The following is a 57,671-nucleotide window of genomic DNA, read 5'->3' on the forward strand; positions in this document are numbered from 1 at the left end:
CGCTCACGCGGGTCAGCCCGCGCCCGCCGACCCCGAGCGTATTCCTTTCGTTGCAGGTCCGGCCGTACGGGTGTGGCAGGGTGGGGGGGTGCCTCAGCCGGGAGAGAGTCGGAGACGGGCCGCGAGGCGCAGTGCGCTGCGGGCCGTCGGACGGGTGCTCGCGGTGTGGATGGTGGCGACGGCCACCCTGGCGCTGCTGGCGTGGCTGCTGCCGGACTTCCGTATCGAGTCGCCCGACGGCGACAGCCCGACGCAGATAGCGGTGACCGCGGCTATCGGCGCGGGCGCCTTCGGTGTGCTGAGCGCGCTGGTGTGGCCGCTGCTGGTCAGGGCGCTGCTGCTGGTGCCCGCTCTGGTGCTGGGCGCGCTGGTGTTCTTCCTGAACGGTTCGCTGCTGCTGGTCGCGCTGAGCTTCACCCCGAACGGCAGGGGAGAGGTCGCGCCGGCGACGGCCGTGGTGATCGCCGCGGTGATGTCGGCCGCGTCGTCGGCGACCAGCACCGCGCTGGCCGTACGCGACGACGCCGCCTACGGGCGGCGGCTGGCCCGGCTCGCCGGTCGGCGCCGCAGGCACGCGGGCGACCCGCCGCTGCCCACGGCGCCTGGCACGGTCTTCCTGCAGCTCGACGGTGTCGGCCACGACGTGCTGCGGTCCGCGCTGACCGGCAGACCGCCCGCGATGCCCACCCTCGCGGGCTGGCTCGGCAGCACCCACCGGCTCACCGCGTGGCGCACCGACTGGAGCAGCCAGACCGGCGCGAGCCAGCTGGCGATCCTGCACGGCAGCAACCACGACGTGCCCGCCTTCCGCTGGTTCGAGAAGGAGACCGGGCAGGTGATGGTCTGCAACCGGCCGTCGAGTGCGGCGGAGCTGGAGCGCAGGGCGGTCGCCCGCACCGGTTCGCGCGGCCTGCTCGCCGCGGACGGCGCCAGCCGCGGCAACCTGTTCACCGGGGGCGCGGACCAGTCGGCGCTGGTGATGTCGGTGGCGGCGCAGCGCGGCAAGTTCAGCCGGTCCAGGTCCGGTTACTTCGCCTACTTCTCCGACCCGGCCAACGCGGTGCGCACCGCCTGGTCCTTCGTCGCCGAGGTCGGCCGGGAGGTCGCGGAGTCCAGCGCGTCGCGGTTGCGCAGGGACCGCCCGCGGATCAAGCGCGGCGGCCTCTACCCGGTGCTGCGCGCCTTCGCCACCGTCGTGGAGCGGGACGTGGCGGTGGCCGCGGTCGTCGGCGACATGCTCGCCGGGCGCACCGCGGTCTACGCCGACCTGGTCGCCTACGACGAGGTGGCCCACCACTCGGGACCCGGCAGCCGGGACGCCCGCAAGGTCCTCAGCCGGCTCGACCGCTCGGTCCGGCTGATCGCCGACGCGGCGCGCTACGCCCCGCGCCCGTACCGCATCGTGCTGCTCTCCGACCACGGGCAGAGCGGCGGCGAGACGTTCGAGGACGCGTACGGCACGGGCCTGCGCGAGCTGGTGCGCACCGGGTGCGGGCTGCCGCCTGCCGGGCGGGAACCGGGGCGGCGGGCCAGGCGGCGCACCGGGGTGGAGGCGCGGGCCGCGGCACGCAGTGCGCTGCGCCGGCCGGAGAAGGGCCGGCGGGCCGCGGAGGAGGCGGCCTGCGAGGGGCCGCCGTCCGACCCGATCGTGCTGGCGTCGGGCAACCTCGGCCTGGTCTCCTTCCCCGACATCGCGGGGCGGGCCACGCTGGAGGAGATCGCCAGGCGCTGCCCCGGCCTGCTGCCCGCGCTCACCGGGCACCCGGGGATCGGCTTCGTGCTCGTACGCAGCGAGCAGCGCGGCCCGCTGGTGCTCGGCCCCGGCGGCGGCGAACGGGAGCTGGCCACAGGGCGGGTGACCGGCGGCCCCGACCCGCTGGCCCGCTTCGGCGCGGGCGCGGCGGCCGCGGTGCTGCGGGCGGACGCCTTCCCGCACACCGCCGACCTGATGGTGAACTCGGCGGTCGACCCGGCCACGGGGGCCGTGCACGCCTTCGAGGAGCAGGCGGGCTCGCACGGCGGCCTCGGCGGCCCGCAGTCCCGGCCCTTCCTGCTGGCACCCGCGGAACTGCCGCTGCCGGGGCAGGAGATCGTCGGGGCCGAGTCGCTGTACAGGGTCTTCTGCTCCTGGCTCGCCCCCGCCCGCGATCCCGGCCCGGCCCGGCCCCAGGAGGCGGCCCCACGCCCGCGCCGCGGCCTGTCGCGTACGTCCCCGCGCCCCTGACCCTGCCGCGGCAGGGTCGGTCAGGCGGGTCGGTCAGGCGGTGGCGCCGCCGTCGAGCACCAGATCGGTGCCGACCGTCGCCGCGGCCTCGGGCGCGGCCAGGTGCAGGACGGCGGCGGCGACCTCGGCGGTGCTGGCGGCGCGGCCGAGCGGGATCTGCTCGCGCAGCCTGGCGGCCTTGGCGGCCGGGGTCTCGCCGGGGCGGGTGGACATGGGGGTGTCGACGGGTCCCGGGCTGACCGCGTTGATGCGGACGCCGTCGGCGATGTGGTCGAGTGCCGCGTTCCTGGTGAGGGCGCTGACCGCCGCCTTGGTCGCCGCGTAGGCGCCCAGGCCGGCGGCCCGCCGGTGGGCGCCGATGGTGGAGGCGATGTTGACGATCGCGCCGCCGCCGTGTCCGCGCATGTGGGCGATCTCGTACTTCATCGACAGCCACAGCCCGGTGAGGTTGGTGTCGACGGTGTGCCGCCAGGCGTCCTCGGCCATGTCGCCGACCGGTCCCGGCGCGAGGAGGACGCCGACGCCGTTGACGGCGACGTCGAGTCCGCCGAGCCGGGCCACGGCCTCGGCAACCATGCGCTCGGCGTCGGGGCCGCGGGTGATGTCGGCGGTGAGCGCCACCGCCGTACCGCCGCCCGCCGCGACGAGGCCGACGGTCGCGTCGAGCGCGGCGGGTGTGCGGCCGGCGACCGCGACCCGTGCGCCCTCGCGGGCGAAGGCGAGCGCGACGGCCCGCCCGATGCCGCTGCCGCCGCCGGTGACGAGTACGGCCTTGCCGGTGAACCTGTCGGGCATGGGAGTCTCCTGGTGAGAACGAACGTTCTTTAATGAGGGTGCAGAAGGGTTCGCGGACGCCCCGGAGGACCCCGCGGGCCGGGTTCAGCCGATGAGTGCGAGCACCTGGCGCGCCGCGTCCCGCGCCCGCTCCTGGTCTCCGCCCGCCTTGCCGACCACCCGCATGCCCTGCAGCAGCACCAGCAGCATCCGGGCCAGTGCCCGCGGGTCGCGTTCGGCGGGGAGTTCGCCCTGCGCGCGGGCGCGCAGCAGGGCCGAGGTCAGCGCGGTCTCCAGCACGTCCCAGCTGGCCTCGACGCGCCGGGCGGCGTCGCGGTCGTGCGGGGCGCGTTCGACCGCCGTGTTGGTCATGAAGCAGCCGCGCCGCAGTTCGTCGCCCGCCGACTCCTCGGCGAAGCGGGTCACCAGTGCCCTGACCGCGGGCAGCGCCGGTCCGGGCTGGGACAGCTCGGTCAGCAGCAGCGGGTCGCACAGCTCGCCGTAGCGGCGCAGGGCGCGCAGGTACAGCTCGTGCTTGCTGCCGAAGGTGGCGTAGATGCCCGCCCTGGCCACGCCGAGCCGCTCGACCAGGGCGGCCATCGAGGTCGCCTCGTAGCCCCGCTCCCAGAACAGCTCAAGTGCCGCCTGGAGCGCCGCGTCCGGGTCGAATTCCTTGGTCCTGGCCATGGTGGCGACCCTAGGTCAGAGCAGAACGACCGGTCAAGAAAAAACGATCGTCAAGGATAGATTGACGACGACCTGCCGTCAACTTACGGTTGACGCATGACTCAGCACCCGGTCCGCCTCAGCGACCTCATCGACTACGTCAAGCAGCAGCACCCCGACAGCGACCCCCTCGCCGACCTCGAACACGCGGTGACCATCGCCGCCTACCTCGACGACGTCGCCGACCACCTCATCGGCCACTTCGTCGACCAGGCCCGCAGGGCCGGCGCGTCCTGGACCGACATCGGACAGCACATGGGGGTCAGCAAGCAGGCCGCGCAGCAGCGGTTCGTGCCCAAGATCCCCGAGGACCTCGGGCTCAACGTCGAGGCCAACTTCAGCCGCTTCACCCCGCGCGCCCGCAAGGCCGTCGCCGACGCGCAGGAAGAGGCCCGCAGCTCACGGCACGGCGCCATCGAGCCCGAGCACCTGGTCCTCGGACTGCTCGGCCAGCAGGACACCTTCGCCACCCGCGCGCTGGAAGCCCTTGGCACCGCACCCGACGCGGTACGTGCCGCGGTCGCCACCCCGGGCGCGGAGAAGCGGCCGCTCAAGGGCCACCTGCCGATCAGCCCGGCCGCCAAGAAGACCCTGCAGATGGTCTTCCGCGAGGCACTGCGGCTCGGCCACAACTACATCGGCACCGAGCACATCCTGCTCGGTGTGCTCAGCGACGACCAGGACGCCTCCGCGCAGGCCCTGACCGCGCTCGGCGTCACCCACCAGGGCGTCGAGGAGTGGCTCGTCGCCGCGCTGGCGGAACTCAAGCCCTGACCCGCGGCTCCGCGGACCCCGGCCGGTTCCTCACCCCGTCTTGCCGAGTGCCAGCAGCCGGTACACCGGGTCGCCGCGCGGCACGTCGGGGTCGGGCAGCCCGGACAGCCGGCCGGCGAGCGCCGCGGTCTGCGCCTCGTCCAGAGCCAGCGCGGAGGCGAAGTAGCCGCGGCTGACATCCCCTGCCGTGCGGTTCGGCGAGCGGCCCTGCCCGTGGCCGGTGAAGCGCGCCTCGCCGACCCGGCGCAGCCCGTGCTCGCTGGCCGCCGCGGTGACCCGCAGTGCGCCGTCGTACGGCCGTCGCACCCGGTAGGGGGCCATCAGCTGGTCGACGTCGCTGTTCACGTCGTGGCCGGCGTCCTTGTCGACGGTGGTCACGAAGACCCCGCCGGGCCGCAGCACCCGCGCGCACTCGGCGACCACGGTGAGCGCGTCGGGCAGCAGGTGCAGCAGCCACACCGCGCTCACCGCGTCGAGCGACTCGTCGGCGAAGGGCAGCCGGTGGCAGTTCCCCTTCACCACCCGGCCGCCGACCCGGTCGGCCGCGGTGCGCACCATCCCGGTCGCCGCGTCCACCCCGAAGACCTGCAGGCCCGGCCGGACCAGCCGCTCGGTGACGAGACCGGTGCCGCACCCCACGTCGAGCAGGGTGCGGCACCTGTCGGGTATGAGCGCCAGCACGGCACGCGCGGCCGCCACCGCCCGCGGCACGCCCCCGCGCGTCGCGTCGTAGCGCGCCGCCTCCACGTCGTAGTCCAGCATGTGGGCGATGGTAGACGGGCCCGGTGAACAGCAGCCTGTCAGGTAGCTTGCGCCGCTGTTACGGGAGTGGATCAGCCGAAGTGGTCCGGGTCCGGGCCGAGCCGGGTGCCGTCGTCGAGCGCCGCGAGGTCCGCGAGGTCGTCGGTGGTCAGCTCGAAGCCGAAGACGTCGATGTTCTCCCGGATCCTGGACGGCGTCACCGACTTGGGGATGACGACATTGCCCAGCTGCAGGTGCCAGCGCAGCACGACCTGCGCCGGGGTGCGCCCGTGGCGTGCCGCGACCTTCGCGATCACCGGGTTGTCCAGCAGGCCCTTGCCCTGGCCCAGCGGCGACCACGCCTCGGTCGCGATGCCCAGCTCGGCGTGCAGGGCGCGCAGTTCGGCCTGGGCCAGCTGCGGGTGCACCTCGATCTGGTTCACCGCGGGCACCAGCTCGGAGCCGTCCACCAGCCGGCGCAGATGCCCGGGCTGGAAGTTGGACACGCCGACCGCCCGCGCCCGCCCGTCGGCGGCGATCCGCTCCAGCGCGCGCCAGGTCTCCGTATACGCGTCGCGCCGCGGCTGCGGCCAGTGGATCAGGTAGAGGTCCACGTAGTCGAGGCCCAGCTTGTCCAGCGAGCGGTCGAAGGCCCGCAGCGCCGGGTCGTAGCCCTGGTCGGAGTTCCACAGCTTGGTGGTGACGAACAGTTCCCCGCGCGGCAGCCCCGAGGCGGCCAGCGCCCGGCCCGTACCCTCCTCGTTGGCGTACAGCGCGGCGGTGTCGATGCTGCGGTAGCCCGCCTCCAGAGCGGTGGCGACGGCGGCGGTGGCCTCGTCGTCGGGCACCTGCCAGACGCCGAAGCCCAGCCGGGGCATTTCCACGCCGTTGTTGAGGGTGATGGTGGGGACCTTGCTCACGGGCGGTCGATCCTTACGTGGGGAGTTGTCCGGCGCACCCGGGTGTGCCGGGTCGTCGCGCGGCCGGTCACCCGCCGCGGAGGGCGAGGTGGCGGCTGTGGCGTACAACCCGGCGGACCGATCGGCGCATTCCCGCGCCCCGCGGGAAGCCGAGCCGATAACCTCACGCGCGGGGATCACGCGCGGGAACCAGGCTCTCAGGCCCGGGCAGCGGAGGGGAGCGGGACCGATGGCGGGCCACGAAGGACCGGCGGGTACGGCGCAGGCGGCGACCGCCGCGCGGCAGGGCAGCACATGGCGGCGCGGGGACCTGGAGGCGCCGCCCTTCCCCGAGGTGCCGCAGGCCGCGGCGGCCGACCCCGCGGTGCAGCGCGAGACGCTGGCCCGGCTGCGCGCCTGGGCCGAGCAGGACGCCGAGGCCGCCATCGACTGGTACCTGCGTGACAAGCGGCTCAAGCGCGTCGGCTCCCGGCTGCTGCAGGGCTTCGCGATCGCCTTCGCGGTGGCCGGCACCGCGGTGCCGCTCGGCACCGCCGCGTACGGCGGTTCCGGGCAGGGCTGGGGATACGTGCTGCTCGCGGTCGCCGCGGGCTGCAAGGCCTTCGACCACTTCTTCGGGGTGTCGGCCGCCTGGATGCGGGACATCACCGTCGCGCACGCCCTGCGCACCGAGCTGAACGCCGTACGCCTGGAGTGGGCCGCCGACGTGCTGCGGGCGGGACCCCGAACGGACCCGCCCGGGCTGCTGCTGGAGCCCGCCGACGTCGAACGGCAGCTGGCGCTCGTGCACCGGCTGGCCGCCGCGGTACGCAGCCACGTCGACGGCGAGACGGCCGAGTGGCAGGCCGAGTTCAGCTCCAGCACCCGGCAGCTGCAGGGCCAGGGCGGGCTGCCCGCGGCAGAGCGCTGAGCCGCGGCAGCCGGGGCCGGAGCAGGGGACGGGGACGGGGATCGGGGGCGTGATGCCGATGCGCAGACTGCTGACCGTGGTCATGCCGGACGGGGCGGAGCACGACGTCGAGCTGGCCGCGCCGGAGTCCGAGCTGATGGTGGGGCTCGCCGCGCACTTCGCGGACAGGTGGGGCGTACCCCAACAGGACGCGGAAGCGGACACCGGCGAGGACACCGGCTTCCGCCGTTTCGGCGTCCTGCTCCACTACCCCGGCTCCACGGCCCCGATGCTCTTCGCGGGCGAGGACGCCCTGCCCGCCCTGATGACGCTGGGGGAGTCGCCGTTACGCGACGGCGTACGCGTCGGCCTCGGAGGGGGGCTGGACGAGCCGGCCGCCGGCGGGAACGCCGTGGTGGAGATCGTCGCGGGGGAGGGCGCGGGGCGCCGGCAGCCCGCGAACCTGCCCCCCAGCCCCCGGGTGGCCTTCGACGACGTGGCCCTCGCCGAGCTGCTGGACACGCGGACCGGCTACCCCCACTGGAGCTTCCGGCTCGACGGCTTCCCCGCCCGGCGCGACGACGGGTGGCCGGCGGGCGCGCTGCTTGAGGCGGGCGGCAGATGCCTGCGGTGGCGGCCCAGGAGCCAGGCCGTGCCGGCCCAGCTGCCGGAAGGGGAGGGCGGCACGCTGCTCTTCGCCCGGCCGCCCCGCCACACACCGGCACCCCTGTCGGCCGGGTTCGGCTACGCGGCGCCGGTGCGCTGGTGGTACGGGACCGCCGCGATGAACGAACGCGCCCGCAAGGCCCGCGTCACCCGCCGCGGCAGGATCGCGACCGAGATCGCCGCCACCGTGCCGTCCGCCTGGTGGGGGCGGCAGGTGGCCGACGCCGAGCTGGCGGGCAAGACGGTCCACAACGTCGCCCAGGAGCTGGCCCGCGCCTATCCCGCGGCCCCCGAGGTGCGCGACATCGCCCTCCTGCGCGACGACCGGCTGTGGGAACGCCGCCGCACCGACCAGGACTTCCTCGCGCTGCGCTGCGGGCTGCGCACCTCGGCCGACGACCGGGGCGACTCCGTCGAACTGGGCGCGGACTCCTGCCCCGCCGTCGTCAGCCTGCCGACGCGCGGCGTCGTCGGCGTCGTCGGCGCCGGCCACCGCCCGCGGCGGCTCGCGGGATGGCTCGCGCTGCAGGCCGCCGTCCACCACAGCCCGCAGGACGTCGTGCTGCGGGTGCTGACCGACGCGGCCGGCGCGGCGGACTGGCGGTGGCTGCGCTGGCTGCCGCGCTCCTCCTCCGCACTGGACGACGGCGGAGCACCCCGGGTCTACGCCGACCCGACGTCGGTGGCCCGGCAGATCGGCGCCCTGCTCCAACTGCTGGCCGACCGGCGCAGCGCCGTGGAGGCCAAGGCGGCGGCGAGCCCGCTGGCCGGGGTGCTGACGGACATGCGCCTCGTGGACGCCCTGCTCGTCGAGGTCGCGGACAGGACCCCGCACGTGCCCGCCGTCGTGCTGGTCCTGGACGGCGTCCGGCGGCTGCGCACCCTGCCCGGCGTCGGACGGCTGCTCCAGGAGGGTCCCGCCGTCGGGGTGTACGTCGTCTGCCTGGGCGAGGAGGTCCGACACCTGCCGGCGGGCTGCGACTGGCTGCTCGACACCGGCGCCGAGGGCGGCCCCCGGGTCGTGGAGGACGGCGTCCCCTACCCGCTCGTCCCCGACCTGCCGGACAAGGACTTCTTCGAGGAGCCGGCCAGGGCGCTGGCCCCGCTGCGGGACGCCGACACCGTACAGCGCGCCCTGGACCTCGCCGACCGGCCGCTGGCCGAACTGCTCGGGCTGGAGCGGCCCGACGACGCGCTGCCGATCGCCGCCCGCTGGGCCGCGGTGCCCCGGTCGACCACCGCCGTCGTGGGGCAGGCCGACGCCCTCCCCTTCGAGCTGGACCTGCGCACGCACGGCCCGCACGCCCTGGTCGCGGGCGCCGCGGGGTCGGGGCGCAGGGAGTTCCTGTGCAGCTGGATCGCCTCGCTCGCCGTCGCCAACCGGCCGGACGAGATGCTCTTCGTCCTGGTCGACTACAAAGGCGGCGCCCTATTCGACCCGGTCGCCGACCTGCCGCACGTCACCAGCCTGGTCGTGGACCTCGACACCCGCCAGGCCGAGCGCATCCTCGGCAGGCTGCAGGCCGCCCTGCGCTCCCGGGAGGCCCAGATCGGCACGTACAAGGCCCGGGACATCGACGAATACCAGGACATGCGGGACCGCGGCCGCGACCTGCCGCCGCTGCCGCGGCTGGTCTTCGTGATCGCCGAGTACGCCGCCCTGGCCCTCGAGATACCCGCCCTGGTCGCCGGGCTGATCAACCTCGCACAGCGGGGCCGCTCGCTCGGCGTGCACCTGGTGCTGGCCACCCAGCGGCCCGTGGGTCCGCTGACCGCCGACATCCGCTCGGCCACCAACCTGCGGGTCGCCCTGCGGGTCGGCAGCGCCGAGGAGAGCGCTGCCGTCATCGACGCGCCCGACGCTGCGGCGATCCCCGGGTCGAACCCCGGGCGGGCCTTCCTGCGCACCGGCGCCGAGGAACTGCGGGAGTTCCAGGCCGCGATGCCGGTCGGCACCGGCCGGCACCGCCCCGCGGACCGCACGGTCACGACCACCGACCTGGACGACCAGACCTTCCTCCCGGCGGCCCCCGCAGCCGGGCCGCTGGTCGCCATCTCCGGGCAGAGCGACCTCGGCCTGCTGGTGTCCGCGGTCCGCAGCGCCGCACAGATCGCCCAGGTGCCCACCGTGCCGGGGCCGCTGCCCGAGCAGCTGCCGATGGTGGTCACGCTGTCAGAACTGCCCCCGCCGGCAGGGGAGGTACGGGACCTGGCCCCGGTGGCGTACGGCGTCGCGGAACTGGCCGACGAGCCCGGCAGGCTGCCCGTGCTCTTCGACCCGCTCGCCGGTGGGCCGCTGGCCGCGGTCGGCGCCCCCCGCAGCGGCAGGTCGCAGTTCCTGCGCACCCTGGCGGCGGCCCTCGCCGTACGCCACAGCTCCGCCGACGTCCACCTCTTCTGCATCGACTGCGGCACCGGCGCCCTGCAGGCGCTCAGCCGGCTGCCGCACTGCGGCGCCGTGGTCACCCGGGGCCGCCCCGACCACATGGCGCGGCTGGTCAGCCGGCTCACCGCGGCCCTCTACAGCCGCCAGCAGCTGTTCGCCGAGGGCGGCTTCGGTGACATCGCCGCCCAGCGGCAGGCCGTGCCGCAGGAGCGCAGGCTGCCGTACCTGGTGCTGCTGCTCGACCAGTGGGAGGCATTCGGGGACTTCGCCGAGCGGGACGGCGGACGTATGCGCGACGACCTGGGCCTGCTGATGGCCGAGGGCGCCAGGGCCGGTATCCGGGTCGTCATGACCGGTGACGAGCCTGGGTCCTTCCGGCCGACGGGCACCGTCGACCCCGACCTGCTCGTCCTGGACCAGCGGAGCGCGGCGGCCTACCGCGACCTGGGTGTCGAGGCACCGCACGGCAGGCTCGAACCCGGCCGCGCCCTGCGCGCGTTCAGCTCCGTCGAGCTGCAGATCGCGCTGCTCGACGGCGAGCCCACCAGCCGCGGCCAGAGCGACGCCCTGGACCGGCTGGCGCAGGAGCTGCGCACGCGCGACGCGCACATACCGCACCCGCAGCGGCCCTTCACCATCGACGACGCCCCACGGGCCGCCGAGAGCTTCCACGTCGGACCCGGCAAGGGCCGCCCGGTCGGCCGCGAGGACGTCCTCGCCTGGCTGCGCGACCGGCACGCCACCGGTGCGTCCGCGGCACTGCTCGGGCCGCGCAGGGCGGGCAAGACCTGGGTGCTCGAAGAGCTGTCGCGGCGGCTCGCCGCGGAAGGCGGCCACCGTGAGGTGCACCGCCTGGTCGTACCGCCCGCGCAGTCCCCGGTGGACGACCCGGACGTGCTGGCCGGGATACTCGACCGCGGGGTGCGCGAGGCCGCCGGCCCCGCCGAGGCGCTGCTCGACAAGGCCGCCTCGTCCGCCGCGGGCGCAGGACCCGCCTACCTGCTCGACGAGGTCGGCCGGCTCGCCGACTACGGCCCGGCCGCCGTCTCCTGGCTGCGCGACCTCGGGCAGGCCGGCGCCTGGCTGCTCTACACCGGCACCGAGAAGGACTGGCGGACCGTGGTGCGCTGGGCGCTGACCGCGCCGGGCTCCAGCTTCGGCAACGACGTCAACGCCCGGCTGCTCGGCCCGCTCGACCGGGACGCCGCACTGGACTTCCTGTCCGGCACCGCCGCCAACCTCGGGGTCGCACTCGGCCGCGACACCACCGCGTCCGACATCGTCGCGACCGTCGGCAGCTGGCCGTTCTACCTCCAGGTCGCCGGCGACGCCGTCGTCCGCGCCGTCCAGGGCAACGACCTGAGCCCGCTGTCGGGACCCGGCGCGGTGCGGGCGCTGACCGAACGGCGGCTGCTGGACGAGTGGACGCTGCACTTCCAGTCCCGCTGGGCCGAGATCGGCCCCGCCGGGCGGGCCGCACTGCTCACCGCGCCCGGCACCATGCCGCTCGACGCGAGCCCCGCGCAGCGCGAGGACCTGCGCGAGGTGGGGCTGCTGCGGCCCGGCGAGGAGTGGCTGTCGGACCCGCCGCTGCTGGACTGGATCGCCAGGAACGAAATCTCTTTGCGTGACGGGGAGTCAGGGGAGTTATCCGCATGAGTGTCTTCCGGCCGAGCCAGGCCTACCGCGCCGACCTCGACATCAGGCTCGGCGCAGGACGGCTGCCCAGCTGGATCCGGCCGCCCGCGGAAGGCGCGGCGCCCAACAGCGCGGCCTGGCTGGTCGTCATGCCGCGCAGGGCGGGCAAGACGTGGCTGGCGCAGGGTGTCGCCGACCTGCGCGCCGCCGGCGGCATCGTTCCGGCCGGCGGCACCGTACGGGTCGACCTGCGGTCGTCGGCGTCGGTCCGCAGGACCGGGCTCGGCTGCCTGACCGGCGCCGACGCGCAGCCGCCGGTGAGGGAGGGCCGGCTGGTCATCGTCGACGAACCCGCGCTCGCCCGGCCCGGCGGCCCCGGGGTGCCGCCCGAGGTGCTCGCCGAGGGCCTGCAGCGGGTCGGCGAGACCGGGGCGACGGCCATGGTGCTGGCCACCCCCGCGGAGAGCGCACTGCTGGCCCCGCACCTCGGCCCCGACGCGCGCAAGGACATCCTGCGCCCGCCGGTGCTCGACGCCGGTGAGAGCGAGCGGATGGCGGCCAGGGCGCCGCAGTGGGCGCCCGCGCTGGTGGAGTGGCTGCGCCAGGCGGAGCCCGGCTGGCTGCACACCCCCTTCCTGCTCGAACTGGTCCTGCACACCGCCGAGGAGCGTCCCGCGCTGCGCGACGAGCCCGAGGCGCTGCTGCGGGCCGCCGTCGAGGTGGCCGAGGACCGCCACGAGTACATACAGCAGTGGTTCCACAACGGCCTCGGCGAGCAGCACCGCGCCGCCCTGCGCGCCGGCCGCTGGCGGGCGGCGGGCCTGCCGGTCGCCCTGCCCGCGGCGGATCAGCCCGCGCCCGGCGCCCGGCGGTACGGCCCCGCGCCCGGTGCCGAGGACCGCCAGGACGAGGTGCGCGGGGGTGCGCCGCTGGCCGACGACCCGGTGCTGGCCCGGCACCTGCCCGAGGTGCTGCGCGTGCACCACATCTCCGACCTGCACCACGGCGGACGGCTGTCCTCGCTGGTCGACTCCAAGGATCCGACGCAGGCCGGCCACCGTATCGCCACCGTGGCAGGGGCGGGCACCGCGCTCGACAGCTACCTGGACCATGTGCGCCAGCTCGCCGCGCAGGGCCGCGCCCCGCACCTGGTCGTCGTCACCGGCGACGTCGTGGACCGGCCCTCCGACACCCACGGTGCGATCGCCCGCGGATGGCTCGACACGCTCGCGGGGCTGCTGGCCCCGCACCGCGACCTGCGTCCTGACGACCCGCGCGTGCTGCTGGTCGGCGGCAACCACGACGTGTCGTGGGACCTGGCGCTCGACCCGTCGCCGCAGGCCAGGCACCGCTGGTTCGCGTCGAACTTCGCCGGGCTCCCGCACCCCGACCTGCAGCTCGCCGACCCGCGGGCGCGCCGCCTCTACGTCGGCTACCGGGGCGTCGGCCTGCGCTTCGCGCTGCTGGGCAGCGCCGAGTCCGGCGGCGAGGCGGCCCGCGACGAGGACCGCGAGCTGCTGCGGGGCTTCCGCGAGCGCTATCTCGCGGCGGCGGGCGGCACGCGGGAGGCCGGGCCGGGCGCGGACACGGGTACGGACACGGGTACCGGCGGCGGTACGGCCGCGGATACCGGTACGGCGGCGGGCTCGGACTCGGGCCCGGGCGGTGCGGGCGGCGCCGATGTGGCCGCCGTCGTCCGGGACTTCGAACGCCACGACCCCGGCGTCATCGCCCGCGGCGTCCTCGACCGGCTGGCACCCGAGCGCGGCTACGTCACCGTCGCGGCGCTGCACCACCCGCTGTCCCCGGTCCCCGCCGTCGAGGTCGCGCCCTACTCGGGCGTCGTGAACGCCGGGCAGGCCAAGCGGGCGCTCGCCGCCGCCAGGACGTCGCTGGTCCTGCACGGCCACACCCACCTGGGCTTCGCGGCCGCCGAACGGCTGCTCGGCTCGGGGCCGGCGTGGACGGTGCGGATCGCCGGGGCGCCGGCGCTGGCCAGCCGGGAGACCGAGGAGCGCAACGGCTACAACGAGCTGTTCGTGTCCCGGGAGGGCGGCGCCCACACCCTCGCGGTGCGCACCGTCCGGCTCGACGGGGGGCAGTGGACGCCGGGCGAGGTGTTCGCCTTCCGCCCGGGCGCGGCCGACGAGCGCGACCTCGCCGAGCTGTGCGCGGACGGCCGCCCGTGAGAGGGTCTCACCCGGGCGGGAGCCCCTCACGCCCGGTAGAGGGCCTCGATCTCCGCCGCGTAGGCCGCCTCGATGGCCCGCCGCTTCAACTTCAGCGACGGCGTCAGGGTGCCGCGCTCCTCGCTGAACTGCCCGCCCAGTATCCGGAAGGTCCTGATCGACTCGGCCTGCGAGACCAGCGTGTTGGCGGCGACCACCGCCCGCCGGATCTCCGTCTCCAGGTCCGGGTCGTGCAGCAGCTCCGCCTGCAGCAGCCGCGGCTTGCCGCGCATCGTCAGCCAGTGCGTGACGGCCTCCGGGTCGAGGGTCACCAGGGCCGCGACGAACGGCCGGTCGTTGCCGACGACCACGCACTGCGCCACCAGCGGGTGCGCCCGCACCCGGTCCTCCAGCGCGATCGGCGACACGCTCTTGCCGCCGCTGGTCACCAGGATCTCCTTCTTGCGCCCGGTGATGGTCAGATAGCCGTCCTCGTCGAGCGCCCCGATGTCCCCGGTGGCCAGCCAGCCGTCCCGCAGCACCTCGTCGGTGGCCTTGACGTTGTTGAGGTAGCCGGTGAAGACCTGCCCGCCGCGCAGCCAGATCTCGCCGTCCTCCGCGATCAGCACCGTCGTCCCCGGCACCGGCAGCCCCACGGTGCCGAAACGGGTCTGCTCCGGCGGGTTCGCGGTCGCCGCCGCGGTGGTCTCGGTCAGGCCGTAGCCCTCGTAGATCGTGACGCCCGCGCCGGAGAAGAACAGCCCGATCCGCCGCTCCATCGCCGAGCCGCCGGAGATCGCGTGCCGCACCCGGCCGCCGAGGGCGCCGCGTACCTTGCTGTAGACCAGCTTCTCGTAGAGCTGGTGCTGCATGCGCAGGCCCGCGCTGGGACCGGGGCCGGTACCGAAGGCCCTGGCCTCCATCGCCTCCGCGTGCCGGACGGCCACCTCCACCGCCTTGTCGAACGGCCCGAGCCGCCCGCCCACCTCGGCCTTGCGCCGCGCGGCCTGGAAGACCTTCTCGAAGACGTACGGCACCGCGAGCACGAACGTCGGCCGGAAACCCGCAAGCGACGGGATCAGGTCGGACGCGGTCATGCTGGGCTGGTGGCCGAGCCTGATCCGGTGCCGGACGCAGGCCACCTCCACCATCCGGCCGAAGACGTGCGCGAGCGGCAGGAAGAGCAGTGTCGACGGCTCCTCGCCCGGCTTGTTGGAGAAGACCGGTTCCCAGCGCGCCACCACGTTGTCGGTCTCGGCCATGAAGTTGGCGTGCGTGAGGATGCAGCCCTTGGGGCGGCCCGTGGTGCCCGAGGTGTAGATGACGGTGGCGACCGCCTCCGGCGTCACCGCCAGCCGGTGCCGCTCCACCACGTCGTCGCCGATGTCCCGGCCGGCCTGCGACAGCTCCTCGACGCAGCCCGCGTCCAGCTGCCACAGCCGGTTCAGCCGCGGCAGCTCGTCGACCGCGGCGCCCACCGTCATCGCGTGGTCCTCGTGCTCCACCACCGCCGCGACCGCGCCCGAGTCGTGCAGCATCCAGCGGACCTGCTCCGAGGACGAGGTCGGGTAGACCGGCACCGACTGGGCTCCGATCGCCCACAGCGCGAAGTCGAACAGCGTCCACTCGTAGCGGGTGCGGCTCATGATCGCGACGCGGTCGCCGAAGCGTACGCCCTCCGCGAGCATGCCCTTGGCGACCGCGACCACCTGGTCGCGGAACTCGGCGGCGGTGACATCGTGCCATGTGCCCCGGTCGTCGGCGCGGGACAGCACCACCTGGTCCGGGGCCTGCCGTGCGTTGCCGAACACGGCATCCGCCAGACCGCCGGCCTGGGGTGCGGTGGCCAGCGCGGGGACGGTGAACTGACGCAACGGGTGCTCTCCTAGGACCGCTCAGTGCGGGGCCGTAAGTTACCCGATCCGCAAGGCCTGCGGGAGGGGCCGGAAATTCTCGGTGATTCGGACGTTTGTGCTGGTCGGACGGCACTCCCCGGGTGTGACAAGGTCCGCGGTGGAATCCCGGGTTCAGCCGCGGCGCCGCCCCGGGCCCGGATCTCCACGAAATCTGCCCGCGCCGGTCACGGTCGCTCCACCCTCTCGGCTCCCGTCCGTCCCCCGCGCCCCAGCCGGAACAGCACCGCCGACCGGCAGGTCAGCGGACCGACGAGCAGGTCACGGCAGCGGCCGGTGGAGCAGGCCGCCACCTGCCAGAATGGCATCGGCGAGCGCGTCCGCCGCCTCCTGTGCACCAGAATCCCGCCGCCCGTGCAGCAGCACGAAGTCCACCCCGCCGAGATCGGGCAGCCCGCAGGCGCGGGCCGGCACCCGTACCAGACCGGCCGGAATCAGCCCTTGCGCATGCGCCATCACCCCGAGCCCGGCCTTCGCCGCCGCGACCAGCCCGCTCAGCGACCCGCTGGTGCCCGCCACCCGCCACGCTCTGCCGTGCCGCTCCAGCACGTCGAGCACCCTGGCCCTGGTGATCCCCGGCGGGGGGAAGGCGATCAGCGGCACCGGGCGCCGCGGGTCCAGCCGCAGCCGCTCCCCGCCGATCCACACCAGCTTGTCCCGCCACATCAGCCGGCCGGGACCCTCCGGGCTGTGCCGCTTGGCCAGGCACAGGTCGAGCCCGCCCGCCTCCAGCCGCTCGTGCAGGGTCCCCGACAGCTCGAAGGTCAGCTCCAGGTCCACCTCGGGGTGCGCCTGCCGGAAGGCCGCCAGGATCTCCGGCAGCCTGGTCGGCGCGAAGTCCTCCGACACCCCGAAACGCAGCCGCCCGCGCAGCCGGGTCCCGGCGAAGAAGGACGCGGCCCGCTCGTTGGCCTCCAGGATCGGCCGGGCGAAGCCGAGCATCGCCTCGCCGTCCTCGGTCAGCTCCACCCCGTGGGTGTCCCGCAGGAAGAGCCGGCAGCCCGCGGCCTCCTCCAGTCGCCGCACATGCTGGCTGACGGTGGACTGCCGCAGCCCGAGCCGGTGCGCGGCCTGTGTGAAGCTCAGCGTCTGCGCGACGGCGAGGAACGTACGCAACTGGGCCGGCTCGAACATGGCGGCACGTTATCGCCGGGCGTGATGGCAGTCAGGGCGGTAACCGGCCAACCTGATCGCACCCCTTGCGCGGCCGGCCGTCACAGCCGCAGCGCGGCCCGCCGTCGCAGGACGGGCCTCAGTGCGCCCCATGGGGCGCCAGCGCGACACGCTCCTCGCCCGCGTAGACGTTCATCGAGTCGCCGCGCAGGAAGCCCACCAGCGTCAGCCCGCTCTCCCTTGCCAGGTCCACCGCCAGCGACGACGGCGCCGACACGGCCGCGAGTACCGGGATGCCGGCCATCACCGCCTTCTGCGCCAGCTCGAAGGACGCGCGGCCCGACACCATCAGTATCCGGTCGGCCAGCGGCAGCCGCCCCTCCCGCAGCGCCCGCCCCACCAGCTTGTCCACCGCATTGTGCCGCCCGACGTCCTCGCGCAGGTCGAGCAACTCGCCATCCGCAGAGAACAGCCCGGCCGCGTGCAGCCCGCCCGTGCGGTCGAAGACCGCCTGCCCTTCCCGCAGCCGCTCCGGCAGTCCGGCCAGCAGACCCGGGGTCAGCCGCGGCAGCGCGTCCCCGGCTATCGGCAGCCGCGAGGTGGTGCGCACCGCGTCGAGGCTGGCCTTGCCGCACACCCCGCACGAGGAGGACGTGTAGACGTTGCGCTCCAGGCTGATGTCCGGCACCTGCGCCCCGCGGGCCAGCGTCACGTCGACCACGTTGTACGTGTTCGCGCCGTCCGCCGTCGCACCCGCGCAGTACACGACGTTCGCGACCTCGTCCGCGGCGGCCAGCACGCCCTCACTGACCAGGAAACCCGTGGCCAGGGCGAAGTCGTCACCCGGTGTGCGCATGGTGACCGCGAGCGGGCGGCCGTTCAGCCGGATCTCCAGCGGCTCCTCGGCGACCAGGGTGTCGGCCCTGTGGTCGGCGGCCCCACCGCGGATCCGCAGCACCCGGCGCCTCTCGGTGACCCGTCCCATCCGCCCTCACTCCCTCCGTCGCCGTCCCGACCCCGGCCCTGCACCCGGCGAGGGTGTCATAGGGTGATCCGGACCGTGCAGCCATGCACCACGGACCTACCAGGATGGCAGACCGAGATGAGCGACCAGCCGACCGCCGAGCACACCCTGGTGGGTGACGAGCAGGCCCTGCAGCGCCTCAGGGAGCTGCGCGGCAGCATCGACAACCTGGACGCCGCCCTGGTCCACCTGCTGGCGGAGCGCTTCAAGTGCACCCAGCAGGTCGGCGAACTCAAGGCCGCCCACGACCTCCCTCCGGCCGACCCGGCCCGCGAGGCCGACCAGATCGCCCGCCTCCGCCGCCTGGCCGAGGACGCCAGGCTCGACCCGGCCTTCGCCGAGAAGTTCCTGAACTTCATCATCGAGGAGGTCGTCCGCCACCACCGCGCGATCGCCGCCCGCCCCCAGCAGGGCGGCGGGAATCGCAGGTGAGAAGCACTGCCGATCCTTGGTATCGTGGACCTTGTCACCACGACCCGACCGGTCGCGGCGGCACACCCGGTCCGGGTGGCGGAATGGCAGACGCGCTAGCTTGAGGTGCTAGTGCCCTTTATCGGGCGTGGGGGTTCAAGTCCCCCCTCGGACACATCACGAAGGACCCCCGGCAGGTGCCGGGGGTCCTTTTTGCCGCTTGCCACCGCGGGGTCAGCGCAGGTCGGTGATCTCGGGGGCGAAGACCGTGCCCAGGGGCTCGGGACCCACGTACTGCTGGCAGTTGCACTGCTGGGGCTCGTACTGGACGGGTTTGCGGTCGGCGTCCCAGAGGGAGGGTGCCTCCACCACCGCGTGGCACTTGCCGTCGTCCTTGCCGTGCATCGCCAGGTGGTGGGTGCAGCCGCAGACCGGCTCGGGCGGGCGGTTCGCCGTCGCCAGGGCGTGCTGCCGGCGCTCCTCGGCCTTGATCAGTTCGAGCTTGCGCTTGTGCCGGAGCTTCGTCGCGGCACTGATCTTGTCGCCGACGAAGCCGCTGCCGAACAGCAGGACCGGAATAATCCACCACAAATTGTCCACGTGCGACCACCCCGTCCCGTTGTGCGCATCAGCATATCGCCGCCGGTGGAAGGCCGTTCGGCAGCGGCCCAGGTCAGGCGGCCGGCGGCCGACCGCCGACCAGGGCCACGGCCTCCGCGGCCGTCCGGCAGCCGGCGGCCAGCGCCGCCGGCAGGTCCGCGCCGGACAGCCGGGCCGCCAGCAGGCCGCCGGTGAAGGCGTCGCCCGCGCCCGTGCTGTCCACCGCGGTGGCCGGGGCGGCCGGCGCGCGGGCCACGATCCGGCCCTCCCGGGCGGCCAGCGCGCCCGCCGCACCCAGCGTCACCACCACCGTGCCGCCGCCGCGGCTCAGCGCGGCCGCGGCGGCGGCCGGGTCGTCCGCACCCGACAGCAGCGCCGCCTCGGCCGCGTTGGGCAGCAGCAGGTCGGTGTCCGACACCAGGTCGAGGAAGCGCTGCGCCCCCAGCCCGCGCAGGAATCCCGCCGACGCCGGATCCACGCTCACCGGCAGCCCCCTCGCCCGGGCCGCCTTGCCGGCCACGGCCGCCAGTTCCCGCCCCGGCTCGCAGAAGAAGAGGTAGCCCGACAGATGGACATGGCCGACGCCGTCCAGCAGCGCCTCGTCCCAGTCGGCGGGGCCGAGCCGGAAGGCCGCGCCGCTGTCGGTCACCAGGGTGCGTTCTGCTGCCGCGTCCACCAGCGCGATCACCACGGCGGTCGGCTGCTCCGCGTCGACCCGCAGCACCGGCTCCACGCCCGCCGCCACCAGAGCGGCCCGGTGCCACTGCGCCGAGTCCGTACCCGCCCTGGCCAGCAGCCGCACATTCCTGGCGCCCGCGCGCGCCGCCCAGCACGCAGCATTGGCCCCCGCGCCCCCGGGAAGCACCGCGATACGGGCCGCCGTGTCGGTGTCCGCCGCCAGCGGCTCCGTGTGCCGCGCCACCACGTCGGTGACCACGTCCCCCACGACCAGCAGCCCGCCGCCGCGGCCCGCCCCGCTCACCGCTGCTGCGACCACGCGACGGCGATGTCCCCGGCCAGCGCCACGTTGCCGCGCACCGCGGCGAGATTCGCCTCCAGCGAGGCGCCCTGCGTGTGCTCGGTCAGATACGCCAGCAGATACGGCGTGATCGCCTGCCCGGTCACGCCCTCGCGTTCCACCGCCGCCAGGGCCTCGGCCAGCACCCGGTCGTGCAGGGCGCGGTCCAGCTCGTGCTCGGGCGGCACCGGATTGGCGACGATCAGGGCCGAGTCGTGGCCGCCGAGCGTGTCCTGGCCGCGCATCACCGCGGCCACCTCCCGCGCGTCCCGCACCGTCCAGTCAACCGGCTCGCCCGAGTCCGTCAGATAGAACCCGGGGAATCGGTCGGTCCCGAAGCCCAGGACGCCGACGCCCAGCGTCTCCAGCCGCTGCAACGTCGCCGGCACGTCCAGGATCGACTTCACGCCCGCGCACACCACGGTGATCCGGGTGCGGGCCAGCAGCGCGAGGTCGGCGGACTCGTCCTGCACGTCCGTCCAGCCGCGGTGCACCCCGCCCAGGCCCCCGGTGCCGAACACCCGGATCCCCGCCCGGGCCGCAAGGAAGGCGGTACCCGACACGGTCGTCGCCCCGCTCACCCCCGCGGCCATCGCCGGAGCCAGGTCCCGGAAGCCGAGCTTGCGCATGTCCGGGTCGGTGGCGACCCGCTCGACCTCCCCTTCGGTCAGCCCCACCCGGGGCACCCCGTCGATCACCGCGACGGTCGCCGGTACGGCCCCGGCTTTCCTGACGACGGCCTCCAGCTCGCGGGCCACCAGCAGGTTGCGCGGCCGCGGCAGCCCGTGCGCGATGATCGTCGACTCCAGCGCGACCACCGGCTCCCGCCGCCTGAGCGCATCCCCGACCTCGGCCGAGGTCACCACCTCACCATGTCTGTCCACCCCCTCTACCTGGCACTGCGCACCACCGCCCAAACCTCCTGCGGGCGTGCCATGGAGCGCCCTTGCAGGTCCGCTTGTCCGTGGAGCCTGGCATGATGGGCACCATGACGCAGACCCGAAAGGCCGATGGCGCGTAGGCCCCCCGGCGCCATCCGCTCTCAGCGGTGGCCGGACCGCAGCGCCACTCGTCCAGTCCGCCGGATCCCCGGCGTTTCCCCCCGAGTCCAGTCGGCCGTCCACCGGATCGAAGCCCGGCATCTCGGGCGTGGTGCGGTCGCCGATGCCCTGCACCGATACGAGCGCTTCCTCCGCCAACCCGGGAGATACCTCCGTCTGCCTTGGACCGAATGCCCTTGCTGCGACACGACGGACGCCCGGGACATCCTCGAAGACGCACTCCGCCGGTTGCCCCCCGCAGCACGGGCGGAGCTCGGCAGAGTCGTTGCCCGACTGGACGAGGAGTTCCTCCGCCGAACCCTGCCCGATCCTCGGGCCGCATCCGTCAGTTCGTGGCATGCGGCAGCGTGGTGGCGGAAGAGAATCCGCGAGCAATGACCGGGGGAGCTGCTGCGACGCCGAGAGCCTGAGGGCCGAGCTGTTCCGTGCCCGCGCGCTGGAGGACGGTGTCCGGCACCGCAAGCTTCTGGCCTTCGCACTCGACCACATGGGCATGGAGCCGCGGCGCTCCCGGCGCACGGAGTCCGGTCGCCGGGAGCGTCGGGGCGGGAATGGATTTGGCGTGAGCGCGCCTAACGCGTAGTGTGATGTTCACCGACGCGGGGTGGAGCAGCTCGGTAGCTCGCTGGGCTCATAACCCAGAGGTCGCAGGTTCAAATCCTGTCCCCGCTACTGAACGCGAAGGCCCGGTGCTCAGGCACCGGGCCTTCGCGCTGTTCGCGGGCGCATGGGGCGCATGGCTTCAGCGGTGCCTTCTGCGGGGCTCGTCCGCCGGGCGGTAAGGCGGGATGGAGCGGCCGGGCTGGTAGTGCGGGCCTTGGCGCATGTGGCGCACCACGATCACGCAGTCGGCCGCCGCGAGCGCGGCGATCGCCGCGCAGAATCCGGCCCAGCCGGGCTGGTCGAAGATCGCGAAGCCGACGGCCGCGGCGATTCCCCAGACCAGGCCGCACACGGCGAGGCCGAGCCGCAGCCGCAGCGGGCTGCGGGCCTGGGTCGGTTCGTATCCGGTTCTGCGCATGGAGCGGCTCCCCTCCCCTCCAGCATCCACCCTCGACGGGGTCAGTCGGAAAGGACCTGGTCCAGCACCGCCGCCCACTGGCGGACGATACGGCCGCGGCGGGCGGAGTCGTCGCTGAGCAGGTTGGCGAGGCCCAGGCCGCGGGCCATGTCGAGGGTGGCCTGTACGGTCTCGCGCACCCCGGGGCGCGACTCGTCGGCGCCGAGGAAGTCGACGGCCAGCCGGTGCGCCTCGCGGCCGATGCGGGCTTCGAGGGCGGTCACCCCGGGCCGCAGCTGCTCCTCCGCGGTGGCGGCGGTCCACAGGTGCAGGGCGGCGCGGAAGAGCGGGCCTGTGTGGACGGCGACGAGCATGTCCACGACCGCGTACGTGCGGTCGGGTCCCTCGTGGGGCAGCGCGAGGGCGCGTTCGCGTACCGCGGTGAGCCACTGCTCCGCCATGTGGGCGATGGCCGCGGTGAAGAGTTCCTCGCGGGTGGGGAAGTGGTGCTGGGCGGCGCCCCGCGAGACGCCGGCGCGGGCGCAGACGACCGCGACCGTACTGCCGGACCAGCCGTGTTCCGCCAGGCAGGAGACCGCCGCCTCCAGGATGCGCAGCCGGGTGGCGCGGCTGCGGTCCTGCTTGGGGAAGCGGTCGGCGGCGGCCGCGGGGCCGGTGCTCAGATCGCCCACGGCGGGTCCCGGCGTTCCAGTGCGGCCTTGATGCCCTCGGCGGCGTCCGCGGACTCGAAGAGGGCGATGCTCTGCTGCTCAAGGCCGGCCGAGGTGGCGGCGATGCGCTCCCTGAGCTGCGCGGTGGTGATCTCCTTGGTCGCAGCGAGCCCCTGCGGGGAGGAGGCGCGCAGGCCGGCCAGGATGCCGTCCAGGGCCTCGGCGTGGGCGGTGACCAGGCCGATCCTGACGGCCTCCGCGGTGTCGAAGGCCTCCCCGGTGAGCAGGTAGCGGGCCGCGGCCCGCGGGTCGGCCCGCACCAGCACCGGCAGGGACGCCACGGCGGCGGCGAGCCCGAGGCGTACTTCGGTGAAGGCGAAGGTGGCGGCGCTGCCGGCCAGCGGGATGTCGCAGGCCGCGAGCAGCCCGAGGCCGCCGGCCCGCACGTGCCCGTCGGCCCGTGCCACGACCGGCTTGGTCAGGGTGGCGATCCTGGTGATCAGCTCGACCAGCAGCCGCGGCCCGCTGCGTATCCCGCCGGCCTTGAGGTCGGCTCCCGCGCAGAAGGTGCTGCCGGTGTGGGTGAGCAGCACCGCCCGCACCTGCGGGTCGGCGTCGGCGGCGTCGAGCGCCTCGGTCAGCTGGGCGATCAGCGCGGCCGACAGCGCGTTGCGGTTGTGCGGGGAGTCCAGGGTGAGGACGGCGACGGCAAGGTCGGTGTGCCGGCGCACCAGCGGCGCATCTGTCACTGCGGTCTTCCTTCGCGTCCGGTCGGGGGCGAAAAGCACTCGGGCAGCGGGGGTCAGTACGACTTGGGCAGTCCCAGGCTGTGGTGCGAGACGAAGTTGAGGATCATCTCGCGGCTGACGGGGGCTATCCGGCCCACCCGGGAGGCCGTCAGCAGCGAGGCGAGGCCGTACTCGGCGGTCAGCCCGTTGCCGCCGAGGGTGTGCACCGCCTGGTCGACGGCCTTCGCGCAGGCCTCGGCGGCAGCGTACTTGGCCATGTTCGCGGCCTCGCCGGCGCCCATGTCGTCGCCGGCGTCGTAGAGATACGCGGCCTTCTGCGTCATCAGCCGGGCGAGTTCGAGTTCGATGTGGGCCTGCGCCAGCGGGTGGGCGATGGCCTGGTGGCCGCCGATCGGGGCGGACCACACCTGCCGGGTGCGGGCGTAGTCCACGGCGCGGCCGACGGCGTAGCGGCCCATGCCGACGGAGAAGGCGGCGGTCATCACCCGCTCGGGGTTGAGCCCGGCGAAGAGCTGCAGCAGCCCGGCGTCCTCGTCGCCGACCAACGCGTCGGCGGGCAGCGCCACATCGTCGAGGAAGAGCTGGAACTGCTTCTCGGGCGCGGACAGTTCCATGTCGATCTGCCGGAAGTCGAAGCCGGGGGTGTCCCTTTCGACCAGGAAGAGGCACGGCTTGAGCTTGCCCGTGCGGGCGTCCTCCGTGCGGCCCACGATCAGGGTCGCGTCGGCGATGTCGACGCCGGAGACGAAGACCTTGCGGCCGGTCAGCAGCCAGCCGCCGGTGGCGGGGTCGCGGCGGGCGGTGGTGGTGATGCGGTGCGAGTTGGAGCCGGCGTCGGGCTCGGTGATGCCGAACGCGATACGCAGCGAGCCGTCCGCGAGCCCTGGCAGCCAGCGCTGCCGCTGCGCGTCGGTACCGAACCTGGCGAGGACCGTGCCGCAGATCGCGGGGGAGACCACGAGCAGCAGCAGCGGGCAGCCGGCGGCGCCCAACTCCTCCAGCACGATGGACAGTTCCGCCAGGCCCCCGCCCCCGCCGCCGTACTCCTCGGGCAGGTTCACACCGAGGTAGCCCAGGCTCGCGGCCTCCTGCCACAGCTCGTCGGTCTGCCGTCCTTCCCTGACGGCCGCGGTGAAGTAGTCGCGGCCGTAGCGGCGGCCGAGCGCGCCGACGGCCTTGCGCAGGGCGCGCCGCTCCTCGGTCTCCAGCAGGGCGCTGTCGAAGGTGCTGCCGGTGGTGGTCATGGTGCTGTCCCCTCCCTTTCCTCCTTGACGACGGCCAGTACGGCGCCGAGTTCGACCTGGCGGCCCACCTCGGCGGTGAGTTCGAGCAGGGTGCCCGCGGCGGGGGCGGCGATGACGTGCTCCATCTTCATCGCCTCCAGCCACAGCAGCGGCTGCCCCGCCTCGACCCGGTCGCCGGCGGCGAAACCGGCGGTCCGCACGACCGTGCCGGGCATCGGCGCCCGCAGCGAACCGGGCGCCGCGGACTGCTCGGGGTCGGGGAAGCGCGGCAGCACCGTGAAGGCCGCCGAGCCCGACGGCCAGTCCACGAAGGTGCGTTCGGGGTAGGCGGCCACCCGGTAGGTCCGCCGCACCCCGGCGGCCTCCAGCACGACCCGGTCGGCGGCGGCGCTCACCAGGCGTACGCCGTCGTGGCCCTCGGCGGTCAGGCCGCCGTCCCGGTCCAGCCGGTAGCCGACGGCGTACGTGCGGCCGTCCGGCTCGGCCCGGAAGGTCTTGAGCTGCGGCTGCGAGGGGACGTTGCGCCACCCGCCGAGCTGCACGGGAACGGGTGCGCCGGGCGCCCCCGTACGCGCCGCCGCGTCCGCGAGGGCCGCGGCGAGCGCGGCAAGGCGCTCGTCGTCCGCGTCCCCGCCGCCCGCGGACGCCACGAGGCCCAGGTCGGCCGCATGCCGCGCGAAAAAGCCGGTGTCCAGCCGGGCCGCGCCGAAGTCCGGGTGGCGCAGGGCGCGCACCAGCAGGTCCCGGTTGGTGACCGGGCCGTGCAGCCGCGCCCGTTCCAGGGCGTGCGCCAGCCGGCGTACGGCCTCGGCCCGGGTCGGCGCCCAGGCGACCAGCTTGGCCAGCATCGGGTCGTAGTGCACCCCGATCCGCTCGCCGCCGGTCACCCCCGAGTCCAGTCGCAGCCCCGCCTCGCGCCCCGGCGGCACCGCGAACTCGGCGTCCACACCCGGGATGTCGAGCAGGCGCAGGTCGCCTGGCTGCGGCTGCCAGGCGCGCGCCGGGTCCTCCGCGCACAGCCGGGCCTCCACCGCGTGCCCGCGCGGGACCGGCGGCCCGGGCGGCAGCGCCGCGCCCTCGGCGATCCTGATCTGCCAGGCCACCAGGTCGAGCCCGGTGACGCACTCGGTGACCGGGTGCTCCACCTGCAGCCGGGTGTTCATCTCCAGGAAGTACGGCCGGCCGTCCGCCGAGACCAGGAACTCCGCGGTGCCCGCGCCCCGGTAGCCGATCGTGCGGGCCGCGCGCACCGCCGCCTCGTGCAACTCCGTGCGCAGCGCTGCCGCCAGGCCTGGTGCCGGGGTCTCCTCGATCACCTTCTGGTGCCGCCGCTGCAAGGAGCAGTCCCGCTCGCCGAGGACCCACACCGTGCCGTGCGCGTCGGCCAGCAGCTGCACCTCGACGTGCCGGGCGCCCTCGACGTACGGCTCGACGAAGACCTCGCCGTTGCCGAAGGCCGCCGCGGCCTCGGCCCGAGCCGCGGCCAACTCCCCCTCCAGCGCGGCCTGTTCGTGCACCACCCGCATACCGCGTCCGCCGCCGCCCGCGGCGGCCTTGACCAGCACCGGCAGGTCCGCCGGTGTGACCGCCGCCGGGTCGAGCGCCGCGAAGACCGGCACACCGGCCGCCGCCATCAGCTCCTTGGCCCGGGTCTTGGACCCCATCGCCTCGACCGCGGCGGCCGGCGGGCCGATCCACACCAGGCCCGCGTCGGCGACCGCGCGCGCGAAGTCCGCGCTCTCCGACAGGAATCCGTAGCCGGGGTGGACGGCGTCCGCGCCCGCCGACCGGGCCGCGGCCACCAGCAGGTCGGCCCGCAGATACGTCTCGGCGGGCGCGCTGCCGGGCAGCCGTACGGCCGCGTCGGCCTCCGCCACGTGGGCCGCGGCCGCGTCGGCGTCGGAATGCACCGCGACCGTGGCGATGCCCAGCTCGCGGCAGGTACGGAAGACCCGCCGGGCGATCTCGCCCCGGTTGGCCACCAGCACAGAACCGATCGGCGTGCCCATCGGCCCGCCCCCTCCCTCTCGCCGCCATGCCCCTCGCGGAAGACCCCGTCACATACGGAAGACCTCGTCACATACGGAAGACCCCGAAACCGCCGCGCGCGCCCTCCACGGGCGCCCCGTGCACCGCCGACAGGCACAGGCCCAGCACCGTACGGGTGTCGCGCGGGTCGATCACCCCGTCGTCGTAGAGCCGCCCCGACAGGAACATCGGCAGCGACTCCGCCTCGATCTGCTGCTCCACGGCCGCCCGCAGACCGGCGTCCGCCTCCTCGTCGTACGGCAGCCCGCGGGCCGCAGCCGACTGCCGCGCGACGATCGACAGCACACCGGCCAGCTGACTCGGCCCCATCACCGCGGACTTGGCGCTCGGCCAGGAGAAGAGGAAGCGCGGCTCGAAGGCCCTCCCGCACATCCCGTAGTGCCCGGCACCGTAACTGGCGCCCATCAGCACCGAGATGTGCGGAACCCGCGAGTTCGACACCGCGTTGATCATCATGGCGCCGTGCTTGATGATGCCGCCCTGCTCGTACTGCCTGCCCACCATGTAGCCGGTGGTGTTGTGCAGGAACAGCAGCGGGATGTCCCGCTGGTTCGCCAACTGGATGAACTGCGCGGCCTTCTGCGACTCGGCGCTGAAGAGCACGCCCTGCGCGTTGGCCAGGATGCCCACCGGATAGCCGTGCACCTCCGCCCAGCCGGTCGCAAGACTCGGCCCGTACAGCGGCTTGAACTCGTCGAACTCCGAGCCGTCCGCGATCCGCACGATCACCTCGCGCGGGTCGAACGGGGTGCGCAGGTCGCCCGGCACGATGCCCAGCAGGTCCGCCGGGTCGAACAGCGGCGGCGCCGGGTCGGGGCGCGGACCAGGCCCCGCCTTGCGGACGTTGAGCCTGGCCACCACCCGGCGGGCGATACGCAGCGCGTCCGGTTCGTCCAGCGCGAAGTGGTCGGCGAGCCCGGAGACCCTGGCGTGCATGTCGGCGCCGCCCAGCGACTCGTCGTCGCTGTCCTCGCCGGTGGCCATCTTCACCAGCGGCGGGCCGCCGAGGAAGACCTTCGCACGCTCCTTGACCATGATGACGTGGTCCGACATCCCGGGGATGTACGCGCCGCCCGCCGTCGAGTTGCCGAACACCACCGCGACCGTCGGGATGCCCGCGGCCGACAGCCGCGTCAGGTCCCGGAAGAGCGCACCGCCGGGAATGAAGATGTCCTTCTGGCTGGGCAGGTCCGCGCCGCCCGACTCCACCAGGCTCACCACCGGCAGCCGGTTGGCGAAGGCGACCTCGTTGGCCCGCAGCGCCTTCTTCAACGTCCACGGGTTGCTCGAACCGCCCCGCACCGTCGGGTCGTTCGCGGTCACCACGCACTCGGTGCCCTCGACCACGCCGATCCCCGTCACCAGGGACGCGCCCGTGGTGTAGTCGCTGCCCCAGCCTGCCAGCGGCGACAGCTCCAGGAAGGGCGTGTCGGGGTCGAGCAGAAGTTCGATACGCTCCCGGGCCGGCAGCTTCCCGCGGGCGCGGTGCCGGTTCACGTACTTCGGGCCACCGCCCGCCAGGGCCTCGGCGTGGGCCGCGGCCAGCTCGGCCAGCCGCGCGGTCATCGCCGCCGCCCGCTCCGCGAACTCCGCCCCGCCCACGTCCAGGGCGCTCACCCGGCCGCTCCCGCCGCCGCTTCCCCGGACGGCGGCCGGCTCTCACCCGGCGGCCCCGCGAAGGCCTGCACCACCGACAGCCACGCGTCGGCGTCCGTGCCCTCCGCGTGTACGTCCACGTCGTCGCGGTGCCTGCGCCGCACCGCCAGCAGACAGAAGTCCAGCGCCGTCCCGGTCACCCGCTGGGCGGCGTCCGCCGGGCCGAACGCCCACAACGAGCCGTCGGGGGCGGTCAGTTCGACCCGGAATTCCTCCGCGGGCGCGGGCTTGCCGTGCACCGAGAAGGCGAAGTCCCGTGCGCGCACGCCGATCCGTGCCACATGCCACAGCCTCGCGGTGGGCTCGCGTCGCACCCCGAGGGCGTCCGCGACGTCCTCGCCGTGCGCCCACGTCTCCATCAGCCGGCCCGTCGCCATCGACGCGGTGCTCATCGGCGGGCCGTACCACCGGAAACGCACACCGTCAGGCTGCGCCGCCAGCGCCTCATGCAGGCGGGCGCGGCCGTCGCGCCACCTCGCCAGCAGCTCGCCCGGCGGCAACTCGGCGCCTCTGCGGGCGCCGTGGTCGACATAGGTGTCGAAGCTTGCCGCCGCCACCTCGGCTTCGCTTGCGAAGCCGTCGGGGTCGAGCACCGCCAGGGCCGCGCGGCGGTCGGTCCAGGCCAGGTGGGCGATCTGGTGGGCGATCGTCCAACCCCTGGCGGGGGTCGGCCGGCGCCAGGCTGCCGGTTCCAGGCCGGCCACCAACGTGTCGAGCTGCGCGCTCTCCTCGACCAGGTCTTCCAGAACGGGCTTCCCCATCACGGCACCCCTACGCTCGGCGTGCCACCGAGCGTCCCAGCCCCCCGTAAATCATTCAAGCCCGCACGCTTGATTTCGTTCCGCCAGTAGGTGGGTGCCCCTTGCGGTGGGCGGTCAGCTTCCGCTGTGCGGTGGGCTGGTCGCGCAGTTCCCCGCGCCCCTGGGTGATTGCCACCTGCGGTGGGCGTTCGCCTTCCCCGCCGTCGTGGCTGGTCGCGCAGTTCCCCGCGCCCCTGAAAAACGCTCACCCTGCGGGAGGGCGGCACCCCCCAGGGGCGCGGGGAACTGCGCGCCCCATCACGACGCACCGAAGGGTGCAAGCTCACCGCAGGTGGCAATCACCCGGGGGCGCGGGGAACTGCGCGTTCAGCCACGGTGGCGCCGCAGGTACATGCTCACCGCAGGTGGCAGGGACCGGGGGTCAGGACTTGGCGCGGCGCGCAAGGAAAGCGTCGCGCTTGGCGTCGAAGCGTGCCGCCTGCTCGTTGAGCCCGCCCATGTAGAGGCCGAGTTCTTCCTGGGCGCGCAGGCCGTCGGGGCCGAGACCGGTGGTGTCGAGGACCTTGAGGTGACGCAGGACGGGCTGCAGTACGTCGTCGTGGTGGATGCGCAGGTTGTAGATCCCGCCGAGGGCCATGCGCGCGGCGGCGCGTTCGAAGCCGGGCATGCCGTGGCCGGGCATGCGGAAGGCGGTGACGACGTCGCGTATGGCCTGCATCGCGAGGTCCGGTGCGAGCTGGAGGGAGGCGGCCAGCAGGTTGCGGTAGAAGACCATGTGCAGGTTCTCGTCGGTCGCGATCCTGGCGAGCATCCGGTCGCACACGGGGTCGCCGGACTCGCGGCCGGTGTTGCGGTGGGAGACGCGGGTGGCCAGCTCCTGGAAGGCGACGTAGGCCACCGAGTGGAGCATGCTGTGCCGGTGGTCGTGCTCGAAGCCCTCGGACATGTGCATCATCCGGAAGCGTTCCAGCTCGACCGGGTCGACGGCCCTGCTGGTGAGCAGGTAGTCGCGCATGACGATGGCGTGCCTGCCCTCTTCCGCGGTCCACCGGTGGACCCATGTGCCCCAGGCGCCGTCGCGGCCGAAGAGGGTGGCGATCTCGTGGTGGTAGCTGGGCAGGTTGTCCTCGGTGAGCAGGTTGACCACGAGGGCGGTGCGGCCGATCGAGGAGACCTTGGACTGGTCGGGCGCCCAGGCCTCGCCTTCCATGATCCCGTCGAAGTTGCGGCCGTCGCTCCAGGGCACGTACTCGTGCGGCATCCATTCCTTGGCGACCCCCAGGTGCCGGTTCAGCTCCCGCTCGACCACCTCTTCCAGGGCGTAGAGCAGCGCGGTGTCGCTCCATGCGTCCGGTCGGGCGAGGTGCGGCGAGGTAAGGGTCACGGGGGCTCCTGGGGACGGGAGGGGGAACGACAGGGGGACGGGTGAGGTCGGGGGGAGGACCTACGCTGTCGTAAGTTACGCAACCGTAGGTTAAGCCTGCGTAAGAAGGCAACCCATGCGCCGACCTGCGATGACCGGGCACTCGCTAATGGCGTCGCCGCGGGTGCCCGCAGCGGCTAGGATCCTGGGCCTGATGAGTGCCACCCTCGTAGCCAGGAATCTCGCCGCAGGACACGGCGACCGCGCGCTGTTCTCGGGGCTCGACCTGGTGGTCGCGCCCGGTGACGTCGTCGGTCTCGTCGGGGTCAACGGCGCGGGCAAGTCGACGCTGCTGCGGCTGCTGGCAGGTCTCGACACCCCGGAGGACGGCTCGCTGCGGCTCAGCCCCGCCACCGCGACCGTCGGGCATCTGCCGCAGGAGCCGGACCGCAGGGACGACGGCGAGACCGTCAGGGACTTCCTGGCCCGCAGGACCGGCGTCACCGCGGCCCAGCAGGCGCTGGACGCGGCCACCGAGGCCCTGGTGGAGGGGGCGCCGGGCGCCGACGACGCCTACGCCGTCGGCCTGGAGCGCTGGCTCGCGCTTGGCGGCGCCGACCTGGAGGAGCGGGCGGAGGAGGCCACCGCCTCGCTGGGCCTCGGCATCAGCCTGGACCAGGAGATGTACTCGCTGTCCGGCGGCCAGGCCGCACGCGCCGGGCTCGCCTCGCTGCTGCTCAGCCGCTACGACGTCTTCCTGCTGGACGAGCCGACCAACGACCTGGACCTCGACGGCCTGGAGCGGCTGGAGAAGTTCGTCACGGGCCTGCGGGCCGGCACCGTACTGGTCAGCCACGACCGGGAGTTCCTGACCCGGACGGTGAACCGGGTGGTGGAGCTGGACCTGGCGCAGCAGCAGGTCTCGGTCTACGGCGGCGGCTACGACGCCTACCTGGAAGAGCGGGCCACCGCCCGCCGGCACGCCAGGGAGGAGTACGAGGAGTACGCCGACACCAAGGCGGGCCTTGAGGCCAGGGCGCGCATGCAGCGCGGCTGGATGGACAAGGGCACCCGCAATGCGCTGCGCAAGGCGCCCGACAACGACAAGATCGCCCGCAGGGCGCGCGTCGAGGGCAGCGAGAAGCAGGCGGCGAAGGCCCGGCAGACCGAGCGGATGATCGAGCGGCTGGACAAGGTCGAGGAGCCCCGCAAGGAGTGGGAGCTGCGGATGGAGATCGCCGCGGCGCCCCGGGCCGGCGCGGTGGTGGCGACCCTCAGCGGCGCCGAGGTGCGCCGCGGCGACTTCCGCTTCGGCCCGGTGGACCTGCAGGTCGACTGGGCCGACCGGGTCGCCATCACCGGTGCCAACGGCTCGGGCAAGTCCACGCTGCTGGCCGCTCTGCTCGGCCGGCTGCCGCTGGACCGGGGGCGCGGGGCGCTCGGCCCCGGCGTGCTGGTCGGCGAGGTCGACCAGGCGCGCGGCCTCTTCCGCGGCCAGGAGCCGCTGCTCGACGCCTTCCGCGGCCCGGCGCCCGACCTGGACCCGGCGGAGATCCGCACCCTGCTGGCGAAGTTCGGCCTCAAGGCCGACCACGTGCTGCGCCCGGCGGCGACCCTGTCGCCGGGGGAGCGCACCCGGGCGGCGCTGGCGCTGCTGCAGGCCCGCGGGGTCAACCTGCTGGTGCTGGACGAGCCGACCAACCACCTGGACCTGCCGGCGATCGAGCAGCTGGAGTCGGCCCTGGCGGCGTATCAGGGCACCCTGCTGCTGGTCACCCACGACCGGCGGATGCTGGACGCGGTGCACACCACCCGGCGGATCGCGGTCGCGGACGGCCGGATCACCGAGGTCTGACCCGCTCCCGGGGCCTCCCCGGCGCCACCGGCCGGGAACCCGATCGGCCCGGCCTGCGTCCCACCCTTGACCGGGGCACCGTTGGGAAGCGGTCGCGGGGAGGAGGACGGTGATGCGCCATCGGATACGTGCCGCCGCCGTCGCGGGCGTCGTCGCCGTGCTGGTGGCGGGCTGCGACTCCGGGGGCGGGGTGCGGGTGGTGCCGCCCGACCCGGCAGGAGGTACGGACATCTCCGCGGACTGCGGTGACGTCGTCCTGGACCTGACGAACAGTGACACCCCCGGGGCGATCTGCCTGCGGGTGGGCAGCACCCTGCGGCTGCGGGTGGGGGAGCGCACGGCGGAGGCGGACGAGTCGGGGGCCGCGCTCACGGAGGTCTCTGCGGGCGTCTACCGCGGTGCGCAGGCCGGGGAGGCCACGTTGGGCGGCACCCGGCGGGCCTGCCCCGACGAGCCGGGCAAGGTCTCGTGCCTGGCGGTCGTGCCGTGGCGGATCACCGTCGACGTCCGATGAGGCGCCCGGGCGGCGGGGCGCGCCCGGGAATGCGGAGGACCCGGGCCGGCAGTGGGGGCCGGTCCGGGTCCGCCGCTCATGCTCCGACGGGCACCGGTGTCAGCTGACGTTGACGGCGGTGTCGTCGATCAGGAAGGAGGTCGCCAGGGAGGAGTCCTCGGTTCCGGTGAACTTCAGGGTGACGGTCTGGCCGATGTAGGGGGTGAGGCTGACGGTCCGCTGGACGTAGCCGGTGCCGCTGTTGAGGTTGGAGTAGGAGGCGAGGGTGCTGCTGCCGGCTGCGACGGTGAGCTTGTCGTAGGCGGTGCTGGTCGTCGTCTCACTGGTCGAGACGTACAGGTAGAAGGTGAGGTTGGCGCTGGTGCAGCTGGCGGGGATGGTCACCGACTGGGAGACGCTGTCGGTGTGGGTGGTGCCGTAGCCGTCCAGCCAGGCCTTGTAGGAGCCGGAGTGGGCGGGGGCGTCGGTGCTGCTGTCGATGACGCCGGTGGAGGCGGTCCAGCCGGTGCTGCCGCTCTCGAAGCCGGGGTTGGTCAGCAGCTGGCTCGCGGTGCAGCCGCCGCTGGTGCTGGTGACGGCCCAGGTGAAGGAGGCCGAGCCACTCGCGTTGGTGGTGTCCTTCGCGGTGACGGTGACGCTGGAGTTCCCGACGGTGGTCGGGGTGCCGGAGATGACGCCGGTGGAGCTGTTGATGGACAGGCCCGCGGGCAGGCCGGACGCCGAGTAGGTCAGGGTCTGGCCGGACGCGGAGTCGGTGGCGTGGACCTGCAGGCTGACCGCGGTGCCGACCTTGGTGGACTGGTTGCCCGGGCTGGTCACGCTGACGGTGTTGCCGCCGGTGGACCCGCCGTTGGTGAAGGCGGCGGTGCCGTTCGGGGTGCCGAGGCCGGTCGGGCCGTCGTAACCCGCCTGCGCGGTGCACAGGTAGCTGCCGCTGCAGGAGCCGTTGCTGCCGCTGGTGACGTCGTTGAGGGCGCTGGTGTGCGAGTACGGGTAGGAGGCCGGGGTGCTGCCGGAGGCCGGGGTGCCGGCCAGCGCGTAGACCGAGGCGATGATCGGCGACGAGGCGCTGGTGCCGCCGTAGACCTGCCAGCCGCTGGCCTGGTAGCTGTCGTAGACGGCCAGGCCGGTGGCCGGGTCGGCGACGGCGGAGACGTCGGCGATGGTGCGCTTGGAGCAGCCGCTGTCGGTCTGCCAGCTGGGCTTGGCGTCGTAGGCCGAGCAGCCGGAGCCGGTGCCCTCGGTGCTCGACGTGTTCCAGACGGTCTCGCTCCAGCCGCGGCTGGTGCCGGTGGCGCGCTTGAGCGCGGTGCCGCCGACGGCGGTGACGTACTTCGACGCGGCCGGGTACTCCGCGCCGTAGCCCTCGTCGCCGGAGCTGACGGTGATGGCGACGCCCGGGTGGTTGAAGTACGACGAGTCGTAGCTGGTGTCGGAGGAGGACTCGCCGCCGCCGTAGCTGTTCGAGACGTACTTGGCGCCGAGGCTGACCGCCTCGTTCACCGCGGTGCCCAGGTTGGTCATGCTCGCCGAGGTGGCCTCGACCAGCAGGATGTGGCACTGCGGGCAGACGGCGCTGACCATGTCCAGGTCGAGCGAGATCTCGCCCGCCCATCCGGAGTCGGGCGACGGGTAGCTGGTGCCGCCGCTCTGGTTGACCTTCTTGAAGCAGCCGTTGGCCGTGGTGCAGGCCGGTAGGCCGTACTGGCTGCGGTAGGTGGCCAGGTCGGCCTCGGCGTTGGGGTCGTCCTGGGCGTCGACGATCGCGACGGTGGCGCCGGAACCGGCCGACGAGGGCAGGGCGTACGCGCTCTGCAGGTCGGTCGGGCCGTAGCCGGACGGGGTGGCGTTCGGGGTGATGCCGAGGCTGTGCACGACATCGGTACGGGCCAGCGCCAGGCAGGACATCCCGCCGGGCGTGGTCGGGGCGGCGCACAGGTGCGCGGTGTGGCCGCTGCTGGAGACGGTGCCGGTGGCGCCGGTGGCCGCGGTGCCGGTGGCCGCCGCGGGGCCGGCCGTGGGGGTGCCGGCGGCGGACGGCGACGCGGCGGCGACCATGCCGCCGGTGACCAGCGCGCCGGCGGCGACGACCGAGACCGCGGCGCGGCGGACGGCACGTCTGATCCGGCCGTGACTTGTCAGCTGCAATGAACTGCCCTCCATGGGGGGATCTGCTCCCGAGGGCGTCCGCGGATGATCGGTGTTGTCAAGGTCATGACAATCGATCATGGAGCGGCATCGCCTGGGACTTCGTGTGGCGCACGTTCACTGGTGATCACGTTGACAACTGGTGTCAACTTCCGCTCACTGCCACCACGTTCAGTGGTGGCCGAGGTTGAAGGTAGTGAAACCAACGCCAAGGGACTACCGGCTAATGGCAAAGCCTTCCCCTCGAATCCCCGGTGGCGGGCACCATGCTCGCTTCCCCGCGGCGTTCCGCGCCGTATACGTTGTGGCGCCATGGACACCGAGGAAGAACCCGTCAACGACCTTGTCGCGCTCGGCCTGGCGCGCTACGAGGCGCGGGTCTACCTCGCCCTGGTCCGCCGCGAGTCGTACACCGCCGCGGAGGTCGCCAGGGCCGCCGACGTCCCCAGGCAACGGGTCTACGACGTGCTCGACACACTCGTACGCCGCCGGCTCGCCGTCGCCCACCCCGGCAGGGTCGCGACCTTCTCCGCGATCGCCCCCGAACTGGCCGTCGCCCGGCTGATGACCCTCCAGCGCGAGCAGCTCGAACGCCTCGACCGGGTCTCGACCGCGCTGACCGCCGCGCTCGTGCCCGTATGGGCCGACGGCCGCAACCACACCGTGCCGCTCGACTACGTCGAGATCCTCCGCGACCCCAAGGCCATCGCCGAGGCCTTCACCGACATCCAGGCGCACGCCGACCACGAACTGCTCAGCTTCTGCAAACCGCCCTTCGTCGCCCCCGCCGCCAACACCCCCGGCATCAAGGTCGCCCGCCGGCTGCACCGCTCGGGCGGCACCGCACGCGCCATCTACACCCACGAGGCCCTCGACGACGCCGACGTGCTGGAGAACGTACGCCGCTTCGCCGCCGCGGGCGAGGAGTGCCGGTTCACCGCGGAACTGCCGCTCAAGCTCGTCGTCGCCGACGCGCGCCTCGTGCTGTGCGACATGCCGGACCCGGTCGCCGGCACCGGCGCCACCACCGCGCTCTACATCGAGCACCCCGCCCTTGCCGCATGCCTGCGGCTGGCCTTCCTCACCGTGTGGGAGAACGCCCAGACCGTGCCCGGCGCGCATCCCTGAGGGGTGCGCCCGGTGGCCGCGAGATGGCCGGAAGGCGGTGCCGCAACCCTGCGCGGCCGCTTGACAGCGGCAGCCCGGGGCTAAAGTGGCCAGGTGGCCGTGTTCCTGCTCGGAGTCGGTGCCGCCTGCTGCCTCGGCTTCGGGTTCGTGCTGCAGCAGCGCGCGGCGGCCCGCGCCCCGCTCGCGGACTTCCTGTCCTTCCGGCTGCTCCTCGACCTGATCCGCATGCCCGACTGGCTGCTCGGCGTCGGGCTGATGGTCAGCGGCCAGGTGCTCGGCGCGGTCGCCCTCGCCTACGGCGAGGTGTCGCTGGTCGAACCGCTCACCGCCACGAACCTGCTCTTCGCGATGGCCCTGTCCCGGCGGCTGACCGGCCAGCCGCTCGGCTGGAACGGCTGGCTCGGCGTCGCCCTGCTCGCCCTCGGCGTCACCGGCTTCATCGTGGCCGGCCGGCCACGCGGCGGCGGTCCGGAAGCGGGGGCGCTGCGGCACTGGCTGGTCTTCGGAACCGTCGCAGGGCTCGCCCTGCTGCTCACCCTCAAGGCCCGCAGACTGCCCCGCTCCGGCGAGGCCGCACTCCTCGCCCTCGCGGCCGGCCTGCTCTACGGCCTGCAGGACTCGCTCACCCGGGTCTGCGGCCAGATCGTCCAGGACGACGGGCTCGCCGCGCTCGTCGTGTCCTGGCAGCCGTACGCCGTCGGCGGGATCGGGCTCACCGGCATGCTGCTCGTGCAGAGCGCGTTCGAGATGGCGCCGCTGCGGATGTCCTTGCCGTCGCTGACGGCGGCGCAGCCGATCGCCGGGATCGTCTGCGGTGTCGGTTTTCTCGGGGACCGGTTGCGCTTCACCGCGGGTGCGCTCGCCTGGGAGGCGGCGGGCCTTGCTGCGATCGTCCTCGGCGTCGTTCTCCTGGGGCGGCACCCGGCCATGCCGACTGGTGTCGCCGGCGAAGAGCCGGTCGGCGCGACCCGCCTCCCTTGACCTCGCCCTCCCCCGGCGGTGGGTTGCGCGCAGTTCCCCGCGCCCCTGAGGTCCTGCCCCTTGCGGTGGGCTCGCATCTTCCGGCCGGTGGGGGCTGGTCGCGCAGTTCCCCGCGCCCCTGATGGTTGCCCTCTCGGAAGAGGGTGAGCGTTTTTCAGAGGCGCGGGGAACTGCGCGCCCCGCCTGGACGGGCGGAAAGAAGGCAACGTCACAGCAAGGGGCAGGACCTCAGGGGCGTGCGGAACGGCGCGACAAGCCCCCGCCGGCCGCAAGGGGCGGGTCAGCCCGGGAGGGGCGGGGTCCAGGTGAAGGAGGGGGGGCGGCGGGTGAGGAAGGCGGTGGCGCCCTCCAGCGCATCGGTGCTGGTGGCGGCCTGCGCGGCCCAGTAGGCAGAACGGGAGTCGCCGGGTATGTCCCCGGCGAACTCCTTGGCCGCGTACTGCGTCAGCAGAGACCGGCTCGCGAGCAGGGAGGCGTACCCCCGTACGCGTCCGTCAAGCCCGTCCGCAGGACAGACCTCGTCCACCAGCCCGACCCGCAGCGCCCGCTCGTGGTCGATGAGTTCCGCGGAGAAGAGCAGGTGCTTGGCGGTGGACGGCCCGGCCAGCCGTACCAGCCGCCGGGTGGAGGCCGCCGGGTAGACGATGCCCAGCCGTGCCGGGGTCACCCCGAAGGTGGCGCCGTGCGCGGCGAAGCGCAGGTCGCAGGCGACGGCGAGCTGGCAGCCGCCGCCGACGCAGTGGCCGCGTACGGCGGCGAGCGTCGGCTTGGGGAAGGCGGCGAGCGCCTCCTCGGCGGCGACCGCCGCGGTACGCGCGGCGCGCAGCCCGTCCGCGTCGGTGAATCCGCTGATGTCCGCGCCGGCGCAGAAGGTGTCGCCCGCCCCGGTGAGTACGAGCACCCGCACGGCGGGGTCGGCGGCCAGGGGCGCGAGCAGGGCGGGCAGCGACTCCCACATGGCGGGCGTCATGGCGTTGCGGCGGGCCGGGTTGTCGATGGTGACGGTGGCGGTGCCGTCCGCGGTGGCCACCGTCAGGCGTGGCGGTGTGGTCATGGCAGCTCCTCGGACAGGACGGGCGCCTTGACGGCACGAAGACGACAGCAGGCGGTCGGTAACGGTCGCCGCACCGACATTACCGGTCGCAACAGGTCGCAAATCGCTGAAAGGTGCGGACTTAGCGCTTCCTGCCCTGCCGCGGCCCCACGCTTGCGGACACTCGATGCCATGAGGCGGAATCCGCCGGGACACCGGCGGTGCCTGCGGGGACACGTACGCGAAGGCGATGGTGGGTGCGGTCATGGAGGTCCGCGGGAGCGTCCCGCACGATCAGGCTCCGGCCCCGGGACCGTACGAGGGGGTGTGGCGTTTCACGGCCCCCGCTGTGGACTCCTCCGTCCCCCAGGTGCGCCGGGGGGTGCGCACGCTCGTGGCCGACCTGGCGGTGCCGGTCGACGACGACATCCTCTACGGACTGCTGGTGATCGTCTCCGAGCTGGTCACCAACGCCGTCAAGCACGCGGCGGTGCTCTCTCCCGAGCTGGGGGTGGAGGTCGCGGTCGGGCCCGACTGGATCCGGGTCGCCGTCGAGGACCAGCATCCGTACCGCCCCAAGGCGCTGGAGGCCGACCACGGCAGGACCGGGGGGCGCGGGCTGCTGCTGGTCAAGACGATCACCACGGAGGCGGGGGGCAGCTGCGACGTCGCGCAGACCGCGACCGGCGGCAAGGTGATCTGGGCCGCCCTGCCGCTGCAGCCGCCCGCCCGCTGACCGGCGGCTACCAGCCCGCCCGGCCCCCGGTGACCTCGCGCACGGTGGGCAGTGCCGCGTCCAGCACGGAGCCGAACCACGCGGAGAAGGTGCCCTCGGCCCGCAGCTTGGCCAGTTCCGCGGGCGAGGCGAAGGCGGTGTCGTCGATCTCCGCGGGGTCGGGCTGCAACCGGCCGCCGACCAGGCCGACGAAGAGGTGGTTGTACTCCTGCTCGACCAGGCCCGACGCCGGGTCCGGGTGGTTGTAGCGCACGGTCCCCGCCTCGCGCATCAGCACGGGCGCGGCCCCCAGCTCCTCCGCGGTGCGCCGGGCGGCGGCCACGAAGGGCGGCTCACCGGGGTAGGGGTGGCCGCAGCAGGTGTTGGACCACACGCCGGGGGAGTGGTACTTGGTCAGTGCTCTGCGCTGCAGCAGCAGCCGGCCCTCGTCGTCGAAGAGGAAGACCGAGAACGCCCGGTGCAGCCGGCCCGGCGCCTGGTGCGCCGACAGCTTCTCCGCTGTGCCGGTTGTCACACCGTTCTCGTCGACCAGTTCGAGCATGATCGGCTCGTCGGCCCCGCCGGCGGGCGCAGCGGCGGCGGCGGGGGAGCCGGGTCGGTCGGTCGCAGGACTGCTGGGCATAACCATCCTTCGCATTCGACGGCAAGTCCTCAGTCTGCCTCACCGGAGGTGCTGCGAATCGCGGACACCGTATTCAATCGCGGGCGCCGCCTTCAGTGGCACAGGCGTGCCTCGTGCTCGGCGTGCCCTACCGGCTCCAGCTGGAAGGTGCAGTGCTCGACGTCGAAGTGCGCCCCGAGGCAGCCCTGCAGGTCGTGCAGCATCTTCTCGTGCCCCACCTCGTCGAGGACCTCCTGGCTGACCACCACGTGGGCCGACAGCACGGGCATCCCCGAGGTGATGGTCCAGGCGTGCAGGTCGTGCAGGCCCTCGACGCCCTTCAGTTCCTCGATGTGGTGGCGTACGGCGGCCATGTCCACGTCCTTGGGCGCCGCCTCCAGCAGCACGTCCACCGCGTCCCGCAGCAGCCGCCAGGTGCGCGGCACGATCAGCACCCCGATCAGCAGCGACGCGACCGCGTCCGCCTGCCGCCAGCCGGTGGCCAGGAAGACCGCGGCCGCCACCACGACCGCGAGCGAGCCGAGCGCGTCGGCCATCACTTCCAGGAAGGCGCCGCGCACGTTGAGGCTCTCGCGCTGGCCGCGCATCAGGACCAGCAGCGAGACGGTGTTGGCGGCCATGCCGATCAGGCCGAAGACGATGGTGGCGCCGCCGTCGAAGTGCTCGGGTGTGATGAGCCGGCTGATGCCCTCGGCGAAGATGAAGGCGCCGACGCCGAAGAGCAGCACCGCGTTGATCACCGCCGCCAGGATCTCGGCCCGCGCGTAGCCGAAGGTGCGGCGCTCGCTCGGCGGGCGGCCCGCGATGTGCACCGCGAGCAGCGCCATGGCGATGCCGGCGGCGTCGGTGGCCATGTGCCCGGCGTCCGCGAGCAGGGCGAGCGAGCCGGTCAGCGCGCTGCCGACGACCTCGGTGGCCAGCACCAGCAGCGTGATGCACAGCGCCACCAGCAGCCGGCCGCGGTGTGCCGCTGTCGCGGTGCCGCCGCCGTGGCTGTGGCCGTGCCCGTGGCTGTGGCCTGCCCCCATCGGCGCGTCCCCTTCCCTTTTGCTGTGTGATGTGCCGTTCTGTAAGCGGGCCGCCCGCCGGACGCCCGCTCCCGGGTTTACGGCTGCGGCGGTCAGTCAACACCGGTGACCCACGGTGGGCAAGCCGGTACTGGAGACCGTTGTCATGTGCGATGACCTGCGGTGATGAGCCACGCGGCGGGTGTGCGGGATGGAGCCGTGGTGTCACCCGTACGGCGTAGGGGGGATGCCGGTTGTCCGGGCGGCGCCGATCGCGCATGATGATCACACCGTGCGCGCCAAGTCTGGGCGAATAGTCGGTGAACGACCGCCGTCGTTCATCCGATAGCCTCTGCCGTCGTGCCGGGCGGCCCGGCTGCACCGCCGCCGACCGCCCGCGGGCACGGTCTCCGCACGCTTCCAGGGAGTGGGTTCCTCTGCCGACCGCAATTCTCACCGGCCCGCCCGCCGCAGGGTCTGCTTCGCCGCTGGCGGACGACCTGCGGGCGCTGGGGTTCCAGGTCGTCGAGGCGGACACGCCGGACTCCGCCGCGGCCCGGCTCGCCGCGGTCCCGGCCGGCGACCGGGTGGCCGTGGTGGACCGCCGCTTCCGCGGCCACCGGCACGCGCTGCGGCTCGCGCTGACCGACCCGCGCTTCGACGCCGCCGCCGTCCCCGGCGCGCTGACCGCACGCCCCGCCGCCCGCCCCGCGCTGGCCCGCGCCCTGGCCGCGCTCGCCGCAGGCCCGCACACCGCCGGCCGGCCCGCGGCCGCGTCCCAGGCAGCCGCGGCACCAGCCGTTGGGTCCGCGTCCCGTACCGCCGCCGGCACCGCGACAACGATGGCGACGGGCACCGTCCCCGCCCAGGCGCAGGCCCAGGGCGCAGCCGCGGCCGTACCGCTGCCCGCCCCCCGCAGGGGCGCCGCGGACGACGTGCTGCCCGACGCGCTGGCCGCGGACCTGGCCGCCGCCGGGGTGGAACCGCACCGGCCCGAGCTGGGCGTCCTGGTCGCCGAGGTGCCCACCGACCGGGCGGCCGCCGAGGCCGCGGCCGCCGCGATCGCGGCCGTCGACGAGGAGTCGGTACGGCTGCGTAGCGCGGTCAAGGCCCGCGACGGCTTCTTCACCACCCACTTCATCAGCCCGTACTCGCGCTACCTGGCCCGCTGGTGCGCCCGCCGCGGACTGACCCCCAACCAGGTCACCACCGCCTCGCTGCTGGTCGCGCTGATCGCCGCGGGCTGCGCGGCCACCGGCACCCGCGCCGGCTTCGTCGCCGCCGGTGTGCTGCTGCTCGGCTCCTTCGTCCTGGACTGCACCGACGGCCAGCTGGCCCGCTACTCGCTGCAGTACTCGACGCTCGGCGCCTGGCTGGACGCGACCTTCGACCGCGCCAAGGAGTACGCCTACTACGCCGGCCTCGCGCTGGGCGCCGCCCGCGGCGGCGACGACGTGTGGGCGCTGGCGCTGGGCGCCATGGTGCTGCAGACCTGCCGGCATGTCGTGGACTTCGCCTTCAACGAGGCCAACCACGACGCCACCGCCAACACCAGCCCCACCGCGGCCCTGTCCGACAAGCTGGACAGCGTCGGCTGGACGGTGTGGGTGCGCCGGATGATAGTGCTGCCGATCGGCGAGCGCTGGGCGCTGATAGCGGTGCTCACCGCGGTCAGCACCCCCCGGATCACCCTGGTCGTGCTGCTGGTCGGCTGCGCGCTCGCCGCCTGCTACACCACCGCGGGCCGGGTGCTGCGCTCCCTCACGCGCAAGGCCAGCCGTACCGACCGGGCCGCCCGCGCACTGGACGACCTGGCCGACAGCGGCCCGCTCGCCGAGGCGCTGGCCCCCGTGCTGCGCCCGCTCGCCCGCCGCGCCCCGGCCTTCGCCGCGCCCGCCGCGGCCGTGCTGGGCGCCGCCGCCGTGGTCGCGACCGCGGCACTGGCGCCGCGCGGCAGCTGGTACCCCGTCGCCACCGCCGTGCTGTACGTCCTGACGTCGGCCTTCGCCGTGTCGCTGCCGCTCAAGGGCGCGCTCGACTGGCTCGTACCGCCGATGTTCCGGGCGGGGGAGTACGCCACGGTGCTGGCGCTCGCCGCGGTCAGCGAGGTGAACGGGGCGTTGCCCGCCGCTTTCGGACTGGTTGCCGCCGTCGCCTACCATCACTACGACACGGTGTACCGCATACGCGGTGGCGCCGGAGCGCCGCCGCGGGCCGTGGTGCGCAGCGCGGGCGGGCACGAGGGCCGCACGCTGATCGCGGCCCTGGCGGCCGCGGTCGCCGCGCACCGCACGGGCTTCACCGCCACGCTGACGGTGCTCGCCATCGCCATCGCGCTGCTGGTCGTGACCGAGAGCATCCGCTTCTGGGTGTCCTCGGGGGCCGCCGCAGCCGTACACGACGAATCAGGAGAACCCGCATGATCGGCCTTGTGCTGGCAGCCGGCGCAGGCAGGCGCCTGCGTCCCCACACCGACACGCTGCCCAAGGCGCTGGTCCCGGTCGGCCCGGAGGGTGCGCGGGACAGCCTGACGGTGCTCGACCTCACGCTGGCGAACTTCGCCGCGGTCGGCCTCACCGAGGCCGCGATCGTCGTCGGCTACCGCAAGGAGGCCGTCTACGCGCGCAAAGCGGCCCTGGAGGAGCGCTACGGGCTGGCGCTGACGCTGATCGACAACGACAAGGCCGAGGAGTGGAACAACGCCTACTCCCTGTGGTGCGCGCGCGACGTGCTCGCCCAGGGAGTGATCCTGGCCAACGGCGACACCGTGCACCCGGTCTCGGTCGAGCAGACCCTGCTGGCCGCCCGCGGTGAGGGCCGGCGGATCATCCTGGCGCTTGACACCGTCAAGCACCTCGCCGACGAGGAGATGAAGGTCGTCGCGGAGCCCGGCAAGGGCGTGCGGCGGATCACCAAGCTGATGGACCCGGCCACGGCCACCGGCGAGTACATCGGAGTGACCCTCATCGAGCCCGACGCGGCGGCCGACCTCGCCGACGCGCTCAAGGCGACCTTCGAGCGCGACCCCGACCTGTACTACGAGGACGGCTACCAGGAGCTGGTCGACCGCGGCCTGACCCTGGACGTCGCCCCGATCGGCGACGTCGCCTGGGTCGAGATCGACAACCACGACGACCTCGCCAAGGGCCGGGAGATCGCGTGCCAGTACTGACCCGGCTGATCCCCTCGCCGGTCGTCGTCGACATCAGGGCCGGCGCACTGGCCGATCTGTCGCGGCTGCTGGCCGACGAGCGGATCTCCACCTCGGGCAAGCTCGCGCTGGCCGTCAGCGCCGGCTCCGGCGCGCGGCTGCGCGACTCGCTGGCGCCCGAGCTGCCGGGCGCCGACTGGTTCGAGGTCTGCGGCGGCACCATCGACGCGGCCGTCACGCTCGCCGACGCCATGCGGGGCAAGCGCTACGACGCGGTCGTGGGCCTGGGCGGCGGCAAGATCATCGACGTGGCCAAATACGCGGCAGCCCGGGTCGGCCTGCCGATGGTCGCGGTCGCCACCAACCTCTCGCACGACGGCATCTGCTCGCCGGTGTCCACCCTGGACAACGACAACGGGCGCGGCTCCTACGGGGTGCCCACCCCGATCGCGGTGGTCGTGGACCTGGACGTCATAAGGGACGCCCCGGCCCGCTTCGTGCGGGCCGGCATCGGCGACGCCGTCTCCAACCTGTCGGCCATCGCGGACTGGGAGCTGTCACACCGCGAGACCGGTGAGCGTATCGACGGGCTGGCCGCTGCCATGGCCCGCAGCGCCGGTGAGGCCGTGCTGCGGCACCCCGGCGGCATCGGCTCCGACGCCTTCCTCGGCACCCTGGCCGAGGGCCTGGTGCTCTCCGGCATCGCCATGTCGATCAGCGGCGACACCCGGCCGTCCTCGGGCGCCTGCCACGAGATCAGCCACGCCTTCGACCTGCTCCACCCCGACCGGGCCGCCTCGCACGGCGAGCAGGTCGGCCTCGGCGCCGCCTTCGCGATGCACCTGCGCGGCGCGCACGAGGAGTCGGGGCTGATCGCCGAGACGCTGCGCCGGCACGGGCTGCCCGTGCTGCCGGCGGAGATGGGCTTCACCGAGGCGGAGTTCACCAGCGCGGTGCAGTACGCCCCGCAGACCCGCCCCGGCCGCTTCACGATCCTGGAACACCTCGACCTGTCCGCCACCGAGATCAGGGACGCATACGCCGACTATGCCAAAACCATCAGTAGCTGAACTGCGCCCGGTCGTGCACCCGCCGGGTGTCAAGGACCGGCGCAGCGGCGAGCACTGGGCCGGAAGGCTCTACATGCGCGAGCTGTCGCTGCGCATAGACCGGCACCTGGTCCTGACCCGGGTCACGCCCAACCAGCTCACGTACCTGATGACCGTCTTCGGCGTGCTCGCGGCCCCCGCGCTGCTCGTGCCGGGGATCACCGGTGCGGTGCTCGGCGTGCTGATGGTGCAGCTGTACCTGCTGCTCGACTGCGTCGACGGCGAGGTCGCCCGCTGGAAGAAGCAGTTCTCGCTGAGCGGTGTCTACCTCGACCGGGTCGGCGCCTACCTCACCGACGCCGCGGTCCTGGTCGGCGTCGGCATGCGCGCCGCCGACCTGTGGGGCGACGGCCGCATCGACTGGCTGTGGGCCTTCCTGGGCACCCTGGCCGCGCTCGGCGCGATCCTGATCAAGGCCGAGACCGACCTGGTCGGGGTGGCCCGCCACCAGGGCGGGCTGCCGCCGGTGAAGGAGGCCGCCTCCGAGCCGCGCTCGTCCGGCCTGGCACTGGCCCGCAGGGCGGCGGCCGCGCTGCAGTTCCACCGCCTCGTGCTGGGCGTCGAGGCCTCGCTGCTCATCCTGGTGCTCGCCGTCGCCGACCAGATCCGCGGCGACCTGTTCTTCACCCGGCTCGGCGTCGCCGTGCTGGCCGGGATCGCCCTGGTGCAGACCCTGCTGCACCTCGTGTCGGTCCTGGCGTCCAGCAGGCTGAAATGAGGCGGATATGGCAGCCATGAGCGCACCGCTCAAGCTCGGCGCGGTCGTCATCACCATGGGCAACCGGCCCGCCGAGCTGCAGGACCTGCTGGACTCGGTCGCCAAGCAGCAGGGACCCGAGGTCGAGGTCGCGGTGGTCGGCAACGGGTCGCCGCTGCCGCCGCTGCCCGACGGCGTCCGCACCGCGGAGCTGCCGGAGAACCTGGGCATCCCCGGCGGCCGCAACGCCGGCATCGAGCTGTTCGGCCCTGCCGCGTCCGACATCGACGTGGTGCTCTTCCTCGACGACGACGGGCTGCTGCCCGGCGAGGACACCGCGGAACTGGTCAGGGCGGCCTTCGCGGCCGACCCGAAGCTCGGCATCATCAGCTTCCGGATCGCCGACCCCGACACCGGGGTCACCCAGCGCCGCCACGTCCCCCGGCTGCGCGCCGCCGATCCGATGCGCAACTCCCGGGTCACCACCTTCCTCGGCGGCGCCTGCGCGGTCCGCAGCGAGGTGATCAGGCAGGTCGGCCCGCTGCCCGCGGAGTTCTTCTACGCCCATGAGGAGACGGACCTCGCCTGGCGCGCGCTCGACGCGGGCTGGATGATCGACTACCGTTCCGACCTCGTACTGCACCACCCGGCGACGTCGCCGGCCCGGCACGCGGTCTACCACCGGATGGTGGCCCGCAACCGGGTGTGGCTGGCCCGGCGCAACCTGCCGTGGCTGCTGGTCCCGGTCTACCCCGGAGTGTGGTTCGCCCTGACGCTGCTGCGGCGGCCGTCCGGTCCGGCGCTGCGTGCCTGGCTCGGCGGTTTCCGCGAAGGATGGGCCACGCCCTGCGGTGAGCGGCGGCCGATGAAATGGCGGACGGTCTGGCGGTTGACCCGGCTGGGCCGACCCCCGATCATCTGACAAGCTCGGACCTGAGAGCATCAGGCGCAGCCAGGGAATCCCCTGCCCCCGGCGCGCACCTTGAGGACGAAAGTGTCAACTGTGAGCGAGACAACGCACAATGGTGCGGTCGCCGTCGGTGCCCCACCGGCACCCACGGCCGATGACGGCCTCAGTCCCTCCCAGCTCGCTGCCAAGTACGGGCTGTCCGTCAGCGGCGCCCGGCCGGGCCTGGCGGAATACACCCGGCAGCTGTGGGGCCGCCGACATTTCATCAACGAGTTCGCCAAGGCGCGTACTGCGGCCCAGTACACCCAGGCCCGCCTCGGCCAGCTCTGGCAGGTCATGACGCCGCTGCTGAACGCGGCCGTCTACTACCTGATCTTCGGTGTGCTGATCGGCACCAGAAAGGGCGTCGACAACTTCATCGCCTTCCTGGTGACCGGCATCTTCATCTTCACGTTCACGCAGACCTCGGTCCTCAGCGGCGTCCGTGCGGTGGCCGGCAACCTCGGCCTGATCAGGGCACTGCACTTCCCGCGCGCCTCGATGCCGATCGCCTTCACGCTGATGCAGCTCCAGCAGCTGATGATGTCGATGTTCGTGCTCGTCGCGATCGTCCTGATGACCGGCGAGGTGCCGGACGCGTCCTGGCTGCTGATCATCCCCGCGCTGATCACCCAGTGGATCTTCAACACCGGCCTGGCGATGATCGTGGCCCGGCTCGGCAGCAAGATGACCGACCTGGCACAGCTCATGCCGTTCATCCTGCGCACCTGGATGTACACCTCGGGCGTCATGTACAGCATCGAGAACCTGACCGCGCACGCGCCGCACTACGTACGGATCCTGCTCGACATCAACCCCGCCGCCGTCTACATCGACCTGGCCCGGTTCGCACTGATCGACAGCGTCACCTCCTCGCAGCTCCCGCCGCACGTGTGGATCAGCGCGGTGGCCTGGGCCGTACTGGTCGGCGTCGGCGGCTACATCTACTTCTGGAAGGCGGAGGAGCAGTATGGCCGTGGCTGAGCAGCAGCCCCTCGCGACACCCCCGAAGGCGGCCGAGGCCCGCGTCCCGACGGTGATCGTCGACGATGTCCACATCGTCTACAAGGTCTACGGGGCGGGCACCGGCAAGGGCAGCGCCACCGCGGCCCTGAGCCGGCTGCTGCTGCGCCGCGGCTCGCCGAACGTGCGCCGGGTGCACGCGGTGCGCGGGGTGAGCTTCACCGCCTACCGCGGCGAGGCGATCGGCATCATCGGCTCCAACGGCTCGGGCAAGTCCACCATCCTGCGGGCCATCGCCGGGCTGCTGCCGCCCGAGAGCGGGAAGATCTACACCGACGGCCAGCCGTCCCTGCTGGGCGTGAACGCGGCGCTGATGAACGACCTGACCGGTGCGACCAACGTCATGCTCGGCGGTCTGGCCATGGGCATGACGCAGGAGGAGGTGCGCGAGCGCTACCAGGGCATCGTGGACTTCTCCGGCATCAACGAGAAGGGCGACTTCATCTCGCTGCCGATGCGCACCTACTCGTCCGGCATGGCGGCCCGGCTGCGGTTCTCGATCGCGGCGGCCAAGAACCACGACGTGCTGATGATCGACGAGGCGCTGGCCACCGGCGACCGGGCCTTCCAGCGCAGGTCCGAGGCCCGCATCCGCGAGCTGCGCAAGGAGGCCGGCACGGTCTTCCTGGTCAGCCACAACAACACCTCGATCCGCGACACCTGCGACCGGGTGGTGTGGCTGGAGAAGGGCGAGCTGCTGATGGACGGCCCCACCGACGAGGTCATCAAGGCCTACGAGAAGCACACCAAGTAGCCGCGGCACCGCCGCTCGGCGGCTCCCGCGGCACCGCTCGGCACGACGGCCCCCTCCGGACGATCCGGTGGGGGCCGTTATGCTGCCGCACGCCGCCGCCGTTCGCGCCCCCGGCGCACGCCGGAGGGTGACCCGACGTAAGCTGTACCGGTGCTGGGAGCCCTCTGATGATCGATACCGGGTGTGCGACGCCCGGCGCGGCGGCGTGTCCGAAATGGGAAGATCCGACCGGGCGGTGTAGAACGGGGGATGTGGCGGCCATGAGACACGGGACCATCCTGCTCCGGGGCACGTGTCCCGCCGGTGCGCCGGGCGGCCCGCGGTGAGCGGCGACGACACCTCCCGGGCCGTGCTGGACAAGGCCGCGCGCGAGAACTTCCCGGTGGCACCGGGCTTCCTGCCGCGCGCGTGGCGGCAGGACCTGATGGCCGTCTACGGCTTCGCACGGCTGGTGGACGACATCGGCGACGGCGACCTCGCCGACGGCGGCCGGGCCGACGCGCTGCGGCTGGGCATGGACCCGGCGGCGGCCGGCGACCGCATCGCGATGCTGGACGCCTTCGAGGCCGACCTGCGCCGGGTCTTCGACGGCACCCCCTCCCACCCGCTGCTGCTCGCCCTGCAGCCCACCGTCCGCCGGCACGAGCTGACCCCCGACCCCTTCCTCGGCCTGATCGCGGCCAACCGCCAGGACCAGCAGGTGGCCCGCTACGGCACCTACGACGACCTGCTGGCGTACTGCGAACTGTCCGCGAACCCGGTGGGCCGCCTGGTGCTGTCCATCACCGGCACCTCCACCCCCGAGCGGGTCCGCCGCTCCGACGCGGTGTGCACCGCGCTGCAGATCGTCGAGCACCTGCAGGACGTCGCGGAGGACCTCGCCAGGGACCGGGTGTATCTGCCGGCGCAGGACATGAAACGCTACGCGGTGGATGAGGCCGACCTGGCAGCACCACAGGCCGGCCCGCAGGTCAGAGCACTGGTCGCGTTCGAGGCCGAACGCGCCCGCGAGCTGTTGAATGAAGGTACCCCCCTGGTGGGTAGCGTCCGTGGCAGGCTTCGGCTGCTGCTCGCGGGATTCGTCGGCGGCGGGCGCGCGGCGCTGAAATCGGTCGAGCGTGCCGGATACGACGTCCTCGCGGGCTCGCCGAAAGCCACCAAGAGCGGCCTGCTGCGCGAAGTGGGGTCGACATTGCGAAGAAAGGGGTGAGCCGGACCGTGAACGGTTCCGCGCACACGTCCGGGCCGGTACTTGCCGCATACAGGTACTGCGAGACCGTGACCGGCCACGAGGCCCGCAACTTCGCGTACGGCATCCGCCTGCTGCCCACCGCCAAACGGCAGGCGATGTCGGCCCTCTACGCGTTCTCCCGGCGCGTCGACGACATCGGCGACGGCGATCTGGCACCCGCGGAGAAGGCGGAACGGCTCGACGCCACCCGGCAGCTGCTCGCCCGGGTCAGGAACGGCGAGGTCCGCGAGGACGACACCGACCCGGTCGCGGTCGCGCTCGCCGACGCCGCCCGGATCTTCCCGCTGCCGCTCGAAGGCCTGGACGAACTCATCGACGGCGTTCTGATGGATGTTCGGGGCGAGACCTACGAGACCTGGGACGACCTGGCCGTCTACTGCCGCTGTGTGGCAGGTGCCATCGGACGGCTCTCACTGGGCGTGTTCGGCACGGTGAATGGGCACGATCATGTACGTGCCGCCGAATATGCCGACACGCTCGGCCTTGCTCTGCAACTCACCAACATCCTGCGCGACGTCCGCGAGGACGCCGGCAACGGACGGACCTATCTTCCCGCCCAGGACCTGGCCAAATTCGGCTGCGCCGCCGGATTCCACAGCGACACCGCACCGCCCGGCTCCGATTTCGCCGGACTGGTGGAATTCGAAGTACGCCGTGCCCGCAGCCTCTTCGCCACCGGCTACCGGCTGCTGCCCATGCTCGACCGGCGCAGCGGCGCCTGCGTGGCCGCCATGGCCGGCATCTACCGCCGGCTGCTGGAGCGGATCGCCGCGGACCCCGAGGCCGTCCTGCGCGGCCGGGTGTCCCTGCCGGGCCACCAGAAGGCCTATGTCGCCGTCCGCGGACTTGCCGGTCTCGACGCGCGCCGCACCGCCCGCAGCCCGCTGGAGGACACGTGAGACCCACCCGCGCGAGCGCGGGTCCACGGCACACGGCACAGCAGTCGAACCGTCACCTGACGCACCCCTTCCGGCTCCAGGCAACCCCGTACCCGTGCACCGCGTCACTTCCGGCGACGGCGCGCCGCAGTCCGCGGCGCCAGGCCCGAGGGGAGGGCGAATGACGAGGTCGCAGGGCGGATCGCCGCAGTCGCCCGACCGCACCGCGGTGGTCGTCGGCGGCGGCCTCGCCGGCATCACCGCCGCGCTCGAACTGGCCGACGCCGGACTGCAGGTCACCCTCGCCGAGGCCCGCCCGCGGCTGGGCGGACTGGCTTTCTCCTTCAAGCGCGGCGACCTGACCGTCGACAACGGGCAGCACGTCTTCCTGCGCTGCTGCACCGCCTACCAGTGGTTCCTGGACCGGATCGCCGCCCGCGACCTGGTCACCCTGCAGGACCGGCTCGACGTCCCGGTGGTCGACGCGGACACCGGCAAGGCGGGGCGGCTGTCCAGGGCGGGGCTGCCGGTGCCGCTGCACCTGGCCGCGAGCCTGGCCCGCTACCCGCACCTGTCGCTGCGCGAGCGCGCCTCGGTCGGCCGGGCCGCGCTGGCGCTGCGCGGCCTGGACCTGGCCGACCCGGCGCTCGACGGCACCGACTTCGGCAGCTGGCTGGCCGGCCGCGGGCAGTCCGCCCGCACCATCGAGGCGCTGTGGGACCTGGTGGGCGTCGCGACGCTGAACGCCACCGCGGCGAACTCCTCGCTGGGCCTGGCCGCGATGGTCTTCAAGACCGGGCTGCTGACCGACCCGGGTGCCGCGGACATCGGCTGGGCCTCCGCACCGCTGGGCGACCTGCACGACGGCCGCGGGCGCAAGGCGCTGGACGCGGCGGGTGTGGCGACGCTCCTGCGCACCAGGACCAGCGGCATCGCGCGGTCCGCGGACGGCCGTTGGCAGGTGTCGCTGGAGACCGGACCCGGCCGCGGTGAGCAACTGACCGCGGACGTCGTGGTGTTGGCCGTCCCGCAACGGGAGGCGCACGCACTGCTGCCGGAAGGCGCTGTCCAGCATCCGGAAAAGCTGTTGCAGATCGGCACCGCGCCGATCCTCAATGTCCATGTGATCTACGACAGACAGGTGCTCCGGGAGCCGTTCCTCGCAGCTCTCGGCAGCCCCGTCCAGTGGGTCTTCGACCGCACGGAAAGCTCCGGCCTGACCGGCGGCGGCCAGTACGTGGCCGTGTCGCAGTCGGCCGTGGAGGACGAGATCGACCTGCCGGTCGCCACCCTGCGCGACCGCTACCTGCCAGAACTGGAACGTGTCCTGCCCGCCGCGCGTGGCGCCGCCGTCCGCGACGTCTTCGTCACCCGCGAACGCACCGCGACCTTCGCGCCCACCCCCGGGGTGGGCGCACTGCGGCCGGGTCCTGTCACCCGCGCCCCCGGCCTCTACCTGGCCGGCGCGTGGACCGCGACGGGCTGGCCCGCGACGATGGAGAGCGCGGTGCGCAGCGGTCTGCACGCCTCCCGTGAAGCTTTGTCCGCCCTAGGTCTGCCGGTTGACAACCGCGTCCTGGAGGCGGCATGAGTGCTATTGGTGCAACCAGAGGAGAGAACGTGACCGCTGACGGCGTGATCGCGCTGCTGGAAAACGGCCGCATCCTGACCACCCCAGTGCTCCGCGCGGCCGTCTCGCGCCTCGCACCCCCGATGGACACCGTGGCGTCCTACCACTTCGGCTGGATCGACCAGACCGGCCGGCCCGCGGTGGGCGACGGCGGCAAGGCCGTACGCCCCGCCCTGGCGCTGCTGACCGCGGAAGCCGCCGGCGCCCCGGCCGAGACCGGCATCCCCGGCGCGGTCGCGGTGGAGCTGGTGCACAACTTCTCGCTGCTGCACGACGACCTGATCGACGGCGACGAGCAGCGCCGGCACCGCGACACGGTGTGGAAGGTGCACGGCCCCGCCCAGGCGATCCTGGTCGGCGACGCGCTCTTCGCGCTGGCCAACGAGGTGCTGCTGGAGCAGGGCACCCCCGAGGCCGGCCGGGCCACCCGCCGGCTGACCGCGGCCACCCGCAAACTGATCGACGGTCAGGCCCAGGACATCACCTTCGAGCACCTGGAGCGGGTCACCGTCCAGGAGTGCCTGGACATGGAGGGCAACAAGACCGGCTCGCTGCTGGCCTGCGCCGCCTCCATCGGCGCGGTGCTCGGCGGCGCCTCCGAGGCCGACGCCGACGCGCTGGAGGAGTACGGCTACCACCTGGGCCTGGCCTTCCAGGCGGTGGACGACCTGCTGGGCATCTGGGGCGACCCGGCGAGCACCGGCAAGCAGACCTGGAGCGACCTGCGGCAGCGCAAGAAGTCCCTCCCGGTGGTGGCCGCACTGGCCGCCGGCGGCCCCGCTTCCGAGCGGCTGGGTGAACTGCTCGCGGCGGACGCGAAGAATCCGGAAAACGATGCCTTCAACGAGGAAGAGTTCGCCATGCGCGCGGCGTTGATCGAAGAGGCCGGTGGGCGGGAATGGACTTCTCAGGAGGCCAGGAGGCAGTACGCAACCGCCGTCGCCGCGCTGGACAAAATGGACATGCCAGAAGAAATTAATCGTAAACTCGTGGGTCTTGCGGATTTTGTGGTGGTCCGCGAGAAGTAAAGAACAACGTGGAGCGCTGACGTCGCCGGTCCCTCGCATGTGACGGCCGACGGCCGCCCCCAACACCGCAGAAGTCTCAACTGCAAAGGGGAAGCCATGACAGCGACGACCGATGGCAGTCCAGGGACGCCAACCCACCGGACACCCTCGGCCAGCAGCGCCTCGGACCCGGATCCCGTTCCATCCGGTGACGCCGAGGCGGCGGCGCAGCGTGCCGTGCAGCGCGCCGCAGACCACCTTCTGGCGCGGCAGCACCCCGACGGATGGTGGAAGGGCGACCTCGAGACCAATGTGACCATGGACGCCGAGGACCTGCTGCTGCGTCAGTTCCTCGGCATCCAGGACGCCCGCACCACCGCCGCCTCGGCCCGCTGGATCCGCTCCCAGCAGCGCGAGGACGGCGCCTGGCCGACCTTCCACGGCGGCCCCGGCGACCTGTCCGCGACCGTAGAGGCCTACGTGGCACTGCGGCTGGCCGGGGACGACCCGGACGAGGCCCACATGGCGCTGGCCGCCAAGTGGTCGCGCGGCGAGGGCGGGGTGGCGGCCAGCCGGGTCTTCACCCGCATCTGGCTCGCCCTCTTCGGCTGGTGGGACTGGGACGACCTGCCCGAGCTGCCGCCCGAGGTCATCTACCTGCCCAAGTGGATGCCGCTGAACATCTACTCCTTCGGCTGCTGGGCACGGCAGACCATCGTGCCGCTGACCGTGGTCGGCGCGCTGCGCCCGGTGCGGCCCGCGCCCTTCGGCATCGACGAGCTGCACGTGGACCCCGCGCGGCCCAACCCCAAGCAGCGCAGGGCGCCCATCACCAGCTGGGACGGCGTCTTCCAGCGGCTCGACCAGGTGCTGCACGTCTACCGCAGGTTCAGCCCCCGCCCGGTGCGGCGCAGCGCCATGAACGCCTGCGCCCGCTGGATCATCGAGCGCCAGGAGGCCGACGGCTGCTGGGGCGGCATCCAGCCGCCCGCCGTCTACTCGGTGATCGCCCTGCACCTGCTCGGCTACGACCTCGACCACCCGGTGCTCAAGGCGGGTCTTGACTCGCTGGATCGTTTCGCCGTGTGGCCGCAGGAGGACGTCCGGATGATCGAGGCCTGCCAGAGCCCGGTCTGGGACACCTGCCTCGCCACGATCGCGCTGGCCGACGCGGGCCTGCCCGCCGACCACCCGGCGCTGGTCAAGGCCGCCGACTGGATGCTGGCCGAGCAGATCACCCGCCCCGGCGACTGGTCCGTGCAGCGCCCGCAGCTGGCCCCCGGCGGCTGGGCCTTCGAGTTCCACAACGACAACTACCCCGACATCGACGACACCGCCGAGGTCGTGCTCGCCCTGCGCCGGGTCGCCCACCCCGACCAGGCCCGGGTCGACACCGCGGTGGACCGTGCGGTGCGCTGGACCGTCGGCATGCAGTCCAGGAACGGCGCCTGGGGCGCCTTCGACGCCGACAACACCAGCCCCTTCCCCAACCGGCTGCCCTTCTGCGACTTCGGCGAGGTCATCGACCCGCCGTCGGCCGACGTCACCGCCCACGTGGTGGAGATGCTCGCCGCCCTCGGCGTCGAGAACGACCCGCACGCGCGCAGCGGCATCGACTGGCTGCTGGCCGAGCAGGAGGAGAACGGCTCCTGGTTCGGCCGCTGGGGCGTCAACTACATCTACGGCACCGGCTCGGCCGTCCCGGCGCTGGCCGCCGCAGGGCTGCCCGCCGACCACCCGGCGATCCGCCGGGCCGTCGGCTGGCTGGAGTCGGTGCAGAACTCCGACGGCGGCTGGGGCGAGGACCTGCGCTCCTACTCCGACCAGGAGTGGGCGGGGCGCGGGCACTCCACCGCCTCGCAGACCGCCTGGGCGCTGATGGCGCTGCTCGCCGCCGGCCGCCGCGACACGCCCGCCGTCGAGCGCGGGGTGCGCTGGCTGGCCGAGACGCAGCTGCCCGACGGCTCGTGGGACGAGCCCTACTTCACCGGTACGGGCTTCCCGCGGGACTTCTCGATCAACTACCACCTCTACCGCATGGTCTTCCCGCTCACCGCGCTCGGGCGCTACGCCCGCAGCGAGCCCTTCGGTGCCGCGGGGCACACCGTATCCGCAGCCGCAGGAAAGGGGGCTTAGTTCGTGGGTCATACCCGACCACCGCTGCTGGTGGTGTGTGCGCTGCGCATCGAGCGTTTCGCGCTGCGCGCAGGAGCGGCCAGGGGCGCCGCACACCCGGTCACCGTGCTCCGTACCGGCATGGGGCCCACAGCCGCGGAAGAGGCCGTACGCACGGCGCTGCACGACCCGGCGCTGCGCGGCGCGGCCGTCGTCACCACCGGCTTCTGCGCGGGGCTCGCCGCCGGAATGCGCCCGGGTGACATCGTGGTCTCCCACGAGGGCGACGACAGCGCGGGGCTCGCCGCCGCGCTCAAGGCCGCGGGGCACACCGTGCACACCGGCCCCCTCGCCGAGTCCGACCATGTCGTACGCGGTGCAGAACGCACCGCACTGGCGGCGACCGGTGCCATCGCCGTCGACATGGAATCGGCCGCCATGCGGCGTGCCGCGCTTGCCGAGGGCGCGCAGCACATCGCCGCGGCCCGAGTCGTCGTCGACACGCCCGAATACGAACTCGTGCGCGTCGGAACGCTTCGCACCGGGATCATCGCATTCCGGGTGCTCAGAGATCTTGTACCTGCCTTTCTCGATTGGCACCGCACTACCGCTGCTCCCCCGGAGGTGAGCTAGAGATGGCTATGCCGCTTCGTCAGACCGTCCGTGTCGCGTCGTACCTCTTCGAACAGAAAATGGTCCGGCGGCGCGAAAAGTTCCCGCTCATCGTCGAGCTGGAACCTCTCTTCGCGTGCAACCTCAAATGCGAGGGCTGCGGCAAGATCCAGCACCCGGCGGGAGTGCTCAAGCAGCGCATGCCGGTGGCGCAGGCGGTCGGGGCGGTGCTGGAGTCGGGGGCGCCCATGGTCTCCATCGCCGGCGGCGAGCCGCTCATGCACCCGCAGATCGACGAGATCGTGCGCCAGCTGGTGGCGAAGAAGAAGTTCGTCTTCCTCTGCACCAATGCCCTGCTGCTGCGCAAGAAGATCGAGAAATTCACTCCTTCGCCGTACTTCGCGTTCACCGTGCACATTGACGGCATGCGCGAGCGGCACGACGAATCCGTGGCCAAGGAAGGCACCTTCGACGAGGCCGTCGCGGCGATCAAGGAGGCGCAGCGCCGCGGATTCCGGGTGACCACCAACTCGACCTTCTTCAACACCGACACGCCGCAGACCATCATCGAGGTCATGAACTTCCTCAACGACGACCTCAAGGTCGAGGAGATGATGCTGTCGCCCGCGTACGCCTACGAGAAGGCCCCCGACCAGGACCACTTCCTGGGTGTCACGCAGACCAGGGAGCTGTTCAAGAAGGCCTTCGACGGCGGCAACCGGCGCCGGTGGCGGCTCAACCACAGCCCGCTCTTCCTGGACTTCCTGGAGGGCAAGGCCGACTTCCCGTGCACCGCGTGGGCGATCCCCAACTACTCGCTCTTCGGCTGGCAGCGCCCCTGCTACCTGATGGCGGACGGCTACGTGCCGACGTACCGCGAGCTGATCGAGAAGACCGACTGGGACAAGTACGGCCGCGGCAAGGACGACCGCTGCGACAACTGCATGGCGCACTGCGGCTACGAGCCCACCGCCGTCCTGGCCACCATGGGCTCGCTCAAGGAGTCCATCCGCGCCGCCCGGGAGACCGTCGCGTCCAACCGCGCGAAGTGACCTCCCGGTGACACCGGGGACGAGCCGCCGGCCGCACACGGGCCGGTGGCTCGTCCCCGCACTGCCGCCGGCCTCTTCGCGGCCGGCGGCCCAGCCAGAACCCGGCAGGAACGAGGTCTGTACATGTCGATGCTGGAGAACATCAAGGGACCGAGCGACCTGAAGGCGCTGCCCGACGGCCGGCTGGACGAACTGGCCGCCGACATCCGCCACTTCCTCGTCCAGGCGGTGGCCAGAACCGGCGGCCACCTGGGACCCAACCTCGGGGTGGTGGAACTGACCATCGCCCTGCACCGGGTCTTCGACTCGCCCGCCGACCGGATCCTGTGGGACACCGGCCACCAGTCCTACGTCCACAAACTCCTCACCGGACGCCAGGACTTCTCCAAGCTGCGCAGCAAGGGCGGCCTGTCCGGCTACCCCTCGCGCGCCGAGTCCGAGCACGACGTGATCGAGAACAGCCACGCCTCCACCGTGCTCGGCTGGGCCGACGGCCTGGCCAAGGCCAACCAACTCCAGGGCCGCGACGACCACGTCGTGGCCGTCATCGGCGACGGCGCCCTCACCGGCGGCATGGCCTGGGAGGCGCTCAACAACATCGCCGCCGCCCGCGACCGGCCGCTGATCATCGTCGTCAACGACAACGAGCGCTCCTACGCGCCCACCATCGGCGGGCTCGCCAACCACCTGGCCACCCTGCGCACCACCGACGGCTACGAGCGCTTCCTGTCCTGGGGCAAGCAGCTCCTGCAGCAGACCCCGGTGATCGGCCAGCCGCTCTACGAGTCGCTGCACGGCGCCAAGAAGGGCTTCAAGGACGCCTTCGCGCCGCAGGGCATGTTCGAGGACCTGGGCCTGAAGTACCTCGGGCCGATCGAC

48 protein-coding genes and 2 tRNA genes (1 of these 50 only partly in view) are annotated in these 57,671 nt (G+C 73.4%); 28 read left to right on the forward strand and 22 right to left on the reverse strand.

What is annotated here, in order from left to right; translation table 11 throughout:
- Positions 1-169 precede the first annotated feature (169 nt).
- A complete protein-coding gene (locus JT723_RS27800) occupies positions 170-2,224 on the forward strand; it encodes a phage holin family protein (RefSeq protein WP_205047622.1) in 2,055 nt (684 codons plus the stop codon).
- Positions 2,225-2,257: 33 nt separating this feature from the next.
- Here JT723_RS27800 and JT723_RS27805 read toward each other — a convergent pair whose 3' ends face one another.
- Together JT723_RS27805 and JT723_RS27810 are read right to left on the reverse strand one after the other, a co-directional pair.
- Positions 2,258-3,019, reverse strand: a complete 762-nt coding sequence (locus JT723_RS27805) for an SDR family NAD(P)-dependent oxidoreductase (RefSeq protein WP_205047564.1) — start codon at positions 3,017-3,019, stop codon at positions 2,258-2,260.
- Between the two features lie 84 nt (positions 3,020-3,103).
- On the reverse strand, positions 3,104-3,685 hold the full coding sequence (locus tag JT723_RS27810; protein WP_205047565.1) for a TetR/AcrR family transcriptional regulator: 582 nt from the start codon (positions 3,683-3,685) through the stop codon (positions 3,104-3,106).
- 96 nt (positions 3,686-3,781) lie between these two features.
- Between JT723_RS27810 and JT723_RS27815 the strand changes: the two genes are divergently transcribed.
- Positions 3,782-4,498, forward strand: a complete 717-nt coding sequence (locus JT723_RS27815; protein WP_205047566.1) for a Clp protease N-terminal domain-containing protein — start codon at positions 3,782-3,784, stop codon at positions 4,496-4,498.
- Between the two features lie 30 nt (positions 4,499-4,528).
- On the opposite strand, the gene JT723_RS27820 is transcribed toward JT723_RS27815, so the two are convergent.
- Positions 4,529-5,260 carry a class I SAM-dependent methyltransferase gene (locus JT723_RS27820; RefSeq protein ID WP_205047567.1) on the reverse strand — a complete coding sequence of 244 codons (732 nt, stop codon included), beginning with the start codon at positions 5,258-5,260 and terminating at the stop codon, positions 4,529-4,531.
- A gap of 71 nt (positions 5,261-5,331) precedes the next feature.
- The gene (locus tag JT723_RS27825) at positions 5,332-6,159 is read right to left on the reverse strand and encodes an aldo/keto reductase (protein ID WP_307794012.1); all 828 of its coding nucleotides are present in this window, start codon (positions 6,157-6,159) and stop codon (positions 5,332-5,334) included.
- 229 nt (positions 6,160-6,388) lie between these two features.
- On the opposite strand from JT723_RS27825, the gene JT723_RS27830 reads away from it, so the two are divergent.
- Genes JT723_RS27830 through JT723_RS27840 form a run of 3 tightly spaced genes read left to right on the forward strand, consistent with a single transcriptional unit; the run spans position 6,389 to position 13,927 of the window.
- Positions 6,389-7,069 carry an SLATT domain-containing protein gene (locus JT723_RS27830; RefSeq protein ID WP_205047568.1) on the forward strand — a complete coding sequence of 227 codons (681 nt, stop codon included), beginning with the start codon at positions 6,389-6,391 and terminating at the stop codon, positions 7,067-7,069.
- A gap of 52 nt (positions 7,070-7,121) precedes the next feature.
- Positions 7,122-11,759: an FtsK/SpoIIIE domain-containing protein gene (locus JT723_RS27835; RefSeq protein ID WP_205047569.1), complete on the forward strand. Its 4,638-nt coding sequence runs from the start codon at positions 7,122-7,124 to the stop codon at positions 11,757-11,759.
- The gene (locus JT723_RS27840) at positions 11,756-13,927 is read left to right on the forward strand and encodes a metallophosphoesterase (protein ID WP_205047570.1); all 2,172 of its coding nucleotides are present in this window, start codon (positions 11,756-11,758) and stop codon (positions 13,925-13,927) included. The genes JT723_RS27835 and JT723_RS27840 overlap by 4 nt, the downstream gene beginning before the upstream one ends.
- Positions 13,928-13,953: 26 nt before the next feature.
- Here JT723_RS27840 and JT723_RS27845 read toward each other — a convergent pair whose 3' ends face one another.
- From JT723_RS27845 to fdhD, 3 genes are all read right to left on the reverse strand, one after another.
- Positions 13,954-15,780, reverse strand: coding sequence for an AMP-dependent synthetase/ligase (locus tag JT723_RS27845; RefSeq protein WP_205047571.1), 1,827 nt, complete (start codon positions 15,778-15,780; stop codon positions 13,954-13,956).
- 300 nt (positions 15,781-16,080) lie between these two features.
- On the reverse strand, positions 16,081-16,953 hold the full coding sequence (locus JT723_RS27850; RefSeq protein ID WP_205047572.1) for a LysR family transcriptional regulator: 873 nt from the start codon (positions 16,951-16,953) through the stop codon (positions 16,081-16,083).
- A 118-nt stretch (positions 16,954-17,071) separates the two neighbouring features.
- Positions 17,072-17,917: a formate dehydrogenase accessory sulfurtransferase FdhD gene (gene fdhD / locus JT723_RS27855; RefSeq protein WP_205047573.1), complete on the reverse strand. Its 846-nt coding sequence runs from the start codon at positions 17,915-17,917 to the stop codon at positions 17,072-17,074.
- A gap of 117 nt (positions 17,918-18,034) precedes the next feature.
- Here fdhD and JT723_RS27860 point away from each other — a divergent pair, with 117 nt between their 5' ends.
- Both JT723_RS27860 and JT723_RS27865 read left to right on the forward strand, forming a co-directional pair.
- Complete coding sequence (locus JT723_RS27860) at positions 18,035-18,388, forward strand: chorismate mutase (protein WP_205047574.1); 354 nt, start codon at positions 18,035-18,037, stop codon at positions 18,386-18,388.
- A gap of 69 nt (positions 18,389-18,457) precedes the next feature.
- Positions 18,458-18,542, forward strand: a tRNA-Leu gene (locus JT723_RS27865).
- Positions 18,543-18,601: 59 nt separating this feature from the next.
- On the opposite strand, the gene JT723_RS27870 is transcribed toward JT723_RS27865, so the two are convergent.
- The 3 genes from JT723_RS27870 to JT723_RS27880 form a co-directional block, all read right to left on the reverse strand.
- Entirely contained in the window at positions 18,602-18,958 is a 357-nt protein-coding gene (locus JT723_RS27870) for a hypothetical protein (protein ID WP_205047624.1), read from the reverse strand.
- Positions 18,959-19,040: 82 nt separating this feature from the next.
- Positions 19,041-19,964: a carbohydrate kinase family protein gene (locus tag JT723_RS27875; protein WP_205047575.1), complete on the reverse strand. Its 924-nt coding sequence runs from the start codon at positions 19,962-19,964 to the stop codon at positions 19,041-19,043.
- Positions 19,946-20,869, reverse strand: a complete 924-nt coding sequence (locus JT723_RS27880; RefSeq protein WP_251513463.1) for a pseudouridine-5'-phosphate glycosidase — start codon at positions 20,867-20,869, stop codon at positions 19,946-19,948. The genes JT723_RS27875 and JT723_RS27880 overlap by 19 nt, the downstream gene beginning before the upstream one ends.
- Positions 20,870-21,644: 775 nt before the next feature.
- Here JT723_RS27880 and JT723_RS27885 point away from each other — a divergent pair.
- A tRNA-Met gene (locus JT723_RS27885) sits at positions 21,645-21,718 on the forward strand.
- Positions 21,719-21,788: 70 nt separating this feature from the next.
- Here the strand turns inward: JT723_RS27885 and JT723_RS27890 are convergent.
- The 8 genes from JT723_RS27890 to JT723_RS27925 form a co-directional block, all read right to left on the reverse strand.
- Positions 21,789-22,067 carry a DUF6343 family protein gene (locus JT723_RS27890; RefSeq protein WP_205047576.1) on the reverse strand — a complete coding sequence of 93 codons (279 nt, stop codon included), beginning with the start codon at positions 22,065-22,067 and terminating at the stop codon, positions 21,789-21,791.
- Positions 22,068-22,108: 41 nt separating this feature from the next.
- Positions 22,109-22,738: a TetR/AcrR family transcriptional regulator gene (locus tag JT723_RS27895; protein ID WP_251513429.1), complete on the reverse strand. Its 630-nt coding sequence runs from the start codon at positions 22,736-22,738 to the stop codon at positions 22,109-22,111.
- The gene (locus JT723_RS27900) at positions 22,726-23,466 is read right to left on the reverse strand and encodes an enoyl-CoA hydratase family protein (RefSeq protein WP_205047577.1); all 741 of its coding nucleotides are present in this window, start codon (positions 23,464-23,466) and stop codon (positions 22,726-22,728) included. The genes JT723_RS27895 and JT723_RS27900 overlap by 13 nt, the downstream gene beginning before the upstream one ends.
- 53 nt (positions 23,467-23,519) lie before the next feature.
- Positions 23,520-24,710, reverse strand: a complete 1,191-nt coding sequence (locus JT723_RS27905; RefSeq protein ID WP_205047578.1) for an acyl-CoA dehydrogenase family protein — start codon at positions 24,708-24,710, stop codon at positions 23,520-23,522.
- Positions 24,707-26,719, reverse strand: coding sequence for an acetyl/propionyl/methylcrotonyl-CoA carboxylase subunit alpha (locus tag JT723_RS27910; RefSeq protein ID WP_205047579.1), 2,013 nt, complete (start codon positions 26,717-26,719; stop codon positions 24,707-24,709). Before JT723_RS27910 ends, JT723_RS27905 begins: the two co-directional genes overlap by 4 nt.
- Positions 26,720-26,786: 67 nt before the next feature.
- Entirely contained in the window at positions 26,787-28,325 is a 1,539-nt protein-coding gene (locus JT723_RS27915) for an acyl-CoA carboxylase subunit beta (protein ID WP_205047627.1), read from the reverse strand.
- Between the two features lie 47 nt (positions 28,326-28,372).
- The gene (locus JT723_RS27920) at positions 28,373-29,176 is read right to left on the reverse strand and encodes a TIGR03084 family metal-binding protein (protein ID WP_205047580.1); all 804 of its coding nucleotides are present in this window, start codon (positions 29,174-29,176) and stop codon (positions 28,373-28,375) included.
- A gap of 421 nt (positions 29,177-29,597) precedes the next feature.
- The gene (locus JT723_RS27925) at positions 29,598-30,560 is read right to left on the reverse strand and encodes an acyl-ACP desaturase (RefSeq protein ID WP_205047581.1); all 963 of its coding nucleotides are present in this window, start codon (positions 30,558-30,560) and stop codon (positions 29,598-29,600) included.
- 193 nt (positions 30,561-30,753) lie between these two features.
- On the opposite strand from JT723_RS27925, the gene JT723_RS27930 reads away from it, so the two are divergent.
- Together JT723_RS27930 and JT723_RS27935 are read left to right on the forward strand one after the other, a co-directional pair.
- Entirely contained in the window at positions 30,754-32,394 is a 1,641-nt protein-coding gene (locus tag JT723_RS27930; protein ID WP_205047582.1) for an ABC-F family ATP-binding cassette domain-containing protein, read from the forward strand.
- Positions 32,395-32,506: 112 nt separating this feature from the next.
- Entirely contained in the window at positions 32,507-32,908 is a 402-nt protein-coding gene (locus tag JT723_RS27935; protein WP_205047583.1) for a hypothetical protein, read from the forward strand.
- A 99-nt stretch (positions 32,909-33,007) separates the two neighbouring features.
- Here JT723_RS27935 and JT723_RS27940 read toward each other — a convergent pair whose 3' ends face one another.
- Entirely contained in the window at positions 33,008-34,966 is a 1,959-nt protein-coding gene (locus JT723_RS27940) for a putative Ig domain-containing protein (protein ID WP_307794040.1), read from the reverse strand.
- Between the two features lie 402 nt (positions 34,967-35,368).
- Here JT723_RS27940 and JT723_RS27945 point away from each other — a divergent pair, with 402 nt between their 5' ends.
- Positions 35,369-36,184 carry a TrmB family transcriptional regulator gene (locus tag JT723_RS27945; RefSeq protein WP_205047585.1) on the forward strand — a complete coding sequence of 272 codons (816 nt, stop codon included), beginning with the start codon at positions 35,369-35,371 and terminating at the stop codon, positions 36,182-36,184.
- Between the two features lie 93 nt (positions 36,185-36,277).
- Positions 36,278-37,165: a DMT family transporter gene (locus JT723_RS27950; protein ID WP_205047586.1), complete on the forward strand. Its 888-nt coding sequence runs from the start codon at positions 36,278-36,280 to the stop codon at positions 37,163-37,165.
- Positions 37,166-37,445: 280 nt separating this feature from the next.
- Here the strand turns inward: JT723_RS27950 and JT723_RS27955 are convergent, their stop codons facing one another.
- Positions 37,446-38,219, reverse strand: a complete 774-nt coding sequence (locus tag JT723_RS27955; protein WP_205047587.1) for an enoyl-CoA hydratase/isomerase family protein — start codon at positions 38,217-38,219, stop codon at positions 37,446-37,448.
- Positions 38,220-38,463: 244 nt separating this feature from the next.
- On the opposite strand from JT723_RS27955, the gene JT723_RS27960 reads away from it, so the two are divergent.
- The gene (locus JT723_RS27960; RefSeq protein WP_205047588.1) at positions 38,464-38,934 is read left to right on the forward strand and encodes an ATP-binding protein; all 471 of its coding nucleotides are present in this window, start codon (positions 38,464-38,466) and stop codon (positions 38,932-38,934) included.
- Positions 38,935-38,941: 7 nt separating this feature from the next.
- On the opposite strand, the gene idi is transcribed toward JT723_RS27960, so the two are convergent.
- Both idi and JT723_RS27970 read right to left on the reverse strand, forming a co-directional pair.
- On the reverse strand, positions 38,942-39,556 hold the full coding sequence (idi, locus tag JT723_RS27965) for an isopentenyl-diphosphate Delta-isomerase (RefSeq protein ID WP_205047589.1): 615 nt from the start codon (positions 39,554-39,556) through the stop codon (positions 38,942-38,944).
- A gap of 92 nt (positions 39,557-39,648) precedes the next feature.
- Complete coding sequence (locus JT723_RS27970) at positions 39,649-40,584, reverse strand: cation diffusion facilitator family transporter (RefSeq protein ID WP_205047590.1); 936 nt, start codon at positions 40,582-40,584, stop codon at positions 39,649-39,651.
- Positions 40,585-41,063: 479 nt separating this feature from the next.
- Here JT723_RS27970 and JT723_RS27975 point away from each other — a divergent pair, with 479 nt between their 5' ends.
- The 15 genes from JT723_RS27975 to dxs form a co-directional block, all read left to right on the forward strand.
- Complete coding sequence (locus tag JT723_RS27975) at positions 41,064-42,986, forward strand: DUF5941 domain-containing protein (RefSeq protein ID WP_372441391.1); 1,923 nt, start codon at positions 41,064-41,066, stop codon at positions 42,984-42,986.
- On the forward strand, positions 42,983-43,735 hold the full coding sequence (locus tag JT723_RS27980) for a phosphocholine cytidylyltransferase family protein (protein WP_205047591.1): 753 nt from the start codon (positions 42,983-42,985) through the stop codon (positions 43,733-43,735). Before JT723_RS27975 ends, JT723_RS27980 begins: the two co-directional genes overlap by 4 nt.
- Positions 43,723-44,784, forward strand: a complete 1,062-nt coding sequence (locus JT723_RS27985; RefSeq protein WP_205047592.1) for an iron-containing alcohol dehydrogenase family protein — start codon at positions 43,723-43,725, stop codon at positions 44,782-44,784. The genes JT723_RS27980 and JT723_RS27985 overlap by 13 nt, the downstream gene beginning before the upstream one ends.
- Complete coding sequence (locus JT723_RS27990; RefSeq protein WP_205047593.1) at positions 44,762-45,541, forward strand: CDP-alcohol phosphatidyltransferase family protein; 780 nt, start codon at positions 44,762-44,764, stop codon at positions 45,539-45,541. Before JT723_RS27985 ends, JT723_RS27990 begins: the two co-directional genes overlap by 23 nt.
- Positions 45,542-45,557: 16 nt before the next feature.
- Positions 45,558-46,442: a glycosyltransferase family 2 protein gene (locus JT723_RS27995; RefSeq protein WP_205047629.1), complete on the forward strand. Its 885-nt coding sequence runs from the start codon at positions 45,558-45,560 to the stop codon at positions 46,440-46,442.
- Between the two features lie 81 nt (positions 46,443-46,523).
- Positions 46,524-47,453 (forward strand): ABC transporter permease, encoded by a 930-nt coding sequence (locus JT723_RS28000; protein WP_205047594.1) that lies wholly within the window; start codon positions 46,524-46,526, stop codon positions 47,451-47,453.
- Positions 47,440-48,246, forward strand: coding sequence for an ABC transporter ATP-binding protein (locus tag JT723_RS28005; RefSeq protein ID WP_205047595.1), 807 nt, complete (start codon positions 47,440-47,442; stop codon positions 48,244-48,246). The genes JT723_RS28000 and JT723_RS28005 overlap by 14 nt, the downstream gene beginning before the upstream one ends.
- Positions 48,247-48,568: 322 nt before the next feature.
- Positions 48,569-49,456 (forward strand): squalene synthase HpnC, encoded by an 888-nt coding sequence (gene hpnC / locus JT723_RS28010; RefSeq protein WP_205047596.1) that lies wholly within the window; start codon positions 48,569-48,571, stop codon positions 49,454-49,456.
- Entirely contained in the window at positions 49,453-50,397 is a 945-nt protein-coding gene (hpnD, locus tag JT723_RS28015) for a presqualene diphosphate synthase HpnD (RefSeq protein WP_205047597.1), read from the forward strand. The genes hpnC and hpnD overlap by 4 nt, the downstream gene beginning before the upstream one ends.
- Positions 50,398-50,557: 160 nt before the next feature.
- A complete protein-coding gene (gene hpnE / locus JT723_RS28020) occupies positions 50,558-51,967 on the forward strand; it encodes a hydroxysqualene dehydroxylase HpnE (protein WP_205047598.1) in 1,410 nt (469 codons plus the stop codon).
- Positions 51,964-53,034, forward strand: coding sequence for a polyprenyl synthetase family protein (locus JT723_RS28025; protein WP_205047599.1), 1,071 nt, complete (start codon positions 51,964-51,966; stop codon positions 53,032-53,034). Before hpnE ends, JT723_RS28025 begins: the two co-directional genes overlap by 4 nt.
- Before the next feature lie 96 nt (positions 53,035-53,130).
- Positions 53,131-55,149 carry a squalene--hopene cyclase gene (gene shc / locus JT723_RS28030; RefSeq protein WP_205047600.1) on the forward strand — a complete coding sequence of 673 codons (2,019 nt, stop codon included), beginning with the start codon at positions 53,131-53,133 and terminating at the stop codon, positions 55,147-55,149.
- Positions 55,150-55,152: 3 nt separating this feature from the next.
- Positions 55,153-55,761 (forward strand): phosphorylase family protein, encoded by a 609-nt coding sequence (locus JT723_RS28035; RefSeq protein ID WP_205047601.1) that lies wholly within the window; start codon positions 55,153-55,155, stop codon positions 55,759-55,761.
- Positions 55,762-55,763: 2 nt separating this feature from the next.
- Positions 55,764-56,792: an adenosyl-hopene transferase HpnH gene (hpnH, locus tag JT723_RS28040; RefSeq protein WP_205047602.1), complete on the forward strand. Its 1,029-nt coding sequence runs from the start codon at positions 55,764-55,766 to the stop codon at positions 56,790-56,792.
- A 123-nt stretch (positions 56,793-56,915) separates the two neighbouring features.
- Positions 56,916-57,671, forward strand: partial view of a 1-deoxy-D-xylulose-5-phosphate synthase gene (gene dxs / locus JT723_RS28045; protein ID WP_205047603.1) — the beginning only. The gene runs 1,230 nt beyond the window's last position; the window shows 756 of its 1,986 coding nt (coding positions 1-756); its start codon is at positions 56,916-56,918; its stop codon lies off the right edge, out of view.

It is taken from the genome of Actinacidiphila bryophytorum (assembly GCF_016916835.1).
In the GTDB taxonomy this organism is placed as follows: domain Bacteria; phylum Actinomycetota; class Actinomycetes; order Streptomycetales; family Streptomycetaceae; genus Actinacidiphila; species Actinacidiphila bryophytorum.

Bases quoted from the DNA above. Each gene is read 5' to 3' on its own strand.
- JT723_RS27910 (WP_205047579.1), bottom strand. From the start codon at position 26,719: ATGGGCACGCCGATCGGTTCTGTGCTGGTGGCCAACCGGGGCGAGATC.
- JT723_RS27905 (WP_205047578.1), bottom strand. From the start codon at position 24,710: ATGACCACCACCGGCAGCACCTTCGACAGCGCCCTGCTGGAGACCGAG.
- JT723_RS28005 (WP_205047595.1), top strand. From the start codon at position 47,440: ATGGCCGTGGCTGAGCAGCAGCCCCTCGCGACACCCCCGAAGGCGGCC.
- JT723_RS27835 (WP_205047569.1), top strand. From the start codon at position 7,122: ATGCCGATGCGCAGACTGCTGACCGTGGTCATGCCGGACGGGGCGGAG.
- JT723_RS27820 (WP_205047567.1), bottom strand. From the start codon at position 5,260: ATGCTGGACTACGACGTGGAGGCGGCGCGCTACGACGCGACGCGCGGG.
- JT723_RS27940 (WP_307794040.1), bottom strand. From the start codon at position 34,966: ATGGTCGCCGCCGCGTCGCCGTCCGCCGCCGGCACCCCCACGGCCGGC.
- JT723_RS27815 (WP_205047566.1), top strand. From the start codon at position 3,782: ATGACTCAGCACCCGGTCCGCCTCAGCGACCTCATCGACTACGTCAAG.
- JT723_RS27915 (WP_205047627.1), bottom strand. From the start codon at position 28,325: ATGACCGCGCGGCTGGCCGAGCTGGCCGCGGCCCACGCCGAGGCCCTG.
- JT723_RS27955 (WP_205047587.1), bottom strand. From the start codon at position 38,219: ATGACCACACCGCCACGCCTGACGGTGGCCACCGCGGACGGCACCGCC.
- idi (WP_205047589.1), bottom strand. From the start codon at position 39,556: ATGCCCAGCAGTCCTGCGACCGACCGACCCGGCTCCCCCGCCGCCGCC.
- fdhD (WP_205047573.1), bottom strand. From the start codon at position 17,917: ATGGGACGGGTCACCGAGAGGCGCCGGGTGCTGCGGATCCGCGGTGGG.
- shc (WP_205047600.1), top strand. From the start codon at position 53,131: ATGACAGCGACGACCGATGGCAGTCCAGGGACGCCAACCCACCGGACA.
- hpnH (WP_205047602.1), top strand. From the start codon at position 55,764: ATGGCTATGCCGCTTCGTCAGACCGTCCGTGTCGCGTCGTACCTCTTC.
- JT723_RS27935 (WP_205047583.1), top strand. From the start codon at position 32,507: ATGCGCCATCGGATACGTGCCGCCGCCGTCGCGGGCGTCGTCGCCGTG.
- JT723_RS27850 (WP_205047572.1), bottom strand. From the start codon at position 16,953: ATGTTCGAGCCGGCCCAGTTGCGTACGTTCCTCGCCGTCGCGCAGACG.
- JT723_RS27800 (WP_205047622.1), top strand. From the start codon at position 170: ATGGTGGCGACGGCCACCCTGGCGCTGCTGGCGTGGCTGCTGCCGGAC.
- JT723_RS27860 (WP_205047574.1), top strand. From the start codon at position 18,035: ATGAGCGACCAGCCGACCGCCGAGCACACCCTGGTGGGTGACGAGCAG.
- JT723_RS27970 (WP_205047590.1), bottom strand. From the start codon at position 40,584: ATGGGGGCAGGCCACAGCCACGGGCACGGCCACAGCCACGGCGGCGGC.
- JT723_RS27960 (WP_205047588.1), top strand. From the start codon at position 38,464: ATGGAGGTCCGCGGGAGCGTCCCGCACGATCAGGCTCCGGCCCCGGGA.
- JT723_RS28025 (WP_205047599.1), top strand. From the start codon at position 51,964: ATGAGTGCTATTGGTGCAACCAGAGGAGAGAACGTGACCGCTGACGGC.
- hpnE (WP_205047598.1), top strand. From the start codon at position 50,558: ATGACGAGGTCGCAGGGCGGATCGCCGCAGTCGCCCGACCGCACCGCG.
- JT723_RS27890 (WP_205047576.1), bottom strand. From the start codon at position 22,067: ATGCGCAGAACCGGATACGAACCGACCCAGGCCCGCAGCCCGCTGCGG.
- JT723_RS27805 (WP_205047564.1), bottom strand. From the start codon at position 3,019: ATGCCCGACAGGTTCACCGGCAAGGCCGTACTCGTCACCGGCGGCGGC.
- JT723_RS27840 (WP_205047570.1), top strand. From the start codon at position 11,756: ATGAGTGTCTTCCGGCCGAGCCAGGCCTACCGCGCCGACCTCGACATC.
- JT723_RS27920 (WP_205047580.1), bottom strand. From the start codon at position 29,176: ATGGGGAAGCCCGTTCTGGAAGACCTGGTCGAGGAGAGCGCGCAGCTC.
- JT723_RS27980 (WP_205047591.1), top strand. From the start codon at position 42,983: ATGATCGGCCTTGTGCTGGCAGCCGGCGCAGGCAGGCGCCTGCGTCCC.
- JT723_RS27930 (WP_205047582.1), top strand. From the start codon at position 30,754: ATGAGTGCCACCCTCGTAGCCAGGAATCTCGCCGCAGGACACGGCGAC.
- JT723_RS27995 (WP_205047629.1), top strand. From the start codon at position 45,558: ATGAGCGCACCGCTCAAGCTCGGCGCGGTCGTCATCACCATGGGCAAC.
- JT723_RS27810 (WP_205047565.1), bottom strand. From the start codon at position 3,685: ATGGCCAGGACCAAGGAATTCGACCCGGACGCGGCGCTCCAGGCGGCA.
- JT723_RS27830 (WP_205047568.1), top strand. From the start codon at position 6,389: ATGGCGGGCCACGAAGGACCGGCGGGTACGGCGCAGGCGGCGACCGCC.
- JT723_RS27945 (WP_205047585.1), top strand. From the start codon at position 35,369: ATGGACACCGAGGAAGAACCCGTCAACGACCTTGTCGCGCTCGGCCTG.
- JT723_RS27990 (WP_205047593.1), top strand. From the start codon at position 44,762: ATGCCAAAACCATCAGTAGCTGAACTGCGCCCGGTCGTGCACCCGCCG.